Below are 57,671 nucleotides of genomic sequence, written 5' to 3'. Positions count from 1 at the left end.
CATTGCCAATTGCAAAAAGATCTACGTTCGCCATGTCTTACGGTCACATCAAAAATGAAAGTGCTAAGTTTACACGAATGCTCAGGATTGCTGTAGTTTGTTGAAAAAAATTCAACTTTGATGTTTGTGTTTAAAAAATATACAAAGTGTGTGGGTTTATTGGTTTTTTTGGTGAGAATGAGTAGATTTGTAGAGCTTTGCTATTGATCAAAATCGTTTTTTTTATTTTTATAGATGCATTGGGTTTATGCTGCTGTTTCCGTACAGCATAAAATACAACAATGATTGAATTATAAGTGTGAATATATGGAAATAACAATTCGACAAGCTGAAGGTTTGCCAAAGCAAATAGAACTGCTGGCGGCTTTGGCGCAGCAAGAAGGCTATCAATTTATTCACTGGCTTATCGAGGAATACCAAAGCGGTAAAAATTGTTTCGATCAAACAGGCGAATGCCTAATGCTGGCTTATGATCAAGATCAGCTGGTGGGCTGCGGCGGATTAAACCAGCAGTGGGGCGATACAGGTGTTGAAGACCGTATTGGCCGCGTGCGCAGATTTTATGTGCATCCTAAATACCGTCAGCATGGCGTAGGCAAGCAGCTTCTGCAGGCATTGGAAAAAAACGCGCGCCCATTTTATTCGGCTTTGTGCTTAAACACAGAAATTACAGGAGCAGTACGCTTCTACCAAAAAAATAATTATGTGTATGTCGAAAGCCATCCAAATTACAACTATTTTAAGTACTTGATTGCTTAATTTTGAAAGTTAGACATAAAAAAAGCCTGCAGTCATGCAGGCTTTTTTTATGGGCTGCATTTATACTGATTAAGTAAGTTCAGTACTTGCTGAATAGCAGGAAATGCATGTATTTGACGCGATAAAAACTTGACTGATGCAGTTGGAAATTTGTGATTCAATAGATGCGGTCTGCAGTTTTCAGGTTATACTCGATATTCTTGAAATATGCTTTTAATTGAGGAGATCACATGACTGTAGATGTCACTGAAACCATTTCACAAACTGTACATCCTGCGTTTCAGTTGGTACGTCAACACCATGTTGAAGCCCTAGACATTTTAGTGTCTGAATATAAACATAAAGTGACAGGTGCAGTACATTTTCACTTAGCATCGAATAATGATGAAAATGTATTTTTAGTTGCTTTTCGCACTCAGCCAATGGATTCGAAGGGCGAAGCGCATATCTTGGAACATACTGCGCTTTGCGGCTCTAAAAAATTCCCTGTGCGTGACCCATTTTTCTTAATGATCCGCCGTTCATTAAATACATTTATGAATGCGTTTACAGCTGCTGATTGGACCGCTTATCCCTTTGCGACACAAAACAAAAAAGATTTCCAAAATTTGCTGGAAGTTTATTTGGATGCAGCATTTGCTGCAAATTTAAATCCGCTTGATTTTGCCCAGGAAGGTATTCGTATTGAGCTGGAAAATGGCGAGCCTGTATATAAAGGTGTGGTATTTAATGAAATGAAAGGGGCGATGAGTTCGCCTTCAGATCAGCTGTATCACCAGCTGGCGCATCATTTATTTCCAGAAACGACCTATCACTACAACTCTGGCGGTGATCCGAAAGATATTCCAGATTTAACTTACCAAGAGTTAGTTAATTTCTATCAGTCACATTACCATCCAAGCAATGCTGTATTTATGACCTTTGGTAATGAAACAGCGTATAACTTGCAGGAACAGTTCGAAACTTTAGCGCTGTCTAAGTTCGAACAAGGCGAAACACTGTATTCTAAATCTGAGCGCCGCTTAACTGCGCCAGTGACTGTCACTGAAAGCTATGCTGTCGATGCAGAAGATCTAGCAGATAAGACTTATCACATTCTTTCTTGGTTATTGCCTGAATCGAGCGATATTAAATTACGCTTAGGCATGCGCTTAGTTGAAGGTATTTTGCTGGAAGATTCTTCTTCTGCGCTGCGTCATTATTTAGAGACTTGCGGTTATGCGCAGTCTACTGGCCCGATTATGGGTGTAGATGACTCTAATTTTGAAATGACATTCTATTGCGGTGTGCAGGGTTCAAACCCTGAACATGCAGAAGCATTTAAAAATGGCGTATTCAGTATTCTTGAAAAAACCGCTTCCGCTCCTGTAAATGCGGATATGGTTGAAGCGATTTTGCACCAGATTGAACTGCATCAGCGTGAAATTAACGGTGACGGCACGCCATATGGTTTGAGTTTAATTTTAAATGGTTTAGGCAGCGCAATTCACCATTCAGATCCAGTACATGTATGGGATGTAGATACGGCTATTGAGCAAGTGAAAGAAGAATTAAAAGATCCGATGTGGATTTCAAATTTAATTCAAACACACCTGATTGATAACCCGCACCGTGTACAAATGACGCTGGTGCCGGATGCGCAAAAATCTGCGAAAGAAGCTGAAGCTGAAAAAGCGCGGTTAGCAGCCATTGGCGAACAGCTGACAGAAGAGCAAAAAGCTGAAATTATTGCTCAGACTGAAGCGCTGAAAGTCCGTCAAGATACACCAGATGATTTAAATTTACTGCCGAAGGTGGGTTTGGAAGATGTGCCTGCTGAATTGCAAATTGTGCAAGGCCAGCTGCGTGAAGTGATTTCAAATGGTCTGGATACACCATTAAATTTATATCATGCCGGTACGAATGGTATTTATTACCAGCAAGTGATTGTCAAAATTCCGCAAGACATTGTTCAGTCGCCGTACTTTAACCTGCTGTCTATTTTAATGGGTGAAGTCGGCGCGGGCGAATATGATTACCTTGAGCTGCAGCAGCTGCAAACAGCAGTCAGCGGCGGTCTAGGTATGGGTGCGTCACTGCGTTCAAAAGTGGATGATAAAAACCAAATTACCGCTTGGCTGACATTGACGACTAAGTCGCTGGTCAATAACGTTGAGGCGATCCGCTTATTGAAGCTGGCATTTGAACAGCTGCGTTTTGATGAGAAAGACCGCATTATTGAATTGCTTCAGCAGCGTAAAACACGCTGGCAGTCGCGTGTTTCAGGATCAGGCCATAGCTATGCAATGCAGATTGCTGGCCGTAACCATAGCGCGCTTGCAAAACGTGACTATAACAATACAGGCTTAGGCGCACTGAATTGGTTAACTGAGCTCACTGCCAAAATTGAAAAAGATGATGCAGCCTATAATGATTTAATTGCAGAGCTGGAACTCATTCATAACCGTTTGCTGAAAGCGCCTAAACAATTCTTACTGGTTTGTGAAGAACAGCAGTCAGAACGTTTGGTTGAAGAAGTTCAAACGGTCTGGGATAAGCTTGCTGTTGAAAATATTGACCGTGAGCTGAAAGTGATTGAACCAGTGCAAAGCAGCAGTGATGAAGCATGGCTCATTCAAGCAAATGTTCAATTCTGTTCATCTGCGTATGAGGCGGTGGAAGTATCTCATCCAGATGCTGCGCCATTAATGGTGCTGGCTGCATATTTGCGTAATGGTTTCTTGCATAGCGCTATTCGTGAAAAAGGCGGTGCATATGGCGGCGGCGCCAGCTATGACGGCAATGCTTGCTCATTCCGCTTCTATAGCTACCGCGATCCGCGTTTAGCAGAAACATTCCAAGATTTTGAAGCCAGTATTGAATGGCTGCTTAACGCGCCTCAGCAAGAACATCAGCTGGAAGAAGCAATTCTTGGTCTAATTGCAAGTATGGATAAACCAGGCTCACCGGCAGGTGAGGCAATTACAGCATGCTACGCATTGCTGCATAAGCGTACGCCTGCATTCCGTAAGCAGCTGCGTGAACGTTTGCTGGCCGTGGCTTTAGAAGACTTAAAGCGTGTTGCAGAAGTATATGTAAAACAGCAAAAACCAAGCAAAGCTGTTGTTGCGCCTGTTGCAAAACGTGAAGCGCTGCAAGCGCTCGGGTTTGACATTAAGCAAGTGAGTTAATAATAAAAAGGAAATGCTATGACGTTCAGTGATCCAGCCGCAAAATCCTTAAAGTTGGGATTGGCGCTGTCTGCTTTAACAGCAGCGGCACAGGTACAGGCGCAAGTATCTGCGCCTTTGCCTGAGGCAACCGTCCAGCCTGCATCTGCACAGGCCTGTGCAGCTTTAGAATCAAGTGTAGACCGTTTGTCTTGCTATGATGCTCTATTTAAGCCGCCTGTGCCGGCAGCAGATGCTGCTTTGGTTTCTGAACGTCAAGCTGCGCAAGAAATTAAGCCTGAAGCCACTGAAAAGTTGAGCTTAAAAGATAAAATCAGCAATGCATTGTCTGAACGTTTATTTGCCGTAGAGGCGCCAAAACTTAGCCCTGAGCTGTCTTTATTGGACCGCCGCTGGGAATTGGCGCCAGACAGCAAATTGGGCACGTGGAATATTCGTGCGTATCAGCCGGTATATTTGCTGCCAGGCTTTTGGACTTCAGATAAAAATGAGCGTCCAAGCAGTTTAAATCCTGAAAATAGTGTCAGCAGTGCTGATGAAACCCGCTTAAAATCTACTGAAGCGAAATTTCAGCTGTCTTTGAAAACCAAAGCGGTTGAAAACTTATTTGGCGACAATGGTGATATCTGGTTGGGTTATACGCAGTCTTCACGCTGGCAGGTATATAACGAAGATGAGTCTAGACCCTTTCGTGAAACCAACTATGAACCTGAAGCAAGTTTAGTGTTCCGCACAAACTACGAATTATTCGGTTTAAATTGGCGCATGATGGGCCTAACGTTTAACCATCAGTCAAATGGCAGTTCCGATCCATGGTCACGCAGCTGGAACCGTATCATGCTGAATTTAGGGTTTGAGCGGGATAATTTCGCGTTAATGCTGCGTCCTTGGTATCGTTTAGATGAAGATCTGCCCGATGATAATAATCCAGATATTAAGGATTATATCGGCCGCGGCGATATGACGGCATTTTACCGCTGGAATGATCATGAGTTCAGTTTGATGCTGCGGCACTCTTTAAAAGGCGGCGATGATTCGCATGGCGCAATGCAGTTTGACTGGTCTTTTCCAATCAGCGGCAAGCTGCGCGGCACATTGCAGTTGTTTGACGGTTATGGTGAAAGCCTGATTGATTATAACCATCGCGCAACTTATATCGGTGTCGGTGTATCTCTAATGAACTGGTATTGAACATACTTGTTTAGATGCTCAAAACCCGCGCCTAGGCGCGGGTTTTTGTTATGCCAGAAAATTAACCAATTTGAATATCTGCAGGCGGGTGTTTTAGACGGCTCTTCTTAGGCGTTGCAATCAGATAGGCAAGTGTCAGCGGCCCTAAGCGTCCTGCAAACATCAGCAGCATCAGTACACATAAGCTTGCCGGCTGCAGTTCACCTGTAATGCCGCGGGATAATCCTACAGTACAGGCTGCAGAAACTGCTTCAAATGCTAAATCTAAGAAGTCTTGCTTCGGTTCGAGAATCAGTAAGCTTAAAACACCGCTAAAGATCAGCATAACAGTAATAAATACGACTGCCAGCGCTTTAAATGAAGTCACTTTAGACACCGAATGATTAAATATGCGCAGTTCGTCTTGGCGGCGCAAAAAGGTAATCACACTCAGCACGACAATAATAAACGTACCGACTTTGATACCGCCTGCGGTGCTGAGAGAGCCGCCGCCAATAAACATCAGCATCATTGTGACTAAAGCAGAGGCATTGCTCATTTCCTCCAGCGGAATGCTGTTAAAGCCAGATGAACGGGGAACTGTTGCATGAAACCATGCATTTACCGCTTGATCGCCTAAAGACATTGCCGCAAGAGTATGCGGGTTATTGGCTTCTAAAGCCCAGATAATAAAAAAGGCGAGCAGGTTTAAGCCTGTTAAGGTGCTGAGTATTAATTTGCTATTGGTGCTGAGTTTGCGCCAGCTTTTTTTGCGCTTAATGTCCATGAGCACTAAAAAGCCAACGCCGCCAATGATATAAAGCATACTGATAGTAAAAGTGATGACGTATTGATCTGCAAAGCTCATTAAACTGTTTGGAAATAATGAAAATCCGCCATTATTAAAAGCAGAAACACTATAAAAAGCAGCATAAAAAAATGCTTTTGCAAAGTTATATTCTTCCATCCATGCAATGGTTAAAATAATGGTGCCAATGCCTTCAAAGAATAGGGAATACAGCAGTACACCTTTAATTGTCGCGGTGACATTGCTCAGGCTGGTTTCACCAATACTTTGCTGCGCCATGATCTGCTGTTTTAAACCAATTTTTGGTGCGAGACTCATAACAGCCAAAATCGCGAAGGTCATAAAGCCCAGACCGCCGCATTGCAGCAGCAGCATAATAATGACTTTGCCAAAAGTCGTGTAGGCTTCCCCAACATTGACGACAGACAAGCCTGTGATCGTGACTGCTGAGGTTGATGTAAACAGCGCATTCATCCAGCTGAGATGGCCATGATGAGCGATTGGAAGCTTAAGCAAAAAGGTTCCAATAATAATTAAGCTGAAAAAACCTAAGGCCAAAATACTTGGCGGACTTAGATTAATAGTTTGACGCTTTTTATTATGCAGTTTCATTTTATTTAAAATGCTTTGAGAGTCTGCGCAGCGGCTCGATTAAGCCTTCCACTACGATAATATCACCAGTTTGCAAAATCAGGTTTGGATCAATGCTGAATAGCAGCTCTTTACCGCGTTTATGCAGCAAGGTGCGTACATCGGTTTGATCCATCAGCTGATTAAAGCGCAGCCCATTTTGTGACTCGCTGATTTGAACTTTAACAATATAATGATCATCTTCGAGCACCATATAGCGGCTGACCATCGGATAACTGAGAGAGTGCGCTACACGCACTCCCATGTCTTCTTCGGGATGAATAATTTTAGTCACACCTAAATGTGTCAGAATCATATGATGTGCTTTAGATTTCGCTTTAACCCAAATTTTTTTCAGGCCTAAATTTTTTAAATGCAGCACACATAAAATACTGGCTTCAATATCTTCACCAATCGCGACAACTGCGGCATCACAATTTTGTATATTCAGTTCATTTAAAACATGCTCATCGGTAGCGTCTGCTATCACGGCATGGGTCAGCTGGTCAGCAATATTTTCGACATATTTTTTGTTTGAGTCGATGCCAATGACATCATGCTTTAAGCCGATGAGCTCTGTTGCAACAGTTGCGCCAAAACTGCCTAAACCAATGACTGCAAATTGCCCCATAGCTGTTCCTTTTTCATATCTGTAATCGATTTGATCATACTATCAATATGTTAACGTGTTCTTATAGCCGCGGCTATTTGGCTTGAGTAATGATTTGAAAATTGATCCTATATTATGAAGTAAAACCGCGCTCAGTATCGTATTTTAAGTCATATTGATGCCGTACTTCTGCGTGAGTCTACTGTCATCATTTCTTCAAATGCATGCGCTATATTGCCTAAAAAACAGTTTGTTTGATCTTTGATATAATTTTAGCCTTTAAGAATGACCGCAATGAATGATAAAAAGATTTATAAATGGCTGCAGGCATGGTTTCCAGAGCTGGATTATAAAAAAGTGCCAAAAGAGAAGCAGCGCCGTGACTTTGAACATTTTAAGGCATGGATGGTAGTGGAAAAGGGCGGTAAAAAAACACGTTCATTTTTAATGTCTGTGCATCCAGCACGGCTGCAAAATAATACGGTGGCCAGCAGTGCTGTCTTGCAAGACTTAAATCTGAATTTAGATAAAATGCATTTTGAGCTTATACAAGCTATACAGCCCATACTTGTGCACTATGAATTAAACCAGCAGAACATTGGGAAAAATTATGCGGTGCATGAGCAGGCGGCAGAAATGCTGCTATCAAGAATTTATCAGCTGCTGAAAGAAAAAAAATTGAAAATGCTGCTGATTTATGCAGATCAGTATTATTGGATTGCTGTACCAGAGCATGCGGAAAAGGTAAATAAGTTCTGTAAAAAGTTTGAAAAACAATTTAAGGCCGATGATGTCCGTATTGAGCTGTTTGCTCTGCAAGATTGCCTGCAATCGACTTAGGTGTTGGACGCAATGAAAGTATTATATTTTTTAAGATTATTTACCCTGATTTAGGGAGGCGAGCGTGTACTTTTGACAGACCAAGAGTAGCCTAAAGCCGCTGTTCCCCATACACAACGTTTTGTTGTGATGGGGAGAGTGCAATCCTTACCATACCTGCACGTCTTAAATCAACCAAACTTAAAGGTGGAGCCGTGATCTAAAGACCGCTTTCTAAACCATTAAAATTGATCTGCGCGGGCTAAGTTCCACATGCGGTAATAAAAGTTTTCATCATCTTTATTTTCACAATGCTGTAGTTCACCGTCTTTTAACCAAAAATGCAGCTGAGCATAGTTTTTGATTTCACGGTCATTAATACGCTGCGCCAAATGATGAGCTTTTAAATCGGCAGGATGTTTCAAACCTGCAGAGGCAATCATTTCTGAGAGGCCGAGCAACGTATTTTTATGGTAATTATAAACCCGCTCTGCTTTGGTCGGCACATGAATTGCTTTTTGGCGGTCAGGATCTTGGGTTGCAACGCCTACAGGGCATTGGTTGGTATGGCAGCTTTGCGCTTGAATGCAGCCCACAGCAAACATAAAGCCGCGGGCAGAGTTAATCCAGTCTGCACCTATGGCCATTGTACTGGAAATATCAAAGGCGCTGATAATTTTGCCGCTCGCGCCAATTTTAATTTTATCGCGCAGACCAGCGCCAACTAAGCTGTTGTGTACAAAGAGCAAGCCTTCCCGCAGCGGCGTGCCGACATGATTGATTAATTCAACTGGCGCTGCGCCCGTACCGCCTTCAGAACCGTCGACAACGATGAAGTCGGGTAAAATATTGGTTTCCAGCATTGCTTTAACAATTCCCATGAATTGCCAAGGATGGCCAATACAGAGTTTAAAGCCGACTGGTTTGCCGTTTGACAGCTCACGAAGCTGCTGTATAAATTGCAGCAGCTCTTTGGGAGTGCTGAATGCAGAGTGGCTCGATGGAGAAACGCAGTCATGTTCACGGCTGACACCGCGGATTTGTGAGATTTCTGCTGAAATTTTGTCTTTGGGCAGAATGCCGCCGTGGCCAGGTTTTGCACCTTGTGACAGTTTAATTTCAATCATTTTCACTTGCGGGATTTTAGCCTGTTCTGTAAAACGTACAGGGTCAAATTTACCCTCTAGGGTGCGGCAGCCAAAATATCCGCTGCCAAGTTCCCAGACAATATCACCGCCATTTTCCAAATGGTAAGGGCTGATGCTGCCTTCACCTGTGTCATGGTAGAAACCGCCCATTTGTGCGCCTTTATTCAGTGCGCGAATCGCATTTGCACTTAGACTGCCAAAACTCATTGCAGAAATATTCATAATGGATGCGCTATAAGGCTGCGAGCATTGCGGCCCGCCGATGGTGATGCGGAAATCTTTAGGATCGGCTGGTTTGCATGGTGTCATTGAATGGGTGATAAAGCGGTAGTTGTCTTGGTAGACATCTAAAATAGAACCGAAAGGCTTATCGGCGTTCTCATTTTTAGCGCGCTGATAAACTAAACTGCGCTGCATGCGGGAAAATGGCAGGGCATCTTGATCAGCCTCAATGAAGTATTGGCGTATTTCTGGACGGAACTCTTCAAACAGAAAGCGGAAATGCCCCATAATCGGGTAGTTTTTTAAAATTGAATGTTTATTTTGCAGTACGTCATACAAGCCAACTGCACTCAGTATAGCTGTAATAATCCATATGCTGTTGAGCAGAGTTTCTGAAATAAAATAATGTAAATAATGCGGCTTATATCCAATATGAATAGACGTTATAAACAGCGCAATGATGATGCAGGCAAACCAAATAGAGTGGCGCGAAAAAAAAGTATTCAGTAATTTATGCCGTATGGCTTGAGTGGTATCAGTCATGAGGGATTTTATCCAAAGGCCTCAAAACTGTTAATTTGACGATTTGTTAATCAATTAACAAGTGGTAATTTGTTGATTCAATGTTGTTTTAGGCATCTTTTGCACCTGTGTTGGCGGATAGATAAGTTCAGCAGAAATTCAGTTTAAGCCTACTTTTGCTATATAAAGCAGTTCTTGTGATTTCACAGCCGAAATTTTTGAGCTTATATTGAAGTTGCTTTTATCGAGGGAGCTAAAATATGACGAAAAAAAGTATTCACTTTAATGATGCTGATTTAGCATGCCAATGCTGAATTTTCCTTTGAACTTTAACATAAAATTAGCCGTACAGCATGAAGCGGGGAGCATAGCTGCATGCTGTACTTATATTTAGCCCTTAACGAGAACAATAGCAAAAATATATTTAAAAGATTATCAGTCCCTATATTGGGACTCTTTTTTGCCGTAATGAACAAGTAAAGCTGTCTCATTAAGGGGATTCAATTTGCTGAACTGCTTTAGCAACATTTTCAGGCTCAATATGCATAATGCGTTTGCCAAAACTGCGCAGCCACCAGACCAGCTGTGAGGTATAAGGTACGGTGGCGCTAATCAGCACGCTGCCGTCTTCTTGTTTCTGCATTTGCTGATCGAGGCTAAGCTGAGACTCTTCAAAGAAACCAGCCTCCTGTTCATTCATGGTCAGCTTTAATTCAATGTTTTCGGTTGGCTGATTGAAATCTACACGGAAACCTAATGCGCCAGACTCAATATAAGCGTCTATGTCAAAATTCACAGGGTGCAAAGCGCGTGAGTTTAAGACTGCCGCTGACTTGAAACGGTGCAAAGCGAAGGTTTGAATGTCTGTTTTATCGTGGCGTGTACAGACCAGATAAATAACCGCACCTTTTTGAACCAGCGCCAGCGGATTAAGAATATAAGTTTTTTCTTCGCTTTGAATACTGCGCCTTTGATAGATGCATTCTAGCTGTTTGTCTTGCAGCAGGCCCTCATAAATAGCCTGCTGTGAGTTTTTTTCTACTACTGGCGGGATCAGCGGCTGGCTTGCTGGAACGATGCGTACGCGGTTAATCCATTGGCGTACGTTATTTTGTGTAGACAGGCTGCGCCGTGCAAGCTCAAACCAAGGATTCATTTCTTCAATTAGGCTTGGCGGCAGCAAATGCTTTAAATGTTCTTCGACCATCATAAAAGTGACAGCCTGAGAACTGGTCATATGCGGCAAGCTTTGTATAGGCGCATCTGCACGCCAGCGCCAGCCTTGAGGCGATGTTTTGCTGCTTTCTATAGGGAAACGCTGGGCAATTTGATTAAGGTCACGCTGAATGGTGCGCAGGCTGATGTCAATGCCTTCACGCACTAAGCTTTCCTGCAGTTCACGTGTGCCAATCCATTTGCCGCTAGGCAGGCGGGAAAGGATTTGCCATTGGCGGTATAGGCTGTTGGAGGTTTCTTTTTCTTGTGAAGACATAATTTGAAAATGAATAAAACTAAAATAATTGGTGTCGGCTACACAATAAAAAAACTGGCTTTAATGCGCAAGTCCTTGTGTTTAAAAAAACATCAAAACTATGAAACAAGTTGGAGCAAATTTTAACTTGTTATTGCTTTTAAAATGATCAATAAATGGATTTAGGCTGGCTGATACAAGCACTGGCATATTAATTGCTATTGTTTAACTGCAATGTATTACAAAGAAAAGAGGTTGGTATGCTTAAAGAAGATCTGCATGATACAGCTTCCAAACCTGTATTAGAAAGTTATACAAGTACAGTTAACAGCAGCAGAGCGGCAGTGGAAAAAGCGGCGGCTGTAAAATCATATTCATTATTTGAACATTTGCAATCTCACTTTTTTAATGAAATGCGTGATGACCGCGCCGTATCAGGTCAAGCTTGCCGGCAAATTGAACAATGGCTCTCTATGCATAGTCTGGATGAGCTAAAAGCATTAAATCGCCGCGCTAAAGAACACTTTTTATATGAAGGGATTACTTTTAATGTTTATGGCGAGGCAGAAGGCGCAGCGCGTACTATTCCTTATGATTTGATCCCGCGGGTCATTGCAAAGAAGCAGTGGAATACGGTTTCTGCAGGCTGTGAACAGCGGGTTCGGGCTTTAAATATATTTTTAGACGACATTTACCATCGGCAAGCTATTTTGAAGTCTGGCCTTGTTCCAGAACTTCAAGTGCTCTCTCATGAAGCGTATCTGCCGCAGATGATGAACCATACATTAAAAGGAAAAATTTATAGTCAAATCAGCGGGGTCGACATTATCCGTGACGGTCAGGGCGAATTTTATGTACTTGAAGATAATTTACGGACACCATCGGGTGTGTCTTACATGATGGAGTCCCGTAAAATCAGTCAAAAGCTTATGCCCGAGCTGTGTGCAAACAGCAATATCTTAGGCATAGAGCAATATCCGTTGCTGCTCAAACAAATTCTTGCGGAAAATGCCTGCTCAGATCATCCATTCATTGTGGTGCTGACACCGGGACGCTATAACAGCGCATATTATGAACATGCCTTTTTAGCAAGAGAAATGGATGTTCCTTTAGTGACATCGCGTGACCTTTTTGTAGATAACGACACGGTTTATGTGAAAACACTCCGTGGCCGTCAAAAGGTTGATGTAATTTATAGGCGTTTAGATGACGATTTTCTTGATCCGCTGAGCTTTCGGCCTGACAGCACGCTTGGTGTTGCAGGACTCATGTCGGCATACCGCCAGCAAAATGTCATCATTGCCAATGCCCCTGGTACGGGAGTCGCTGACGATAAATCAATTTATCCTTATGTGGATAAAATGATTCAATTTTATTTGGGTGAACAGCCTATTTTGAAAAATGTGCCGACATATCAATGCCGTGAAAAAGAAGACTTGGATTATGTGCTGGCTCATCTGGAGCAGCTGGTTGTTAAAGAGGCGCAAGGTTCGGGCGGTTACGGCATGCTGATTGGCCCTAAAGCATCTGAGCAGGAAATTGCGGAATTCCGTAAGAAACTAACTGCAGCGCCGCAGCGCTATATTGCTCAGCCTACTTTAGATTTATCCGTATGTCCGACGCTTACTCCGCATGGTGCGGCTGAACGGCATATTGATTTACGGCCATTTGTACTCAGTTCGCCATACCGTACTGAAATTGTGCCGGGCGGTTTGACCCGAGTTGCGATGCAAGCAGGTTCTTTGGTGGTGAACTCATCACAAGGCGGCGGAATTAAGGATACGTGGGTTGTAGATAATCTGCACTCATAGAACTCCAGAAAGGAAGGATATATGCTTTTATTAAATTCGAATGCTGAACAAATTTTCTGGTTAGGGCGCTATTTAACAAGAATTCAGTATTTATGCAGTCAGTATCCGTTTCAGTCGAATGATGACGCTTTGGCGTATGCACATGCATTCTGTTTGCCTGCTTATGATGCAAGTTCCTTAAATGAAATGGTGCTGGACGCTCAGCATCCGGCTTCATTTTCGCATCAATTTGAATATGCGCTGGGCAATATTCAAGAATTGCGGGCAGTGCTCAGTGCACGTGCTTATGCAGAAATGAACCTCTTGATTAAGAATGCGAATGAAAATTGCAGTTATATTTGTGATGTGGCTGGAGACTGCCAAGATGTTTTAGAAGGCGAGTCTGAATTGGTATTTTTATTTTTCAGTTTGGGGCAGGCGGTGGAAGAGCTCGACCGTCAGCTGCGCTTAATGCAGGATGAAACAGCGACTTTAGCCAAGGTTGGCCACATTACAGCATCTTTGGCAGGTATGGGTCTAAATGCCTTGCAGGATGCTTGGCTGCAAGTTCAGGAAGACGGTGCAAATGTGTATCACTTTTATGATTCGATTCAATCTTTATTTGAGGCTGACGCATGAAGCTGATGGTGAATCATCAAACGCATTATAGTTATTCGGACAGCGTCAACAGCAGTATTCAATATATCCGCATGACGCCATCGAGCAATGCAAATCAAACAGTTCATCACTGGGCGGTAAGTGTGCCCGGCCAGTCTATAGTGAAACAGGATGCGTTTGATAACATTTGGCTGACCAGCTCACAGCGTGAGCCATACAGTCAAATGACCATCATGGCTCAGGGTATTGTAGAACTGAACCTCAATAATCAGTTTGGCATTGAATCTGATGGCTTAAATCCAGCGCTGTTTCTGCAGCCAACAGAAAGCACTGTATGTACTGAGGATATGCAAGCCTTTGCGCATGCACATGTTCCTGCCGTGAATCATCATTATTTAATGCAGCTGTCTGAAGCGATTTTGCAATATATTCCTTATGTGCCATCCAGAACATCGGTGCAGACTTCTGCTGCAGACGCTTTTTATAAGCGCGAAGGTGTCTGTCAGGATCATAGCCATGTTTTTATTGCAATGTGCAAATACTTAGGCATTCCAGCCCGCTATGTGTCTGGTTATTTATTTGTACCGCAAACAGTCCATTTGGCAAGTCATGCTTGGGCTGAGGTATTTTTAAACAATGCGTGGTATTGTTTTGATACCAGTAATCAACTGTTTGCGCCAAATTCGCACATTTATGTGGCGATTGGCCGTGATTACTGGGATGTTGCTCCCGTGCGCGGAGTGCGGGAAAAAGGAGGCATTGAGTCGATGAGCTCAATTGTCCAAGTTCTCCGCTGTTCATAAAGGATTCAAGATGACTTATTGTTGTGCAATGCGGCTACAGGACGGCATGGTGTTTATCAGCGACACCCGCACCAATGCAGGGGTGGATCATATTTCTGTATTTCGCAAGCTGTATACCTTTGGTGTAAGCAATGAACGTTTTATTGTGATACAGACCTCAGGCAATTTAGCCACAACACAAGCGGTGATCGGTCATTTGCAAAATCAGCTGGAGTTGAAGCTGGAGCCAAATTTATACAGCTTAAACACCATGTTTGAAGTGGCTGAATTGGTTGGACATACTTTAAGAAAAGTTATAGCGGATGTTACTTCAGATACGGTTGAGCAGAGTAATTATTTTTGCAGCCTGCTGGTGGGCGGACAAATCGGCGGTGCGGAAATGCAGCTGTATAATATTTATCCGCAAGGGAATTTTATTTGTGCAACATCAGATACACCATATTTTCAAATTGGTGAAAGTAAATATGGCAAGCCAATTTTAGACCGTACCTTGCGTTATGACATGCCGCTGGATGAGGCAATGCGATGCAGCCTGATTTCCTTTGATTCCACAATTCGTTCGAATGTATCGGTTGGAATGCCGCTGGATGCTTTGATTTATAAAAAAGACAGTCTGGTTATACCAAACGGCAAGCGCATTTATGAAGAAGACCCATATTTTACCATGATCAGTAAGGGCTGGTCTGAGGCATTGCGTCAGGGTTTAATTGAACTGGCTAAACCAGACGAAGATTATTTTCAATAATTGTGTACGCCGAAAAATAAAAAGCCTTGCAGGTTGCAAGGCTTTTTATACTAGAGGATGCTTTAAGTCAGCTTGCGCTGCGGGCGTGCGCTCATGCGGCAAAGCAATTCATAGCCAATGGTGCCATTGGCTTCAGCAACATCGTCAACAAGGCAGTCTTTACCCCAAAGTTCTACAATAGTACCAAGAGGCGCATTTAAACCTGTAACATCAATTGCAATCATGTCCATTGCCACACGGCCAATTACACGAGTTCTCTTGCCTGCAATAGACACATAATTTTGTTTAGGAAATGCGCGCGGGTAGCCATCGCCATAGCCAATAGAAACAATAGCCAATTCCATATTTTGTTCAGCGACAAAAGTTGAACCGTAACCGACAGATTCACCAGCTTGAATTGTATTTAAAGCAATAATTTCAGCTGTAAAAGTCATGACCGGTTTAAGGTTCAGTTCATGTACAGATTTGTCTGCAAATGGTGTAGCGCCATATAGCATGATGCCGGGACGTACAAAGTCAAAGTTCAGTTCAGGCCATTTAAAAATAGCAGCTGAGTTGCAGCAAGAAGCCAAAATAGGCGCGCAGGCTTGTTTAACCTGTAAGAACTGATCACGCTGCTGTTCATTCAGCGGGTGATTGCCGGCATCTGCATTGGCAAAGTGCATCGCCAGTACACAAGTAAAGCCTTCAGCTTTAAGTGTGTTAATCACATCAATAATTTCAGGTACTTTAAAACCTAAACGATTCATGCCGCTGTTCAGTTTGACCCAGACTTTTAATTCTTTCGCGATATAAGCGTCTTTATGCGCGCGCAGCCATTCAAGCTGAGGCTGATGATGCACGATAACTTCAATATTATTTTCTACGGCGGCAGTCATTTCATCCGCGCTGAATATGCCTTCAATCAGTGTAATCGGCTGCTGATAGCCTAATTCACGAATTTCTAAAGCTTCTTCTAAGCAGGCAACACCGAAGGCATCAGTTTCTTTTAAGGCTGCTAAGCAGTCTTTAACACCGTGTCCGTAAGCATTGGCTTTGACCATGCTGACAATTTTAGCAGTTGGGGCAAGTTGTTTGACGCGGTTTAAATTATATTGAAGTGCAGATTGATCAATATAGACGGTAGCTTGGCGCACCCTAATAACTCCTTAGGATTGGTTTGCACGGTATGACAGTGAAACAGCCATACATGTAAAGCCATGAAAATACATTTGACCCGCAAGTTTACGCTAATTTTGATAAAAACACAGGCTGAATCCAGCAGGCAGGGCCTATTGTAGTCAATTTTGCTTTGTACAGCGCAGTTCGATGTAATTGGAAATACTGGCAGGATTGAGTTTTTAAATTGGTTTTAAGGCTATTGTATGTATCTATTCTAAAAAATCATGAAAAAAGCAGGCTTAAGCCTGCTTTATAGAATTTACTCGTCATCATCAAATTGAGCGTAGAACTCAGGTGATAGGTTGCTGAAACGCGTATATTGACCCTCAAAAGCAAGGCGCACTGAGCCAATAGGACCATTACGCTGTTTACCGATGATAATTTCAGCTGTGCCAGCTTCTTTAGATTCTTTGTTATAGACTTCATCACGGTAAATAAACATGATTAAGTCGGCATCCTGCTCGATTGCGCCAGATTCACGTAAATCCGACATGACAGGGCGTTTGTTTGGACGGTTTTCCAGAGACCGGTTTAACTGGGAAAGTGCAATAACAGGACACATCATTTCTTTTGCTAAAGCTTTTAAGCTTCGTGAAATTTCTGAGATTTCACCTACCCGGTTATCGCCCATACCCGGCACTTTCATCAGCTGCAAATAGTCGACCATAATGCAGCCGAGTTTACCGCCGTGCATTTTTGCAATACGCCGTGCACGTGCGCGTACCTCTGTTGGCGGCAGGGCTGATGAGTCATCAATATAAAGCTTCTTTTCTTGCAGCTGTAAAATCGTACCTGTGACTTTGGACCATTCATCGCCATCTAATTTGCCTGAACGTAAATGTCCTTGATGTACTTTGCCGTATGAGGAAATCAGACGCATTGCGATAGAGTCTGCAGGCATCTCCATGGAATAAACCAGAGCAGGCAAGTCATTATTAAACAAGACACTTTCGACCAAATTCATCGCAAAAGTGGTTTTACCCATAGATGGACGCGCAGCGACAATAATTAAGTCGCCAGCCTGCATGCCTGAGGTTTTATTGTCAAGTTCGACAAAGCCAGTTGTTAGTCCAGTAATGCTGCCTTCCATTTGCGACAATTCGTTTAATTTGTCAAAAACGTCAGCAACAACGGTGTTGATTGCTTTTGGGCCTTGCGCTTTGGCATTGTTATTATGCTGTTCGGCAATAGAGAAAATATTGGTTTCTGCTAAATCTAAAATTTCACTGACTGTACGGCCTTTGGTGTCATACGCATTTTGTAGAATTTCAGAGCTGACTTTAATCATGCTGCGTAAAGTCGAAAATTCTTTAATTTTGGCCGCATAGGTTTCTAGGTTATAGAAACTTGAAGGAGAGTCAGCCATCAGCTGCATCAGATATTCTTCACCGCCAACAGCTTCGAGCAAATTTTGCTTAGTGAGCCAGTCATGTACCAATACTGCATCATAAGGCGAGTTGTCTTTAGACAGCTGATCAATGGCGCGGAAAATATATTTATGGCGTGTTGCGTAAAAGTCGCTTTCAACAAGCGTATCGCCGACTTGTTCAAAAGATTCAGCAACCGTCATAAGCGCTGCAAGCACTGCTTGTTCAATCGCAAGGTTATGCGGAGGCGTGCGGAACTCTTTGAGTTGGCCTGACTCTGCGCTGTTTGCATTTGATTGGGCTGTATTTTGTTTTGTGCTGGCATTTGCCTGAGACATATATATTCCGTTTTACAGTCTATGCTAAAGGGGAAATGAAAATATTAGCTGCGGTTACATTTACAGCAGCAAAGCCAATTTATAATACGCTTTTTAGGCGCAGAATACGATGAGCTTGAAAAGCAATACATTTCATTCGGCGGCTTTAGCCATAGTCATTGCGTGTGAACAAAATTTTTAGATAAAAAAAGAGCATGCTTGCGCATGCTCTTTTTTTTGGCGAGAAATTACTCAGCTACGATAGTAACTAGAACTTCTGCAACAACATCATGGTGCAATTGGATTGCGATGTTGAATTCACCAGTGTGACGAAGCGCGCCATTTGGAAGACGTACTTCTGCACGGTCTACTACTAGACCAGCATTTGTCAACGCGTCAGCGATGTCACGAGTACCGATAGAACCGAATAGCTTACCTTCGTCACCAGCTTTAGCAGTGATCACGATGTTAACTTCGTTCAATTGGTCAGCACGTGCTTGAGCAGCAGCTAAAACTTCAGCTTCAGCTTTCTCAAGTTCTGCACGACGAGCTTCAAAAGCAGCAGTGTTAGCTTCAGTTGCAGCAACAGCCTTACCTTGAGGGATAAGGAAGTTACGGCCGTAACCAGCTTTAACTGAAACTTTGTCACCTAGTTTACCTAGGTTCTTAATGCGTTGTAATAAGATAATATCCACAGCTCAACCTCACTTATGATTGTCAGTGTAAGGGATCAAAGACAAGTAGCGAGCTTGTTTAATAGCTAGCGCTAATTGACGTTGGTAACGAGCTTTAGTACCTGTAATACGGCTAGGAACAATCTTGCCGTTTTCAGTGATGTACTGTTTTAAAGTGTCGATATCTTTGTAGTCGATGTACGTAACGTTCTCAGCTGTAAAGCGGCAGAACTTGCGACGACGGTAAAAACGTGCCATTTAGTGTTCTCCTTATGCTTCAGCAGAGTCTTGAGCTTGTTGTGCTTCTTCACGTTGAGCTTTACGCGCACGTTTTTCTTCAGCACTCTTAGCCAATAAAGACTCTTCAGTGATAGCGTTTTCACGACGGATGATAAGGCTGCGAATGATTGCATCGTTGTAACGGAACAATTCTTCTAGCTCATCAAGAGTAGTTTGACCACACTCAACATTCATAAGAATGTAGTGAGCTTTGTGGATCTTGTTGATTGGGTAAGCCAATTGACGACGGCCCCAGTCTTCAAGACGGTGGATTTGACCATCAGCTTCTTTGATTTGTGAAATATAGCGTTCAACCATACCCACAACTTGATCGCTTTGATCTGGGTGTACTAAAAGTACGATTTCGTAATGACGCATTGTCAGCTCCTTACGGTTTAAACAGCCCCCAACGTAATTGTTAGAAGCAAGGAGTCATAACTATGAAATAGTTATGCCGCAGTGTATGCGAGGCACAGATTTTAGTGGGTTTGCTGTTGGAATACAAGGCATTCATTTAAAAAGCATGTATTTTTTATGGTTTTAGCATAAGTGGGGCTGTTGTTTGTATAGATGCATTGGCAGATCTGTCTTGATATTTTTAATGAGGCGCTTCACGCAGCAAAAAAACAATATAGCCTTTAAAATAAGGATTATCTTTAAAATCAATATTTCTATCCCATTGACCATGTTGTACCAAGCCAATTTTAAAGGGTAAGTTTAGCGCAGAAATCTTGCTTAAATATGCGCGATAATGCGGAATGGTTGTGGAGCCTTGATAAGTTTGAATCGCAATTTCATCAATGCTGTTTCGAAATAACTGAAGCGTTTTTGTATTTTGAAGATTACTCCAGTCCATCAGTCCAGTAATGCTTAACTTGTATTTTTGAGGCAACTGAGATCTAAGCTGTGTAAGAAACAAAGCATAATCGTGTAGATTTTTCGTTTGAGCATCAAAATCTATTTGAATGCCTTCAATATTGCTTCCCATATTTTCCCAGCGTTTAATGCGCTTCAATATATTATTGAATTCATTGTTGTTCCAATTCAAATGATGATTGCGATAGACCAGCCATATTTTTTGATGCGGCATGCTCATTGGAGCAATTCCTTGTACGGTAAGTACGGACTGTTTGGTATTTTGGTCGAGATGAATATTGCCCTGAAGTATATAGAGTTCTTTGGCTTGACTGAGGTAGGGGGCAGATTTGATATTGCCCCAAATCCAAAATGAATCGTAGCTATTGGCATTGATATATTCACTTGCCTGAGCAGATTGATTTGGCTTACATGCAGTCAGGGCAAATATGCAGCACAAAATTATACAAACTGCTGTTAGCCAAGCTTTCATTTTACATTACCAATAGTATTTCAGTGATTTGGCCCAGTTGGTCTCTGGATAATCACGCTTAATTTGATCAAACCATTGTTTGCGCGCAGATTTAGCAACGTCAGCATCCTGACAGTCATTCATTCCGCCTGGTGAATAACACATGATTGCACGGTACAGTGCATAGGCTTTTAAATCGGCATTGGAAGATGATTTGATTATATTTTTATAGATCTGACCGCGTGCGAAGATTGGCCCTTGAAAGGTACTGTGCTGTTTTTCATTTTCTGTGATATCGCTTAAGCGGTAAGCTTTATCTGAACGCATATATTCACCTAGACAGAGCCCTAAGCTCAAGTCTTTTGGCGCAATTTGCAGTTTTTGAGTGAGGCTATAAAGATCTGGACAGCTGAATTTTGAGTTTATGGTTGAACCTTTCCAGACAAAATTTCCCAATGGCGGCTGTTTTTTATAAGACGTGTAGTCGTTGTCATTAAAAACATATTGCGCGGCATTTTTGGGGAGTTGTGTGTAGGCTTGATTAAACAGAGCATAGTTTTGATGAATCAGCGATTTTTCTAACACTGTATTCAGCGCCAGATTTTTTTGATCTTCACTTGCAGATTTGTCCTGCACAATGTGCATTAAGCTGTGTTCGTTGGCCTGTTCTGTAATGAAGCTGCGTTGTAGAAAACGTGCTTTAATTTTTGAATTTTCGTCTGCAAAAAAGCTGGCATTTTGCTGCTTGGCATAATATGGATACAGCATAAGCTCAAACAGTCCACGTTGCTCTGGGCTTTTTGCTTTAGTTAGCAAGTTTTCCCAATATTGCTGCGTATTTGCAGATTGTCCGGCTTTTTCCATAATCCGGCCTTTGAGCAATATTTGACTTAGTGCTAGATAATGATTGGAGTTGCCAGCTTGAGGGTTGGACAAATAACTTAAGGCTTCATTTGGTTTGTTTTGCACATAAAATAAATGAGTAGCCTGTAAATATTGGAAGAGTTCAGGTTGCGTTTTAAATACAGCTTTTTGGCTGTTTAATTCGCTCCAGCTCATTACGCGGTCTTCAGCCGACTCAGGTTTTCGCATTTGCATTAAATCATATATAGCCAGTAAGAAAGGATCTTTTAAATACTGCGCTTTGAATAATGAGGACTGGAAAACATGACGGTCAATTTCATAGGCCAAATTATTTATTTCTAAATTATAAAATGGTGATTTTGGATTGTTGATTTGCCAAGTGAGCTCATTGACCAGTAACTGCTGCTGTCCACCGATCCAGTAACAGCGGCGGAGCAGACCGCGCGCGCTGGCTGCATATCGGCCCGATGGATACAGTTTTAAATACTGGCAAATACTGTCATAGGTGTTTTTGAATAATTGCTGATTAATTTTGGACTGATCCAAATCGCCATATTCACCTAAGCCGCTTTGGTAGGTTTCGTTTAGGCTGCTACGAATCAGCATGTATTGCGCAGTTTCTTTAATCCATGGCTGATCCGCTGCAGCTAAAGCTGAATAAATCTTAGAGGCTGTGGAAAAGTTGGTATTGTAGAAGGCGATACTGCCATTTAAATATGAAGCAAATTGACGTGCAGTGACTGACCAATCGGGATTTACTGCAATCAAACTGATGTGGTCGTCGCAAGTTTTCAGTTGGCTGCGCGCTTTAATTAGAAAATCACGTTCAGTGCTGGACAGCTTTTTATCTGCTTTAACTTGCTGAGTAAAATCTTGATGGCTGTTCAAAATGGTGTTGCAGTATTCTGAATTTGAACTGTCTAGTGGTTTGTTGGGTTGTCGCGCATTTTTGGCTAAATTAATGGCGGATGCTGTTAGAGCTTTGGTTTCGAATGGAACAGTGCTTGACGATGTGTACCATAAAGTTTCAGTATCGGTGCCAAATTTTAATTTGGCTAAGCCTAAATCGCTGAGTAACAAGAGCATATTGACTTGGTTGTCATTGGCAGGTGTCAGCGCAGGAAGGGCATTACATGCGGTATATTCATTATTTTGAATCTGAGTTGCGGGTTCGCAATAGGTATCTGCGCCAGAAAAAGCATGTGTACTGTACATCAGTGCAAAAGGAAATGCAGAAACAGAAATAAAAAGGGACGTTTTAAAAGCTGTAGGGATTAATTTCATTATTGAGCGGTACGTTATTATTGTGTCCGCTATGGTAGCAATTAGAAAATAAGACTCAAGAATTTTTTAATGCGCATAAAGAAAAAAGATAGAGTAAAACTCTATCTTTTTTAAAACAGCGGTAAATGCGGTGCAGGAGAGGTGTAACTGAAACTGAAGCTGAAACTTAAAACAGTAATTAAAATCACTGAATATAAGAAATAGCGTTTCGCCCAAACCTGATCATTTTCAGCTTTAAAACCTATAATTGATAGATAAACCCAATATGCGCACATGGCATTGAAGGTCACTAAGAAGAATAAATTTGTATAGCCAAAACAATACAAACCATTTAATACCAATGCGAACAGAATAACGTAGATCAGGCTTTCAACCTTGGTACGCAACACTGAGCGGGCAACAGGTAAAATTGGAATGCCGGCATTTTTATAGTCATTAAAACGGTAGATGGCGATACCCCATGAGTGCGGCATTTGCCAAAGCGCATATGCTAAGAAAATTAGCAAAGCGGCAACGTCAAACTCATTTGCTACAGCCGTGTAGCCAATCACAGGAGGGCTTGCGCCAGAAATACTGCCGATCACGGTTTGGTGAATGGAAGTACGTTTGCTCCAAAGACTATAAAAAATTACATAAACCACAAAGCCAAGTACAGCAAAGCCAAAGGCATAGGCATTGACAAAAAACCAAAGTAAAGCAAAGCCAAATAATCCGAGCGCAGCTGAAAATGTCAGTGCAACAGAAGGGCTAATGGTTTTTTTGACTAATGCGCGGTTCATCGTCCGTTCCATCTTTTGATCGATGTCTTGATCAATAACGTTGTTGACGACACAGCCAGAAGCTACAACTAGAGTTGTACCAAGCAAAGTGATGAGAAGAAGAAGGAAATCTACAGATCCCTGAGCGGCTAAAAAGAAGCCGCCCAGAGTGGTAACGAAGTTACCAAAGAGAATTCCTGGCTTAGTCAGGAATAAATACTTTTTCAGCATGACAACCAGTTTAGATCATCATGTTGTAGTGTAAGTAGTTCATGATCCATACAGAACCAACCAATAAGATTGCAACTGTAAGAATTGTATAGATGAACGCAATAACATTCCAGCGCTGCTCTGAAGAAGAGTTCATGTGCAGGAAGTAAACTAACTGAACAAGAATCTGAGCAACAGCAGTAATCGCAATAACAGTCACTATAAGACCGCGGCTGAAACCGCCTGCCATAACCATACCGAATGGAATAACAGTCAGAAGAACCGACAGAATGAAGCCAATTGTATATTGCTTAGTATTACCGTGAGACGCGCCAGCAGAGTTATGATCGTGACTCATTATAGAACTCCCATTAAGTAAACTACGCTGAATACACAGATCCAAACGATGTCAAGGAAGTGCCAGAACAAGCTTAGGCAAGCAAGACGGCGCATATTGATCATAGTCAAACCATTTTTCTTGATTTGATACATCAATATGATCATCCAAACTAGACCAGAAGTTACGTGGATACCGTGCGTACCTACTAGCGTAAAGAACGCAGATAGGAAGGCGCTTGTGCTAGGTCCATGACCAGCGTGAACTAAATGATTGAATTCATAAAGTTCCATGCCGATGAAGACAGCACCAAATACCCAAGTAATACCTAACCAAGTTAATACCTTAGCAACATCTTTTTTGTATGCAGCAAGAACTGCAAAACCAAACGTTACAGAAGAGATCAAAAGAGCAAAAGTTTCAGTTAAAACGAAGCCTAAAGATTCGCCGAACAATTCTTTTGCGCTTGGAGTGCCAACTGGAACGTGGCTGCTTAATACAGCGAACGCGATGAAGAGTGTCCCGAAAAGGATCAAGTCACTCATCAAGTAAGTCCAGAAACCAAAGACAGTGATGTCAGTATCATCGTGATGATGATGTTCATCGTGTCCGTGGTTGTCGTGATGAAGTACTTCAGCCATTGTCTTAGTCCTTCTTCAAGTGTTTTTCAAGAATCGCGTAACGTTCGTTTTCGATGCGCTCAACTTCAGCAGCTGGTACGTAGTAATCCACTTTTTTCGTGAATGACGATACGATGAAGCTGATGATTGCAGCAACGAAAGTTACGACCGCAAGCCACCAAATGTGCCAGATCAACGCGAAGCCCATAACTGTGATAATCATAGCGATTACAAAGCCTGCAGCACGGTTGGTTGGCATATGAATATCTTCATATTTAGTTGGTTTAGCGTAAGCGATACCGTTTTCTTTGTCCGTCCAGAAAGTATCAATACCATTGATCTTTGGAAGGTGAGCAAAGTTATAGAATGGAGCAGGAGATGAAGTCGCCCATTCAAGAACACGGCCATCCCATGCGTCGCCAGTAAGGTCCATATTGTCTTTGCGTTGAAGGAAACCAACAACAATTTGCATAACAAAACAGAAGATACCGATAGCAACAAGTACAGAACCAAAGAAAGCAATAGCTAAGTACGGATCCCATTCTGGGTTGTCATATGTATTCAGACGGCGAGTCATACCCATGAAACCAAGGATATAAAGCGGCATGAATGCAAAGTAGAAACCGAAGAACCAGAACCAGAACGCTGCTTTACCCCAAGCTTCATTAAGCTTCCAGCCGAACATTTTAGGCCAGTAGAAAATGATGCCCGCAAACATTGCAAATACTACACCGCCAATAATTACGTTATGGAAGTGAGCAATTAGGAACAATGAGTTGTGTACAAGGAAGTCAGCTGGTGGAACTGCCATTAATACGCCAGTTAAACCGCCGATACCGAAAGTCACAAGGAAGCCAAGTGTCCAGTACATTGGAGTTGTATACGTGATGCGGCCCTTATACATGGTGAATAACCATGAGAAGATTTTCACACCAGTAGGAATCGCGATGATCATTGTCATGATGCCGAAGAACGCGTTAACGTTGGCACCAGCACCCATTGTAAAGAAGTGGTGAACCCATACAACGAATGAAAGAACTGTAATTGCGATAGTCGCATAAACCATTGACTTGTAGCCGAACAGTGTTTTGCGCGCAAAAGTAGAAGTAACTTCTGAGTAAATACCAAATGCTGGAAGTACCAAGATGTAAACTTCTGGGTGACCCCAAGTCCAGATCAAGTTCACGTACAACATTGGACTGCCGCCCATGTCATTTGTGAAGAAGTGGAAGCCGAAGTAACGGTCAAGTGTCAGCATTGCAATTGTAGCTGTCAACACAGGGAAAGCTGCGATGATCAGTACAGCAGTACAAAGCGCTGTCCACGTGAAAATAGGCATGTCCATAAGTTTCATGCCAGGAGCACGCATCTTCACGATGGTAACGAAGAAGTTAACACCAGTTAGAAGTGTGCCTAGACCAGAAATCTGAAGCGCCCAAATGTAGTAGTCCATACCCACGCCTGGAGAGTATTCGATACCAGACAGTGGAGGGTAAGCCATCCAGCCTGTAGCAGCGAATTCACCAATCGCAAGAGAAGCCATCATTAAGCCTGCAGCGCCGGCAAATAACCAGAAGCTTAGAGAGTTTAATAATGGGAAGGCTACGTCACGTGCACCAATTTGAAGCGGTACTGCAACGTTCATTAAGCCAACAACTAGACCCATGGCTACGAAGAAGATCATGATCACGCCGTGGGCAGTGAAGATCTGGTCATAGTGTTCAGGGTGTAAGTAACCTTCGCCGCCGCCTTTTGCAAGGAACAGCTGCAGACGCATCATGATCGCATCGGCAAAACCGCGCACAAGCATGATGATCGAAACGAAGATATACATGATACCGATTTTTTTATGGTCTACAGATGTGAACCATTCAGTCCACAAATAAGTCCATTTTTTGAAATAAGTGATACCAGCAACAACTGCAATACCACCTAAGATCATCATTGCAACTGTTACCAGTACAATTGGATCGTACGGAATAGCATCCGGACCTAACTTACCTAAGAAGCTCATGTCTTATTCCCCTACAACTTGAGAAGCAGGTTCAACAGCGGCATGCGCTTCAGAAGAAGCAGCCTCATGAGCGCCAGCAGCAGCTGAGTGGTCAGCACCGTGGTAGTTGCTCATGTATTTGTTGATGATTGATTCAAACAAGCCTTGTTCAACAGAAGAGTAATAAGTCACAGGGTGTGGCTGAGTCTTATAAGGACCTTCTTTTTCAGCAGTCGCTGCAAGTTCCTTCTCTAAATCTGTTTTAGCATTGCGTACCATTGCTGCGATTTGCTTGTGCGAACGGTTGCCGTCACGTAAAGATGCAAATTCAGCTTGGTCAAGAACTGTTTTTTGAACAGCGTTAGGGTTAATGCTAGTACCATTGCCTGCTTTAACTGCAGCTACCCATTCAGCGAACTGAGCATCAGTTACAGAGTGAGCGCGGAAACGCATTTGCGAGAAACCATAGCCTGAATAGTTTGACGAGAAACCGCGGTAGCCTTCAGCTGGGCTAGTTTCGTTTGCCAATACATTCAAGTGGGTTTGCATGCCTGCCATGGCATAAATTTGACCAGATAACGCCGGGATGAAGAATGAGTTCATCGTGAAGTTAGAAGTCAATTTAAGCGATACAGGGGTTTTTTCTGGGAAACGAATTTCGTTCACAGTCGCAATGTTTTGCTCTGGGTAAATAAAGATCCATTTGAATTGTTCAGCGATAACTTGAACAGTCAAAGGCGCTTTATCTGATTCTAACGGGCGGTATGGGTCATACTTGTGTGAACCCCACCATGTTAGCCATGCAAGAATAGCAATAATAATACAAGGAATACCCCAAACTACGACTTCAATCGCAGTAGAGTGTGCCCAAGTTGGTTGATAGTCTGCATCTTTATTCGACGCGCGATATTTCCAGCCAAACCATAATGCCATGAGTGCAGATGGAATCACTACAAGAAGCATTAAATAGATCGCAGTCATCATAAGGTCTGATTGACCTTGTGCTACTGGACCTTTTGAGTTTAGAAGTACCATATCACCACCGCACCCAGTTAAGAGTGCAGCCATCGCAGATAAAGACAATACAGCTAAAATTGTTTGTCTCATTTTACAACCTCGGTGAAGAGTCCCATTCCCTAATAAATTATGGGATAGCGATTATAGTGTCGCATGATTAAAAAGTTTTTTTAGACATAGAAAAACCTTCTCAATCATGAGACACCGCTACGTTGTAGGGCATTATGCCTCATATCAAGCAACTTAGCTATACATAAAGAGGCTTTAAATGGCTGTAATAAAAACCAATTTTACTGGTCGGGTTTTTGTTTTTTTTATAGGAATTTTATTTTAATTTCAATTATATAAATAAAAAAAGGATGAGTAATTCATCCTTTTCTGTAAAGTGTAAAATCAGCGTTTTACGACTTTGGTTTTGGCTAATTTGTCGTGCAGCGTCTGACGTTTCGGGCCAAATGCGAATAAATAGTCAATAATGGCCAGAAATAAGAACATAAAATTGAGTAAAATAAATACGATACTGCGTAAAGTGAAGGCGCGCAGCGTAGAGGTTTGCTCGCCAGTTTCAGCGTCTACAATTTGAATTTTAGTCAATTTTTTACCGATACTTTGACCTGATTTAGTAATGAGATAGCCTTGAATCATAAGCATAATAACCAGATAAGCAGTCATAGCCATCCATGCTTGCTGAGAGAACATGTCAAACATTTGGTTCTGCAAGCTTTGGATCAGTGCTGGATTTGCATTCGCATCCATCATAGTTGTCATAAACTGTTCGTTCAGTTTATTGAATGCTGCTGACTCTTGTTCATTAAAAAATGCGGTTAAGATGTATGTCGCAGGCAGCCAAAGCAAGAGGTCTACAATTTTAGCTAAGGCGCGGCTAGGAATAGAGGCTAAGCTTTGTTCGGGTTTCGCTTTAGTTTGACTTGCTGGGGCTGCTGGGTTTGGATTAAAAGTTTGCTGCGGTGCTGCAGGTGCGGTATATCCAGCTGGCTGATACACAAGTTGTCCTTGGGTGAGTTCGCCTAAAGCTTTCCATTCCGTCATGCCTTGATGCCATGCAAGATCTGTAAGCAGAACCTGCTGACTGGCAAGCATCTGATTGAGTTGCTCAATGGTGTATGGGCCAGCTTGTTGGTTATTTCGAGCCAAGTAAATCTGCATAAAACTAAAATCTCAAATAATAATTAGGGATTGTTTAAAAATCCTGTTGTTCCGATTCTATGTAAAAACTGAGTTAAAACAAACAAAAATCTAAAGTTAAAACATTGGGATAATTTCTGTGCTTTCAAGTGCAATGTATTTTTTTAATTTTTTGAATGCGTGATTTTATGGTTTAAGCTTTTGAAAGTAAATGGAATTTAAGCGTGTTTGAGGCGCTTTTCTTTTGTAATGACAGTGTCATTTCTTAAATTTGGCTGCTTGTCGGAATATTTCTGTCAATAAAAAAGGCCCTCAATATGATAGAGGGCCTTTTTTAGATTCAGACGAAGTCTGTATTAGTTGGTTTCTTCACCGGCAAGGAAGAACCAAGTTTCTAATACTGAGTCTGGGTTAAGTGAAACAGAGTCAATGCCTTGTTCCATTAACCAGCGTGCAAGATCTGGGTGGTCTGAAGGACCTTGACCGCAGATGCCTACATATTTGCCAGCTTTGCGGCAAGCTTGGATTGCCATTGAAAGCAGTACTTTAACCGCAGCATCACGCTCATCAAATAGGTGAGATACGATACCAGAGTCACGGTCTAGACCTAGTGTAAGCTGAGTTAAGTCATTTGAACCGATAGAGAAGCCATCGAAGTGTTCAAGGAATTGATCAGCTAACAATGCGTTAGTTGGCAATTCGCACATCATGATGACTTTAAGGCCGTTTTCACCGCGCTTAAGACCATTTAGAGCAAGAAGTTCAATGACACGTTTCGCTTCGTTTACTGTACGAACGAATGGAATCATGATTTGAATGTTGGTTAAGCCCATTTCGTCACGAACTTTCTTCAATGCGCGGCATTCTAATTCGAAGCAGTCACGGAAGTTGTCAGATACATAACGGCTAGCGCCACGGAAGCCCAGCATTGGGTTTTCTTCTTCAGGCTCGTACAGTTTGCCGCCGATCAAGTTTGCATATTCGTTTGACTTGAAGTCAGACATGCGAACGATTACAGGCTTGTCTGCAAATGCCGCTGCAAGGGTAGAAATACCTTCAACCAATTTTTCTACATAGAATTCGATAGGAGAGGCATAACCTGCTGTACGCGCCATAACAGCTGCACGCGTTTCGCGCGGAAGGCTGTCAATATTTAAAAGCGCTTTAGGGTGAACACCAATCATGCGGTTGATGATGAATTCTAAACGTGCAAGGCCGATACCTTCGTTTGGAATTTGAGCAAAGTCAAATGCGCGGTCGGGGTTGCCCACGTTCATCATAATTTTGAACGGAAGTTTAGGCATAGATTCAATTGAGTTCTTTTGAATCTCAAAGTCTAAAGCACCTTCATAGATGAAACCTGTATCGCCTTCAGCACATGAAACAGTCACTTCTTGACCGTCTACAAGCACTTCGGTTGCGTTGCCGCAGCCAACGATTGCAGGAACACCAAGTTCACGCGCAATAATTGCTGCGTGGCAAGTACGGCCGCCGCGGTTTGTTACGATCGCTGCAGCGCGTTTCATTACTGGTTCCCAGTCTGGGTCAGTCATGTCAGATACAAGTACGTCACCGTCTTGTACTTTGTCCATTTCTTTAATAGACGTAACAATACGTACTTTACCAGAACCGATACGCTGACCGATTGAACGGCCTTCACATACAACAGTACCTTTTTGTTTTAATAGGTAGCGTTCCATTGTGCCAACGTTTTCACGGCTTTTCACTGTTTCTGGACGTGCTTGAACGATGTAGATTTGACCGTCATCACCATCTTTCGCCCATTCAATGTCCATCGGAGCTTGGTAATGTTCTTCAATGATCAGTGCTTGTTTAGCAAGTTCTTGAAGTTCGTGGTCATTTAACGCGAATTGCTGGCGTTCAGTTTTTTCAACGTCTACAACAACAACAGATTTACCTGCAGCGCCTTCTTCACCATAAATCATTTTTTGGTGTTTAGAGCCAAGGTTACGGCGAAGTACAGCGTGTTTGCCTGCTTTTAGAAGCGGTTTAGAAATGTAGAATTCGTCAGGGTTAACTGCGCCTTGTACAACCATTTCGCCTAAGCCATAAGATGCTGTAATAAATACTGCATCACGGAAGCCTGATTCTGTATCAAGTGTGAACATTACACCAGCGGCGCCAGTTTCAGAACGAACCATGCGCTGGATGCCTGCAGAAAGGGCCACAACGTCATGTGCAAAGTTTTGGTGTACACGGTAAGAGATTGCGCGGTCGTTATAAAGTGATGCAAAAACTTCTTTAATTGCGATCAGAACGTTGTCGATACCGCGGATATTTAGGAACGTTTCTTGCTGACCAGCAAAAGATGCATCTGGCAAGTCTTCTGCAGTTGCAGATGAACGAACAGCGACTGCGATATCTGGGTTGCCATTTGAAAGAGCTTCAAATGCAGTGCGGATTTCTTTTTCAAGTTCTGCAGTAAGCGGAGTATCTACGATCCATTGGCGGATTTTTGCGCCTGTTTCAGCAAGAGCGATGACATCGTCAACATTCAATGCTGCAAGTTCTGCATTAATTTTAGCGTTTAGGCCGCTTTGCTCGAGAAATTCACGATACGCTTGAGCAGTAGTTGCAAAACCGCCCGGGACTGAAACACCAGCATTTGACAAATGGCTGATCATTTCACCCAGAGATGAGTTTTTCCCGCCTACCAGTTCAACGTCATGTTTCCCTAATTTTTCTAGACCAATTACGCGCGCTTCCAAAGTTGTTACTCCACTTTTGCAGTATTAATCACTATCTTGGCATGAAATTATAACAAATTACTTAGCATTTGAGTTTTACTAAGTGACAGTCATGTAAGATGGTTTACTATAAAGATTATATAGTACTTAGACAAATATTTGAGGAGAATTTTAATGTCAGAGGATAAACAAATTAAGCGCAGCGTATTTTTTGTTTCTGACGGCACAGCGATTACGGCTGAAACCCTTGGCCACTCTTTGCTTGCGCAGTTTCCGCATGTAGATTTTGACATTCATATTATTCCTTATATTGCAACCGAAGAAGCCGCTACAAATGTGGTGGAGGAGATCAATCAGCGCGCATTGGCAGACGGTGTGCCGCCATTGGTCTTTGATACTCTGGTTGACCCTTATGTACGTGATATTATTAATACTGCAAATGCTGTAAATCTTGATGTATTTGAAGGGCTTATCAGTAAGCTTTCTGATGAGCTGGGGACGCTGCCTACAACTTTAGTCGGGCAGACCCATGCCGTGACAGATTCTGAGTCTTATAAAGCGCGTATTGATGCAGTTCATTTCGCTTTAGACAATGATGACGGTGCGCGCACCCGTCATTATGATAAGGCTGATTTGATCCTTATTGGGGTTTCGCGTTCGGGCAAAACGCCGACTTCTATTTATCTTTCATTGCAGTTTGGAATTCGTGTTGCAAACTATCCGTTAACGGAAGAAGATTTGGATGACAACCGCTTGCCGTCTGTATTAAGAGAGCATAAACATAAGCTTTTTGGCTTAATGATTGATGCAGAACGGCTTGTTGCAATTCGAACAGAGCGTAAAGCGAACAGCCGCTATGCAAGTTTTAGCCAATGTCAAATGGAGCTGCGCGCTGTGGAAGGTATTTATATTTCGGAAGGCATTAAATATTTAAATGTGTCGGAAATGTCGATTGAAGAAATTTCAACACGCGTATTGCAAATGACGGGCTTGAAGCGACGCATTGGCTAATGCTGAAGAGAGCTGCTTTGGCAGCTCTTTTGTTATAATAAGAAGCTATATATTTATAAGAAAATAATATCAGCATACATTAGATAAATCGTTTCTATATGGTCATTTTTTATAAAAATATTCTGTTGCTAGAGTGCTTTAGTCGGCTGTAATATAGTTTGGTGCAGGTATTTTTTAGCAATTCGATTGAAATGACTGTAAAGAGATTAATTGCTAAGAATGATGATATTTACTGTTTTTAGCCTTTTTTGAGAATAAAAATACACACTTTTCGCGGTCTAGAATAGGTGCTTTTTCTAAACCGTGTTGTGTTTAAATGTCTTTTTTTTAAGCATCTTGAGATCGGTATTTTGATTTTGGGATGTCAAAAATGATGATTTTTTATTACTTATAGCTGTTTTTATACACTTCAAGACATGAATGATTTACTGAAGACTCAATAAAAGCCTGCTTTAATTATAAAAAACAGGCTATATTTGAGGCGGTTAAAGCAGTTTTATATGGTGAATAATGACATCACATTGGTATAAATGTTCATTAATTGCCTGTACGTCTGAAGCATGAATTTTCATGATTGGCCACGTCACCAATGTACAATTGGGCCGCTGCAGTGCGGCGTAATATGAATCTGACTTTAAAAAAACTTTATTTTGATTGGCTGTATTGGGCATAAGCAAATGACGCAGCCATGTATCTTTGACTTGATCTTCTAAAAAGCGTAAAGCCAATAAACTTTTAATCCGGTTGTTAAACAGTCTGCGGTTTTTAATCACGAGCGGGTGCTGAATCAATTTATGGATAAAACGTTCTGTTTTAGGCAAGACAAAATGCGGCCTTAATTGAAATACCGCCACTTGCTGCGCCTGATCACAAATAGAGTTCAAATGAGTCGCGGTATCTTGATCAATGCCGATCAGCGCTACATTTTTTTGGTTAAAGTCAAAGTCTTTAACTTCTTTAGATGAGAGCAGAACACCTTTAAATGCGGTGAAATCTATAAGTTCATTTTTAAATGCCTGATGTCCTGTATCGGGCTTTTTATTGACCATGGTCTTATCCTAGAGCATTTTTATTAATCGTTGTTTTGGAGAGGCGCCTGACTATAAATAACGAATAAAAGGGCGGAGGTAAAATGAGTTATGTAATCTGAACAGTCATTCTGTATTTTTTGAGACTGATGATAAGCAATAGAGTTTTAAGTTGATGCGATAGAGGTATTTCAGGCAGCTGAAAAATAAAAACCGCAATGCTGCGGTTTTTATTTCACGTGAATAAATCAGAATTATAGGGTGCTTCTGATATGCATTAGCCGTTCAAAATTTTCTAAGCGTTTTTGTGTGTCATAAATGTCGCAGGTAAAAATAAATTCATCAACATCGTAACGGCTGAGCAGATTTTCTAAACCTGCTTTTACAGTGGCATTTGAGCCAACTTGTCCCATGCCGTAAAAACTTTGTACCGACAGTTTTTCTGATGCAGACCAAAGTTCATCCATATTTTCTACAGGCGGTTTTAACAGGCCGCGCTGGTTGCGGAACATCGCTAATACCCGCTGATATGGCGATGTAGCAAGATATTGAGCTTCCGCATCAGTTTCGGCAATGATGCTCGGTACACCCATAGAGACATAAGGTTGATCTAAATACTCAGAAGGCTGGAAATTGTCACGGTACAATTGAATGGCTTGGCCTAACATACGCGGCGCAAAGTGTGAGGCAAATGAATATGGCAGGCCTAATTGAGCTGCCAGCTGTGCGCTGAATAGGCTTGATCCTAAGAGCCAAACAGGAACATATGTGCTTTGGCCTGGTGTGGCAATAATGCGCTGGTTGGGCATAGGATCTTTAAAATATTGCAAAATCTCTGTGACATCTCGCGGAAATTGATCTTCGGTTTCTTGATGTCCGCGGCGTAAAGCGCGCATAGTATTTTGGTCTGTGCCGGGTGCGCGGCCCAAACCCAGCTCAATACGGTTAGGGTATAAGGTTGCTAGTGTGCCAAACTGTTCCGCTACAACCAGTGGAGCATGGTTGGGCAGCATAATACCGCCAGAGCCTAATTTGATGGTTTTTGTATGCGCGAGCAGCTGGCCAAGCAGCACGGCTGTTGCGGAACTGGCAATACCGGCCATATTGTGGTGTTCGGCAACCCATAAGCGTTCGTAGCCAAGTTTTTCAGCATGCTGCGCCAGTTCTGCTGCATGATGTAAAGCATCTGCAATGGTTTTGCCTTCGCGGACTGGCGCCAGTTCTAAAATTGAAAACTTAGTTTCATGTAAAGCGCGCATAACATATCTCTAAAACTGTATATCGTGAGAATACGATATAAGAGTGTTTTTGTATATCGCTTTTTTGCGATATTTGTGCGGGATGAATATTTAAAACAAAACAGCAGCGCTGCACAGCGGATTTTTTTATTTTAAAATTAATGGATGCGGGCGTAAAAAAGACCAGTGCTAAAATATAAAAAGCGCCTTCAGGCGCTTTTTATATTTTGATAATGAACATTTTAACGGCGTTTACCATTTTTATAATGGCCTAGGTGTAAGCCGTTATCACGTTTGTAGTCACGGTCATTGTAACGATAGCTGCTAGAGCGGTAACCGCGGTCATTGTAACGGCGGTCATAGCGGTCATCATAACGGTCGTCATAGCGGCGGTCTTCGCTGACTTTTTTACCTAATACCGAACCGCCAGCTGAACCTGCTGCTGCGCCAATATATCCGCCAGTTGTGCCGCCCATATTTTTACCGACAGTATAGCCGCCAGCACCGCCTAGAGCGCCGCCGATGATTGCGCCATTACGGTCACGTTTATTGGCAGCAGCTGCAGCGCCTGCGCCGCCGCCAATTGCAGAACCAATCATCGCGCCAGTTGTACCGCCAACTTGATTGCCGATTGCTGCGCCTACCACACCGCCTAAAGCTGATGTTAAGGCAGTATTTGTTGAGTTGCCTGCATTTGCAGTTGTCATTGTTAATGCAGAAGCGGTAAATACGGCTCCGAATAAAATAGCTTTGATTTTCATTTTTAAACTCCTAGGAGCACACTGTTTAATCTATACATTTAATTTATCTAAGCATTGAGGGATGATGATGGAGGTGATTAGTGTTTTGCTGAAACAGATTGTCAATGTTGTGTAATTATTCTCTATGATTCATTCATTTTTATCTGATTAAGCAAGCGAGCTTGTGCAAGCTATAAAAAAAGCACCCGAAGGTGCTTTTTAAACAGACTGAAATTAGTGGCCGCGGCGGTGTTTTTTGTATTTTTTGCTGTATTTGCGGTCATCGTAGTGACGGTCTTCAGACACTTTTTTACCCAGTACTGAACCGCCAGCTGCACCAAGTGCTGAACCGATATAACCGCCTGTTGAGCCGCCCATATTTTTACCGACAGCATATCCGCCAGCGCCGCCAAGACCGCCGCCAATGGCTGCAGCTGTACGGTCACGTTTGTTCGTTGCTGCAGCAGCGCCGCCAGCACCGCCAATTGCAGAACCGATCATTGCACCAGTGTTGCCGCCCATTTGTTTGCCAATTGCTGTACCGGCTACACTGCCTAAAGCAGAAGTTGCTGCAATACGAGTTGAGTTATCTGCATGTGCGCTTACTGTAAATAGTGATGCTGTTGCTAAAGCAGCGCTCATTAAAAATGCATTCATTTTCATGTGAAACTCCATGTCCCTATTGGCAGGACGTATTATTTAATCGATGGATAGAATGTAACAAAAGTCCTGTTTAAAAATGTGGAGAGCTGCCTAGAGAAGTGCTGTGCTTTGGTGTGTGGAATGTTTCAGCTTTGTAACAAAAGTAAGAAAGCTGGCTAAGCTTTATTCAATGTGCTGAAAAAATGAAGGAAATCGGGAGAAAGAATGGGTTTTCCTGCTTTGTGTTTTGGGTGAAATACGTCGCTGAAATAAGAACGAGCAGAAATGCAGTGATTGGCTAAAAGTGCAAAAGGAATGTCATTGGAAAATACAGCATGAAATTTTTCTCAAAATAAAACGCCGTTTCAGCTGTCAGAATGTATGCAAAACCGCAATATATATGTCTTTTAGGCAGCAGAATGAGTAAACTAAGCGCAATTTATAAATGATCTGTTTTTTGTTTAGCAAAGAGCAGCAGCTATTGAGATATTTTTACAATGAAAGAATCGTTACGTTTACGATTAGATCAGCTTTCTGACCGTCACGAAGAATTAACGGCGTTATTGGCCGATGTTGAAGTTATTTCTGACAATAAGCGCTTTCGTCAGCTTTCTCGTGAGCATAGTGATTTAACAGAAATCACTGAAGTTTGGCATAAATATACTCAAGCAGAAGCAGATATTGAAACAGCTGAAGCTATGCTGTCAGATCCAGATTTTAAGGAAATGGCGCAGGAAGAAATTAAAGACAATAAGGCGCTGATCGCAAGTTTGGAAGCAGATCTCAATATCTTAATGATTCCAAAAGATCCGAATGATGCAAACTCTGCCTATTTAGAGATTCGCGCTGGTACAGGCGGTGATGAAGCAGCAATTTTCTCGGGTGACTTGTACCGTATGTATAGTAAATATGCTGAGTCACAAGGCTGGCGTATTGAAGTGCTGTCAGAAAATAATGGTGAACACGGCGGCTATAAAGAAGTGATCTGCCTCATTAATGGTGAAGGGGTTTATGGCCGTTTGAAGTTTGAAAGCGGCGCACACCGTGTACAGCGTGTGCCTGCAACGGAATCTCAAGGCCGTGTACATACATCCGCGTGTACAGTTGCCATTCTTCCAGAGGTTGATGTCGATACCACTGTAGAAATTAATCCTTCAGAACTTCGCATTGATACTTACCGCGCATCAGGCGCGGGTGGTCAGCACATTAACAAAACAGATTCTGCTGTACGTATTACGCATCTTCCAACAGGCACTGTAGTTGAATGTCAGGATGAACGTTCACAGCATAAAAACAAAGCCAAAGCGATGGCGCTGCTGGTATCACGTTTAGAAAATGCCAAACGTGCTGCTGCCGATGCTGCAACTTCTGAAATGCGCCGTGACTTGGTGGGTTCAGGCGACCGTTCTGAACGCATCCGTACCTATAATTACCCGCAAGGCCGTATGACGGATCACCGTATCAACTTAACACTATATAAGTTAGATGCAGTCATGGAAGGTGATTTAACAGAATTGCTTGATAGCTTGCACCGCGAATATCAAGCTGATCAGCTGGCGTTATTAGCGCAGCAGAATGGTGGCTAATGAATATTGCACAGGCTTTGGCCTACCGAGGTGAACCTGAAAGCTATGAGCGTCAGGAAAATGCGTGGCTGTTAGAACACATCACCAAAATTGATTCTTTTGATTTAATCATGAAAAAGGATCAAGAACTGACTGCCGAGCAAGAGCAGCAATATGTTGATGGCCTTGCACGTATCGCAGCTGGCGAGCCTTTGGCTTATGTTACCGGTTCTCAGCCATTTTGGACTTTAGATCTGAAAGTAACTAAAGATACTTTAGTGCCGCGCCCAGATACTGAAGTTTTGGTAGAAACTGTACTGCGTTTAGACTTGCCTGAAGATGCCCGTGTGGTGGATTTGGGAACAGGAACAGGTGCAATTGCCTTATCTTTAGCCAGTGAGCGCCCAAATTGGTCAGTAGCCGCTTCGGATATTTACGAGCCAACTTTAGAAGTGGCAGAGTTTAATGCGAAAAAGCATGATCTTGAGCATGTACAATTTGTATTGGGTTCATGGTTAAAACCTTTTGGCCGCGCCTTTTTTGATGTGATTGTATCGAATCCGCCATATATTGATGCAGATGACATCCATATGAAAGATTTAGCAACAGAGCCTGAACGTGCTTTAGTTGCTGATAAGCATGGTCTTGCAGATATTGAGCAAATTATTCAGCAAGGCAAAAAGCATTTAACCGTTAATGGCTGGGTTGCGCTTGAACACGGTTATGATCAAGGTGACGCAGTACGCCATCTGTTCTTACAGGCAGGTTACCGTGAGGTGCGCACTGTAAAAGACTACGGCGGTAATGATCGGGTAACTTTGGGTCAGTGGCCACACTAAATCGGGCCAATAGAAAAAGCGCATTGATTGCGCTTTTTTTAGGTCTATGCTTTGAATTGGGTAAAATTATAAGATGAAGCAGAAAGCACAATGCTGTAAATGGAACTTATGTATTGGATTATACGTGTATTAAATAAAGAAATTGAATAAATGGAAATAAGCTTATATTGTGAATTAAGGCCCTAAAATGGCCTCTCTGCATGATAAAAAACACAGCTTATTCAATCTGTTTGTTGAATGAAAATTCAGCAATAAAAAACGGCCTGTTCAGGCCGTTTTTTATTGCTTGCCAATTACATCGGGTAATCTTGCAGGCACTCAGAAATTTCAACTTGATTTAAAGCATCTGTTTCAACGGCAAGGCAGTACGCGACAATTTTTGCTGTTGCAGGAATAAGGCTTTCATCTTTAAGATTTGCGCCAGCTTGAATCTCTGCCACTGTTTCTGCAGAGATATCTAATGCTTGAGCAAGTTCAGCTGCTTGGTCATTTAAGAAGAAAGCAGACATGATATTGGCTAAGTCAATGTCAGAGATATTAAGCAACTCTTGATGAAACTGAACTTCACTGTGTTCAGCATTATCAAAAATAGATTCAGAAAAATTTTGTACTAAGCTTTGCTCGAGTACATCAATCATCTTAAGCATGCGGGAGCCCTTGAGGTGATCAGTGGAGATTTGGATACAGCCGAAAAAAAGCAAAACGCTTCGAATTGAGTGAAAATTATACTAATCTAGACTAAAGTTCAATCTTTTAGGGATGAATGGCCAGTCGTTTTTATTTGTGGAAACTGTGAGTTATTTCACTATTTTTTCAAATGAAATTAAAAAATGAATATAAAACAGCAGTATCCACTTCAATGTTTTTTAGTTTTGATCGAATAAATGGTGTTGTCGGTATGCGCCAGGGTTTAAACCCGTCCATTTTTTAAAAGCGCGGTGAAAAGCGCTGGCATCATGAAAATTCAGCTGTTCACTGATATCTTGCAGTGTCAGCTCAGGCTGTGTCAGTAAATCAATTGCTAAATCCCGTTTTAAATCATTTTTCAGCTGCTGGAAGTTTAAGCCCTCTTGTTTGAGGCGTCTTTGCATTGTTGCTTCAGACATATTGAACTGCTGCGCCAGCTCACCAAGTTCCGCCCAATGAACAGTGCTGGTTTGCAAAAGGTGTTTACGGATTTGATGGCTGAGCGCATTTGGATTTTTAAAACGAACCAGCAGGTTATAGGGCGTATGGCGAATAAATTTATGCCATGCTTTTTGATCTTGTTTAATTGGAATATTTAAGTAAGCAGCATCAAACTGTATATAGTTTTCATCTGCTTGATACTGAATGTCATCACAAAAGCGAACTTTATAGTCACTGTCATCTTCTGGCGGAAGGCATTTGAGCTGTATGCGGTTAAGCACGATCCGCTGTCCGCTTAGCCAGCACAGCAGGCCGTGAATCAGCATCAGATAGGTCGCATAGCTGAACATGCGTTTGGGCTGCTGCATATCCTGAATTACGATGTAGGCGTAATTTTCTTCTGCGAAGGCTTTGCTTTGAAAGTCATCCAGTACGGCATTGAGGAACTGCAAAATATGTGTCAGCGCTTTTTGAACATTGGCTGATTGAAGGGCAGATTTACTGAGAAACGTGTAGCTGCCGCGGCGCATCGGGTGGCTGTCCATGCCAAAAAATTCATCATTCATTGTATTTGCCAGTACGATCCAGAGCTGTGCAAACTGACTGACAGAAACACGGGTTTTATCGGACTGCAGCAGATCAGGCGCTATGCCAGCCTGTGTCAGCAGCGCCGCCGTATCCAGCTGCTGTTTTTGAGCATCCAATAGCGCTTCTTTGACTAATCGAATGGATATCGTTCCTTTAAATGCATCGTATTCCAAATCACTTATCCATGAATCATTAGGGTTCTTGTTCTATTGTTCAAATACATCACATCAGATGCAGTATTTGGAAATTGTACCGAAAATAATCTATGGTTACTCTGTGTCTTAAGTCGAACATTGTGTTATTTCTTGAAGGAAAAAAATAAAATGAAAATTAAAGGAAAAGTGTTTGTCATTACTGGAGGCGCGTCAGGTCTTGGCGCTGCCACTGCCAGTTACTTGGCGGCTCAGGGCGCTAAAGTCATTATGGCTGATATGAATCAGGACTTAGGAGAGGCGCTGCAGCAGCATTTAGGTGAACATGCTGAATTTGTACAGCTGGATGTAACCAATGACGCTGCGGTTGAGGCTTTCTTTCAGCATGTAGAAAAGAAATATGGTCAATTGAATGGCTTGGTGAACTGTGCGGGTATAGCGCCTTCAGCCAAAGTCTTAGGCCGTGACGGTTTACATGATTTGGCGGTGTTCCAGAAAGTGCTGAACATTAATGTCACAGGCACTTTTAATATGATCCGCTATGCAGCGCAGTTAATGGCGAAATATGAAATGCAGTCTGGCGAAGAAGAGCGCGGTGTCATTGTCAATACAGCATCAGTTGCGGCATATGACGGCCAAATTGGTCAATCTGCATACTCGGCTTCTAAAGGCGCTGTAGTTGCTATGACTTTGCCTTTAGCGCGTGAACTGGCGCGTGAAGCAATCCGCGTTATGACCATTGCGCCGGGCATTATGGAAACGCCCATGCTTAAGGGTTTGCCGCAAAATGTGCAGGATGCTTTAGGGCAAATGGTGCCATTTCCGCCGCGTTTGGCGCGTCCTGAAGAATTTGCGCATCTGGTGGGGCATATTTTTGAAAATAGTTATTTAAATGGTGAAGTGATCCGTTTGGATGGCGCGATTCGCATGCAGCCAAAATAAAACAGGCAATATTAAAAAACTAGCAGAGCCATCGATCACAGCCTCAATTTTATCTTTGCAATTGATTGGATTTGTGGAGGCGATACTTTCCTTTTGAGGGATCAAAAGGAACAAAAAACCCTTGCTGAACTGAAGATATGTCCATATATCTCAGTTCATCGGGCGACATCCATGTCGCCCAGCGCGATAGCACTGACGGATTTAAATTTCAGTATTCAAAGTAAAAATTTAAAAATAAAGGACACTCAATGATTTTAAATGAAGAACAAAAAATGGTTCAGCAGATGATGCGTGATTACTCGCAAAATAAGCTGAAACCGACAGCAGCTGAGCGGGATAAAACAGCGCGTTTTCCAGCAGAAGAATTAAAAGAGTTAGGCGCTTTGGGTGCTTTGGGTATGACTGTATCTGAAGAATGGGGCGGCGCAGGCATGGATTATGTATCACTGGTGCTGGCCTTAGAGGAAATTGCAGCAGGTGATGGCGCAATTTCAACGATTGTCAGTGTACAGAATTCTTTGCCTTGCGGCATTATCCAGCGCTACGGGACAGACATACAAAAGCAGGCGTATCTGACAAAATTAGCAACAGGCGGCATGCTTGGCTGCTTTTGCTTAACTGAACCGCAAGCAGGATCGGATGCCAGCGCTTTAGAGTGCCAAGCTGTACGTGACGGCGATGAGTGGGTCATGAACGGCACAAAACAGTTTATTACTACGGGTAAACATGCAGATATTGCTTTGGTATTTGCAGTGACTGATAAATCCGCGGGTAAAAAAGGTATTTCTTGTTTTTTAGTGCCGACAAAAACCTCTGGCTATATTGTTTCGCGCATTGAAGACAAAATGGGGCAGCATTGTTCAGACACAGCTACCATTATTTTTGATGATTGCCGCATCCCATCTGACCATTTATTGGGTAAAGAGGGGGATGGCTACAAAATTGCGTTATCGAATTTAGAATCTGGGCGGATTGGTATTGCATCTCAATGTGTAGGGATGGCGCGTGCAGCCTTAGATGCCGCTGTGGAATATGCCAATGAACGCAAAGCCTTTGGTGTAGAAATTGTGCAGCATCAGGCCGTGGCCTTTCGTTTGGCAGATATGGCAACACAAATTGAGGCGGCTCGGCAGCTAATTTTGCATGCAGCAGTTTTAAAAGATGCAGGATTGCCGTGTTTAAAAGAAGCGTCTATGGCGAAGCTTTTTGCATCAGAAATTGCAGAAAAAGTGTGTTCAGATGCTATTCAGATTCATGGCGGTTATGGCTATGTGTCCGATTTTCCTGTAGAGCGGATTTACCGTGATGTGCGTGTCAGTCAAATCTATGAAGGGGCATCGGACATTCAGCGTTTAGTTATTGCCCGCGAAGTGGCTAAAGCCTGATGGATCAGACTTTAGTCGATGCCCAAAGCCTGCAAAGCATTTGACGGTTATGGAAATTGCAGGCGGTATCAAAACATGTTTTTCTAATCTTATATTTCAAAAAAGCACAGATTGATTGTGCGGATATTTGTACGGGATGTACGGCTGCAGCGGCTATAAGCAGATGCGGAAAAATAATATAACAATGAATGAGCTAAGCGCAGATGCCATGCCATTCAGCCTTTAGGATAAGAGGTTGTAAAATGAAAACATTAGAACAGGCGTATCAGGATTTTAATTATGAGCAGCAGATTGCAGAGCAGCTCACCGGTTCAGCTGCACAAATCAATGCTTATACAGAATGCTGCGGGCGCTACCTTGGGCAAAATAAAACGGCTTTAATTTGGGAAGGCAAAAATGGTGAATCTGAAAGCTGGAGTTTTGAGCAGCTGGATGAAGCTTCTGGTCAATTGGCTAACTATTTTAAAAGCTTGGGGCTGGGCAAAGGCGACTGCATTGCGGGCTTATTGCCTAGAACACCTGAATTGCTGATAACCATATTGGCTGCTTGGCGTATTGGCGCGGTTTATCAGCCGCTGTTTACTGCATTTGAGTCCAAGGCGATTGAGCACCGTGTGGAAACAGCCCATACTAAATTGATTGTAACGAATGCTGAGCAGTGTCCAAAGCTAAACAGTGTCAAAGTGCCGCATATTTTAACGGTCAACCCTGCCGCAGCATCGGCAGATGCAAATTTTGCACAGGCGCTGAGTAATCATCCTGCAGAATGTGAAGCGGCCATGCTGACATTTGATGATCACTTTCTCATGATGTTTACGTCTGGGACGACAGGTTTAGCGAAATCAGTTCCTGTGCCGCTGAAAGCTGTTTTAGCTTTTAAGGGCTATATGACACATGCGGTTGATTTGCGCGAGGAAGATTCTTTCTGGAATCTGGCTGATCCGGGCTGGGCATACGGTTTGTATTATGGCATTACTGGGCCGTTGAGTTTAGGCCATAGTATTATTATGGATGAACGGGCTTTTAGCGTAGATCATGCTTTACAGATTATTCAAAAATACAAAGTCAGCAATTTAACGGGCTCACCTACGGCATTCCGTATGTTTTTTGGCTTTAAAGAGAAATTTGATGCCTCTATTAAAGCACATCTGCGTGTGGTCAGCAGTGCAGGAGAGCCTCTAACACCAGAGGTAATTCATTGGTTTAATCATGATTTAGCAGTCAATATTTATGACCAGTATGGCCAAACTGAATTGGGTATGGTTATTGCTAATCATCATGCGCTTCAACATTATAAAAAAGCTGGGTCTGCAGGTTATGCCATACCGGGTCACCGTTTTGCTGTATTAGATAAAAACCATGAGGAAGTTGAGTCAGGCGGTATAGGCACACTTGCAATTGACTGTTCACAGTCGCCGCTGTTTTGGTTTAACGGTTATGGCGGCAATAACCGCAAATCATTTGTGGGAAATTACTATTTAACAGGCGATACGGTTCGGTTAAATGAACAAAATGGTATAGATTTTATTGGTCGTGCTGACGATGTCATTACAACGTCAGGCTATCGTGTAGGGCCTTTTGATGTGGAAAGCACGTTGCTGGAATGTGAGGAAGTGTTGGAGTCTGCTGTGGTGGGCAAGCCAGACCCAGAACGTACGGAAGTGGTAAAAGCCTTTGTAGTGCTGAAAGCACAGTATTCAAGCAGCCTAGCGCTTGAACTGAAACTGCAGGAGTATGTGCGTTCACGGTTATCTAAACATGCTTATCCAAAAGAAATTGAGTTTGTTGATGTCTTGCCAAAAACGTCAAGCGGCAAGATTCAGCGCAATCTTTTAAAACAGCAGGAAATGGCCAAAGCTCAAGGCATTCAAAAAGCAGGTTAAAAGCATTCGTATTAAAAAACCGCCATGAGTGGCGGTTTTTTTATTTCAGTGTGGAAATTGAATGCCGCATTTCATGCATTTCGCAATATTTAAATGCAGCATTTTATATTCAGTAAAATTATGCCTGCATAGTAATTGTTTAAAAGAGCGCATCATCATATAAAACTCCAAACATTCAAAAACGCCATAGGACGCAAAAAAGGCTTGCAGCTTAGTCTTTCCCAATGTCCGTAAATACATAGCGGAACACTATTATTTACTGCTGCGGTTAGAAGGCACTCACAGCTAATCCTGTATTCACTTATAGAATCATGGCAACGATTATTTTTTGAATACCTAATTATCATAGCTAGAATAAAAAAATTGTCAAATTTCAAATATTTATTTTAATTTTTTACTGATTTAATTAGGTTCAGGTTTGAGTGATTTCAATGATTATTGCGTTAAACCGCTTGATCGGTGCTGTACAGCCCAATACGTATAGAAATAATGCCGAAATTAACAGCGCTGCTGAATGTAATGACTGAATGCAAAGCATTATTTGACTATACTACTGGTTTAGATATCGCAGATCACAAAAGGACAGACAGGCCGTGACACTCTATGATTCAGACATGGAATTAAGTGATGATGAAATGCATCTGTACAGCCGTCAGATTTTGCTGGAAGGCTGGGATTTGGATGCGCAAGAGCGTTTAAAGCTGTCCAATGTGCTGATTGTCGGCTGCGGCGGTATAGGCTGTGCGCTGGCAGAGCTTTTGGCGCGCGCTGGTGTTGGCAAAATCACCCTGATTGATCCAGATATTATTGAAATGAGCAATCTGCAGCGTCAAATTGCCTTTACTGAACAGGATCTTGGTTTTTATAAGGCTGAAATCTTGGCAAAGCGCCTGCAGCAAATAAATCCGTTTGTTACGCTTAAAAGCATGACCGCCAAATTGGATCAGTCGAATGCATCTGCTTTGGTTGCAGAACAGGATCTGGTGTTAGACGGCTGTGATAATTTCACTACACGTTATACGGTGAATGCTGTTTGCAAAGCGCAGCAAGTACCGCTGATTAGCGCCTCTGCAATAGGTTTTCAAGGGCAGCTGTTTATGGCAGAAGGCAATTCAGCCTGCTACGAATGCCTTTTTCCAAAAGAACAGCATGCCAATGAAAACCTGCGCTGTGCTGATTCCGGCGTATTGGCGACGACACCGAATGTAATGGCTGCTTTGCAGGCGCATCATGCTTTGCTGTACTTAGGTTTGGGCAAAATGCCGCTTAGGCAGAAGCTGATGCTTTGGGATGGCCTGAGCATGAAGCAAAAACTGCTGGCTTTCGAACATGATGAAAATTGCCCAATCTGTCAGGCAAGATAAAGCAATTTTTTTTGAATATTTGCTACACTCTCTACAAAATTGAACTGCTATAGAATTTATGAAAAATAATATTGTGATGGATGGATTGCGCTCTGTTGCCCGAATGGGGCAAACAGCAGCAGTGGCGGCGAAGGCTGGCATCAAATATGCGACTGAAAAGCCAAGCAATGCAAAATTGATGCGTGAAACTTTTGAATCATTAGGTTCAACCTATATTAAATTAGGCCAGTTTATTGCCAGTACGCCTTCTTTATTTCCGCGTGAATATGTTGAAGAGTTTCAAGGCTGTTTAGATCAAACGCCAACATTGCCATTTAGTTATGTACAGCAAGTGCTGGCTTCTGAGTTTGCAGGCCGCAATTTAAATGAAATTTTTGCTTCAATTGATGAAAAATCGCTGGCATCAGCATCTATTGCGCAGGTGCATGCAGCCCAATTGGTCAGCGGCGAAAATGTTGTCATTAAAGTGCAAAAACCGGGTGTAGAAACAATTTTATACACTGACTTAAATGTACTGCACTGGGCTGCGAAAATTTTAGAAAAAGCAGTGCCTAAGGTGAAATTTGCATCTTTGGCGGATATTGTAGATGAAATTAAAACCCGCATGGTGCGTGAAGTTGATTTCATTGAAGAAGCGCAAAATTTAGATGATTTCGTTAATTATTTAAATATTACGCAAAACAAAGCTGCGTATGCGCCGAAAGTGTATCATCAGTATTCCACACGCCGTGTTCTGACGATGGAGCGTTTGTATGGCGTGCCGCTGACAGATTTTGATGTCGTGAAAAAGGTGTCGAAAGATCCGTCACAAGTCTTAATTACCGCCATGAATACATGGTTTGGCAGCTTGATGATGTGCAATAGCTTCCATGCAGACTTGCATGCAGGCAATTTGATGCTGATGGAAGATGGCCGTGTCGGTTTCATTGATTTTGGTATTGTCGGCCAGCTGAAGCCTGAAGTTTGGACTGCATGTATTGGATTTATGGATGCGCTGCAAAAAACCGACTATGCGCTAATGGCGCAAAACATGCTGAACATGGGCATGACAGATACTAAAATTGATACTCAAGTTTTGGCAGCAGATTTAGAACGTTTATTCAGCGGCGTATTGCTGGCAGATCCGCAAGAGCTTTTAAGCACAAACCCTGCAGATTTAAACGACATCATGATGGACATGGTTGGTGTCGGTGAGCGTCATGGCATCCGTTTCCCGCGAGACTTTGCATTATTATTTAAACAAATGCTGTATTTCGACCGTTTTATGCGTATCCTTGCGCCGTATACGGATATTTATGCAGACCAGCGCTTGCAAATGGTTCAGTCAATGGACCCTAACGTGCTGTTAAAGCATTAATATGTATATAAAATGATACCTCTGTGCTGCTGCGGCTCTGTTTTAAGCAAGCGGGCGGTATAATGATCAAGAGCAGATTTAGATCTGCTCTTTTTCCATGATTGAAAAGTAAGATGAATGTGAAAGGTTAAGTATGGATGCAATTATTATTGAAGGTCTGAAAGTTGATACAGTTGTTGGCTGTTTCAATTGGGAGCGTCAAATTATTCAGCCTTTAATGCTGGATTTAACCATTCACAACTGTTTAGAGCAGGCTTCTAATTCAGATGAATTGCAAGATACGCTGAACTATGCAGAAATTTGCGAAATTTCAGCAAAAGTGATTCAAGAAGCACAGCCTAAATTAATTGAACATGCAGCTAAACTTGTTATAGATGCACTTTTTTCTACCTATCCAAGTGTAGAATCTATTATGATTAGCATCCGAAAGCCTGCCATTATCCCGCAAGCAAATTCTGTAGGAATTCGTCTTGAACGTCACCGAAACGATTTTCGCCCTAGCTCTGGCGAGTAATTGTCAACCACAGCAAAACTTTCAGTATGCTTATGCGGCCATTGCGCGTTTAGGTGCAGCCGAATTTTCAAAAACATATCTCATTCCATGCCGTGACGGTGTTGGGGCTGATTATTGGAATTCTGCGTGTCTGCTGAGAAGCCGCTGCAGTGTAGAACAGCTGCAGAACTTGTTGAAACAGCTTGAAGCGGAAACAGGCCGTGTTCGTCCGTCACACCAAATCTCTTTGGATATAGATTTAATCGCTTGGGGAAATAGCCTAAGCAAGATGGAATTTAATCCTAAAAAGATGCCGCTGGCTTTGGATGTAAAAATTCCCCTCCATGATTTGTGGCGGCACGAGTCGTTGAAATATCCTCGGCATTCTTTTGAAGCATTGAGTCCAATTTAAGCATCATCGTGAAAATGGCAAACATAGTCTAAAACATCATCTGTGATGATTTTAAATTGGCTGTTTGCGGGGACATGGAAAGAATCTCCAGTATTGTAAGTCTGCTGTTCTTGATGATCGATGCTGACACGGCAGCTGCCGGAAATGATTTCGATTTCTTCAGCGACATGCGCTTCAAAGGTCAATGGTTCTTCAGTGGCTAAAATGACTCCTAAAGTTTTAGTTTGGCCATTTTCTAATTTGATGACGTAGCTGATTGAGCGTCCGCCAAAATGTATATTCGGCTTTTTACTGACAGATACAAAATCAAACTGGGACTGCATGTGTTTTCTCCTTAAATCGTTTTATTCTTCTGTGCATTAAAATACGATATTTTTTTTGAAAGCGGAATGTATTTTTGCACTTTAAAAAGCCTGCATAAGCAGGCTTTTGGGGACTTAAATATAATAGCTGGTTTTAGTCATCAGTTTAGAAATAGCAGTCATGGTAATGCGTACAGGAAGAGGAAGCGTTACCCCGCCAGCATTTAAAGCTGTATCGCGGTGATGCAGTTCGTCCTCATTCATTTGCAGCAAAATTTTACGTGAACGTTCATCTTGCTCTGGCAGCTGGCTGATATGATGCTGCAGATGCATGCTGACTTGGCGTTCAGTTTCAGCAACAAAACCTAAGCTGTATTTATCGCCGGCAATACCTGCCAGAGCGCCCATGCCAAAGGACAGGCTGTACCAAACAGGATTCAGTAAGCTTGGCAAGCTGTCCAATTCTTTCAGCCGGTCTTCGCACCATGCTAAATGGTCTTGTTCTTCAATGGCTGCCTGTTCCATTTCACGGCGAACATTTGGCAGTTTTGCAGTCAAAGCCTGACCATGGTATAGCGCTTGAGCGCAGACTTCACCGCTGTGATTGACCCGCATCAAACCTGCAACATGTCGCGCTTCACTGACCGCAAGCTGTGTTTCAGTGCTGTTGCCCGGATTTTCGCGCTGCGCTGCGGTCGTGCCTGGGACTAAACTGCGCAGGGCTTGGTCAAAAGAATGAATGAATTTGTCTAAACCTGTGTAGTGACGCATGAATTAATCCTCTAAGCTAACTTGCGCATTTTTAAGCATTGGCGTTAAGCGCAGCAGAAGCCAAATTGAAAAAATGGCGCTGAGTATCGCCGTAATGCAGAAAAGTATTTTGATATCAATCTTTAGGACGCTCAAGATGATAATAGAAAATATAGCAGAAGATACCATGAATACTGCATTTAAAATATTGTTGGCTGCAACCACACGAGCACGATGTGAGCGGGGGGAATATGCCTGCATTGTTGCATACAGCGGTACGATATAAAAACCGCCGCTAATACCGAGTAAAGTGACTGCAATCATGACATGGTAATAACTCCAGCCGCTGCTGAAAATTTCTGCAAGTCCCATCAGTTCACCGCTGCGCTCTGGCACGAAGCTGAGGCTGGCTGCTAAATATAGTGCGCAAACCGTCAGGCCGACAGCGCCAATGGGCACCATTTTGATATTTACTTCGGTCCCGCCAATTTTACGGCATAGCAATGAGCCGATACCAATCCCCACAGAAAAGAAGGTCAGCAGCAAACTGACGACATTTTCAGATGCATGCAGGTTTTGCTGGGTCAGCTGCGGAATTTGCGTTAAATATGTTGCGCCATAAAACCAGTACCAGGAGTTGCCCAGTAATACTGTAAATATCAGCGGCAGGCTTTTTGCGTAGCGGATGGTTTGGCAGCTGGTGCGGAAGAAGTTCCAGTCAACTTTAAAATCTGGGCATGTTACCGTCTGCTTTAATATAAAGGTACTGGTGATATAGCCGAGTATTGCAATCGTTACGACGGTCACGCTGATCCAGATTAAATTGCCCTGTGAGAGGGAAATCACGGCACCGCCAAGAATCATACCGACCAAAATGGCGATGGATGTGCCTGACTGAAAAAGCGCATTGCCGGACATTAGCTCATTCGGCTTTAAAATTTCAGGCAAAATCGCGTATTTGATTGGGCCGAAGAAAGTGGAATGCGTACCCATTAAGAACAGCGCAGCCAGCAATAGCCATAAGTTGCCTAATAAAAAGCCCGCTGTGCCTAAAAGCATGATGAGTATTTCAGCTATTTTCAGCATCCGTACAAGCTGCGAGCGTTCGTATTTGTCTGCCAGCTGTCCTGCTGTCGCTGAAAAGATGAAGTAGGGTAAAATAAACAGCAGCGCTGCTAAGTTGTTCAGTGTGCTGATACTTGCCGCTTGCTGCTGAATCCATCCATAAGTGATGACCAGCAGTAAAGCTTGCTTATAGACGTTGTCGTTTAGCGCTCCAAAAAACTGGGTGAGAAACATGGGCAAAAAACGGCGCGTGCTAAGTAGGTGTTCACTGTTCTTCATATAATGTGCACTGCATAAAGTTTTATTAAGAAATGTGATCGTTTGGTAAATTGGCTAAAAAAATCATGTAAGATACTTTTAGCCTAGGAAATGGCGAAAACTCAATAGATTTAAGTTCTTGAGCTTAAATTTAGAGTTAAACGTCCATTACAAAAAACAAATTGGTCTAGAGTTTGCTATGCCTGCAAAAATTAATTTTAAAAAGACAATGCTTCATCTAAGTATGAGTCAAATGACGCTAAGGCATAATAACAATAAACGTCTATGCTTAAGCATGTTTTTAATGCTTATGGCACAGCAGGCTATGGCCGAAATACCGACAGAAACGCCAGTTGCGCATGCTACTCAAACAGAGATGATCGCAGAACTCAAGAGTGAAGCTGTAAAACAAGGTATGGATTCGGCTGAAGAAATTGCAAAGATTGATCATTCAATGACTGCCGAAACCTCTCTAGACAGTATGCAAATGCTGCAAGAACAGCAAAATGCGCAAACTGAAATTGATGCATTTAAACCGATAGCGTTTGATGATTTAGAGCAGCTGCCGATAGAGCCTGTAGATCAGCAAATGGCGAATGAAATTATGCAGGCTGCAGAACAGGCAAAACAAGAAGCGCAAGATTACCGTGCATCGCAAAAAACTGAAATGACGGTGCCTGATATTTCCGTAGAGGATTTGCAGGAAATTAACAAAGCGCCAGTCAATATAGATGATTTGATGCAAAGTATCCGTGCAGACAGTGAAATTGCTGTTGCGCAAAATGAAGACGGTAAAACGCTGAATGCACCTGTTGATGAGTCGCGGGATCAAAGTGAAGAGGTTGCTAAGCATAATATTTTCAAGCGTTTATTGTATAAAGTGCGCCCGCCGCGCCAAATAAATACAGCTAAAGTAGCGCGTATCAGTGCTGAAGTTGTAATTGAAAATGCACAAAATGATGGCAGAGCATCGCAAAAAAATTATGATCAGGCGCTGCTGGATCTAAAAGAAAATATTAAAGGCAAGCTATCCAGTTTTACGCAAGAGTCCTTCAGTGATTTTTCATCAGCATTGCCGCAGCTGCGCAGTTTGTCCAGTCAGGCAGCTCAGGCAGTAGGTTTTTATAATGCTGAATTTAAATTTGAGAAACTGAGTGAAAGTAAAGTTAAGGTTTTAGTACAGCCGAATTCACCAGTTATTCTTCAAGAACATCATGTTGAATTTAGCGGCGCTGGCGAAAATCAGGCCCAGTTTCAGGTCATTGGCGTTTTGCCTGATCAGGATGTTGGGGATATTTTTCATCATGGCAAATACGAAAATACCAAACTCCGTATTAATGACGCGGCGTCAAATAATGGTTATTTTGATTCGTACTGGCGTTTACATGATGTCAAAGTTGCGCAGCCGCAGGATACTGCGGAAGTGAATTTGCGTTTTGAAACTGGTGAACGCTATAAGCTGGGCAATGTCGAATTCCGTATGAGCGACCCAGAAAAGGCATTCCCGCTGAACAAAGAAATTTTGCAGAGTTTAGTGCCATGGAAAGACGGGGCTGACTATGCATTTTGGCGTGTGAATGGCTTAGCCAATAATTTAACCAACTCGCGCTATTTTAATTACACTTTGGTGGATGCAGTCCGTCCAGACCCTATTGAAAAGCAGCTTGAGCTTCCGCCAGACATACAGAAACTGGTTGATCAAAATAAAGTTGCGGCAGAGAGTTTGGAGCCAAAAGGCCAGCAAGCGGCATCTGCAGATCAAGAAGTTTCCCAGCATGTAGTTAATGAAGACCAGTTCGCTGGCGTCACGGCTGCCGGTCAAAATGAACGCATGCGTACTTTGCAAGCGGCGCAGGATGATAAACAAGTTGAACAGGAAAAATTAAAAGCGCAAGCGCGGGACACAAAAGTTGTCCCAGTTATTGTGACTTTAAATGCAGATAAGCTGAACAGTGCGGAAATTGGTGCCGGTTTTGGTACAGATACAGGTCCGCGCCTGCGTGGACAATACCGCCGCGCTATTGTGAATGAACGCGGTCATTCTTTTGATGCCAACTTGGAGCTGTCCAATATACGCCAGTCTCTAGACGCGCGCTATAACATACCATATAAGCATCCGCTGAATGACTACATCAGTTTGGTAGGCGGTTATGAGCGTGAAGAACGGGACAATGTCGGTGCAGATGTAAATCTTATGATCGAGTCGGCTGTTGCTGGTGCTGACCGTATTATTAAAAATCCGCGCGGCAGCTGGCAGCATACATATGGTGTGCGCTACCGTTTGGACCGTATTACAGACAGCGGTTTAAACAGCGCCAATATTGACGAAATTCCAGATGCCTTTTTGGTAAATGCCAACAGCGAGCAAGAGTCTTTGCTGCTGGGCTATGAAATTTCCCGTACTGACTCAGACAAACGTGTCAATCCAAGCAAAGGTTTTAAACAGACTTATAAAATTGAATTTGGCTCAGAAAGTTTGCTGAGTGATGCCGATATGGCAATTGTGAATGCAGGATGGCGTTTTATTTACTCTCTGGGTGAAAATGACAATCACCAATTTGTAGGGCGTTCAGATTTAGGTTATATCTTTACCGAAGATTTTGACAAAGTGCCTTATAACTTGCGTTACTTTACGGGCGGTGACCAAACGATTCGCGGTTTTGACTATAAAAGTTTAGCGGCAGAGGAAGATGGCTATAAAATTGGCGGTCAGGCTTTAGCTGTAGGTTCTTTAGAATATAATTATCAGTTTAAAGAAGGCTGGCGCGCGGCAGTATTTACTGACTTCGGTAATGCTTATGACAAAGATTTTAATACTGAAACTGAATATGGCGCTGGGTTAGGCATACGTTGGGCTTCTCCGATTGGTCCTATTCGAATTGATGTGGCAGCAGGCTTGTCTGATGAAAATACGCCAATCCGACTGCATTTCTTTATTGGTTCACAATTATAAAATTAGGTAATTTGAGAAATTTATGGCTGATCAAGAGCAGCAGCAAAAAACGGCAGGCGTACCAGAAACGCCTCAGAAAAAGCGCAGTATTTTAAGAAACGTCTTGATGACGGTGGCGGTGATCGTCCTGTTTTTAGCGCTGGCGCTGGCTGTGATGTTCTCTACGGATAAGGGCAGTAAATTTTTGCTGGACCGTGTTCTTGAGCGCCAAAAAATTATCAGTTATGAATACGAAGGCGGCAATTTACTGCGCGGTATTATTCTGCGCAATGTGCTGGTCAGCCTGAAGCCGGTAGATGTCAAAATTGACCGCGCCGATGTGACTTTAGGCTGGCGTGCAATTTTAGATAAAGAAATTCATCTTAATCGTGCAGATGTACGAAATTTGCAGATTATTACGAAAACACCGCCGAGTGATAAACCTTTTGTTTATAGTGAAATTAAACTGCCGTTCGTTTTGCGCGTAGACAAAGCGGATGTTGATCATCTGCTGATTAAAACGCATACAGCAGGTATAGACTTCAATGATATTCAGTTAAATAACGCGCTTTGGTCTGGCACTGAGCTGAAATTTGAAGATTCACGTGTCGATATGGGCTATTTAGCAGTGCGTAATGCCACAGGCAATATGAAATTTGAAGGTCAATATCCGCTGTATGCAGATGCAGTTGTAAACTTACCTTCGCTGCGTGACAGCCTCAACATTCATGATATTAATGTGGCTGCACGGGGTACGCTGGAAACCATTCAGGCTGGTGTAGCGGCAAATACGCCCGATTTGCTGACAGGCTGGGCAGTCGTGCATCCCATGCGTCCGCATGTGCCAATGAAAGGCGCATTAAAATTCAATAACTATCATTTGCCGCTGCTGGCAGATCAGAAGCTGTTTATTGAAAAAGGTGTGGGCGCATTCGATGGGGATATTGAACGTTTGAACCTTAATGTTGTGACAGACATGAAAGGTGAAAATATTCCGAAAGGCCAGTACAGTGCAATCATGTATACAGATTTGGTCAATCAGCTGAATATTGACAATTTAAATGCACAGCTGATGGGCGGTGCTGTGAATGCAGCAGGTGTCGTCAGCTGGAAAGATCATGTCACATGGGACATTCAAGGCCGATTAGATAAGCTGAACCCGAAAGACCAAATTATTCCGCAAGTTGTGCAGGACTTTTTACCGCCTTTATTGGATGCAAAAATTGCGTCAAAAGGCAGTTTGCAAAATGGCCTGCACCTTACGGCAATGGTGGATTTTGACCGTTTCGAAACATGGAATGTCAAACTGGATCAGGCGCTTGCAAAAAATAATAAAGAACAGCCCATGATGATGGATGTTGCATGGAAAAATATAGACCGCGCTGTACCGTATGTAGGCTGGCTGAATAGCGAATCAGGTGATGTAACACTGGCTTTGCATGAAGGTCAGCAAAATATTACGGTTGCAACAGCAGTAACTGCACATGACAAGGGCATGCTGCCGGCAGGCGCTTACCAAGCCCAGTTGAATTTAAAAAATAACAACTTAAATATTCCTAATTTTGCATACCGTACACCGCAAGGCGGTTTGGACGGCAGTGCTGTGCTGCAGCTGCCGGATGACAAACGTATGCTGAAGTGGACTGCGTTGGTGAATGCGAAAAACTTTAATCCGCAAAGCATTGTACAGGCAGCGCCTATTGATCAGTTGAATGGTCAAATTAAGGCCAATGGCTATGCCAAGCCAAATCAGCAGATCATTCAATTAAATTCGGTAAATTTGACTGGCCGTATGGCTGATCAAAATGAAACAGTGCATTTAACAGGAAAAAGTACGGCTGCATTACTATTTCATGATGTCAAGCAAGGCGGAGCATTTAAAAGTTTTGCTGTGAATTATGATGGTCATTTAAAAGCCAGCCAGATTGCCGGCAGTGACGGCGTCTTAAACTTAAAGGTTTCGGGGACGCCTGAACTGATTAAAATTGCAGAATTAAAACACGATGGTGTCGCAGGAAAGATCTTCGCGAATGGAATGGTGCATTTAAAAAATGGCATCGGCTGGGATGTGAACGCCTCTTTAGCGCGCTTTAAACCGCATTATTTTGCTTCAAATGTGCGTGGTGAGCTGTCGGGTGTAGTCAAAACAAGAGGTTTATGGTCTGATGCCTTAAAACGTATCCAAATTGACAGTTTAAATCTTGCAGGTGTGATTAATGATAAACCTGTACGCGGAAAAGGCAATTTAGCGCTGGTGCTGAACTCAAACCAGAAAGGCTTTATGCCGCAGCAGTTTGAGGCGAATAACCTATTTCTGGCCTATGCAAATAATCAGATTCAAGCCACAGGCAATGCGCAGAACTTGCGTTTGAACGTGAATGCTCCAGCGTTATATGAGGTTTATCCTGGTTTGCGCGGGCGTGCATATGGCTATTTAAATATGCAGGTACAGCCGCGTCTGCAGGCATCGGCAAATTTGGTTGTTGATCATTTTGGCTATACCAATATATTAAATATTAAGAAAATGCGTGTGCAAGGTCAGCTGCCGACTGCACAAGATGTGCCTTCTCGTATGACTGCTAAATTAGAAGGTTTACGCAGCGGCACACGTGAAATTTCACAGGCGCAGCTGGCGCTCACAGGAACACGCAATGCGCATGTGCTGAGACTTGATGCAGAAAATAAGCTGTCAAAGTTTGGTGTACAGCTTGCAGGCGGCTTTAATGCGCAAAATGATTGGCTGGGACAAATTCAAAAAGGTGATTTTGACTCATTGCGAACTCACTTGGCGCAGCGCCAAAGCGCATCCGTTATTTATAGCGCAGCGCGTTCGGATCTATTCATAGGCGCACATTGCTGGATGAGTCAGCAAAGCGAGCTGTGTTTTGATCAGCCAATCCGAGTGAATCCGAACCGCGGCAATGTATCGTTTATTACCCGAAATTTAGACTTAAATGACTTTGCCGCATTTATGCCCGAAGGGCTTGCTTTAACGGGTAAAGTGAATGGTTATGCTAAAGCTTCATGGGCAAAAGATGCAAAGCCGAAAATAGATGCGCGTTTGCTGACCCGTGACGGGGTGATGGGATTATCTGCGGATGATCCGCAATATTTAGGCTCTACACTGAAATATGATGAAGTCAGCCTGAATTTGAAAAGTATTGCACAAGGCTTGCAGCTGCGCTTAGATGTGAAAGCGCCTGATATTGGCACGGGTTATGCAAATGTGGTGATTGATCCTTATAAAGATTCAAAACCTATGCAGGGTGAAATTGCTTTTAATCAGGTTCAGCTGAAAATTTTCAAACCGTTTATTCAGGATGTGCGCAGCTTGGGCGGGACATTGTCTTATGCAGGGAAAATAAGCGGAACGCTAAGCAAACCCTTAATGCAGGGTGAAGTGCGGGTAAAAGACGGCTCAATCAGCATGATTTCATTGCCAGTCAATTTAACTAATATTCAGCTGTATTCTGCAGTACGCCAAGATAATGCAAGTATTAATGGTGCGTTTAACAGCGGCCGAGGTGCTGCTAAGCTGACAGGCAGTATAGATTGGAAAGAGGATCCGCGTATTCAGCTGAGCTTGAAAGGCGAAAACTTGCTGATACGCCAAGCGCCGCTAATTACCGCACTTGTTACACCAGACTTGCAGCTGGATGTTTTACCGCTACGTAAGCGCCTGAGTTTAAAAGGCACAGTAGATGTGCCGCGTGCGTTGATTTCTATGCCAGAGTCTACTGCTTACGTTGTTCCGACTTCTGCTGATGTGCGTATTGTACGTGAAGGCGATGATCAGCTGGCAATTTTAAACTCTGCACGGGCATGGGATATCCGAGCTGACATTGCGGTTGCTTTGGGCAGTCAGGTAATTTTCCAAGGTTTTGACAGCCGTATTCCACTGATTGGCAAGCTGAATTTGACCCAGCGCGGTTTAGAAACGGCGATGCGGGCGAATGGTGCAATTGGTGTTTCGAAACGTGTAAAAATTGAAGCTTATGGTCAGAGCTTGGACCTAAACCGTGCGATTGCGCGTTTTAATGGCCCAGTTGAAAATCCGACGCTAGATATAGATACCAATAAGATTATTCAGGGCAGCACAGTTGGCGTACGTGTTACGGGCACTGCATCCAGCCCGAATATTCAGGTCTATAACGATGCTGGCCTATCTGAGCAAGAAGCGATGAATGCTTTAATTACTGGCCGAATTGATGAAGGTGCATCGGGTTTAAGCCAAACAGAAACGTTCAAGT

48 protein-coding genes (2 of these 48 running past the window's edge) are annotated in these 57,671 nt (G+C 42.7%); 20 read left to right on the top strand and 28 right to left on the bottom strand.

The window, feature by feature from the left end; genetic code table 11:
* Window positions 1-34 carry the 5' portion of an adenosine kinase gene (locus tag D7V32_RS01970; RefSeq protein ID WP_120401249.1) on the bottom strand. Its footprint begins 971 nt before the window's first position, so only the first 34 of its 1,005 coding nucleotides appear in the window; its start codon is at window positions 32-34; the stop codon falls past the left edge of the window.
* A gap of 272 nt (window positions 35-306) precedes the next feature.
* Between D7V32_RS01970 and D7V32_RS01965 the strand changes: the two genes are divergently transcribed.
* From D7V32_RS01965 to D7V32_RS01955, 3 genes are all read left to right on the top strand, one after another.
* Window positions 307-759, top strand: a complete 453-nt coding sequence (locus D7V32_RS01965; RefSeq protein ID WP_120401248.1) for a GNAT family N-acetyltransferase — start codon at window positions 307-309, stop codon at window positions 757-759.
* 230 nt (window positions 760-989) lie between these two features.
* Entirely contained in the window at window positions 990-3,929 is a 2,940-nt protein-coding gene (locus D7V32_RS01960; protein ID WP_120401247.1) for an insulinase family protein, read from the top strand.
* A gap of 18 nt (window positions 3,930-3,947) precedes the next feature.
* The gene (locus D7V32_RS01955; RefSeq protein ID WP_120401246.1) at window positions 3,948-5,120 is read left to right on the top strand and encodes a phospholipase A; all 1,173 of its coding nucleotides are present in this window, start codon (window positions 3,948-3,950) and stop codon (window positions 5,118-5,120) included.
* A 61-nt stretch (window positions 5,121-5,181) separates the two neighbouring features.
* Here the strand turns inward: D7V32_RS01955 and D7V32_RS01950 are convergent, their stop codons facing one another.
* Both D7V32_RS01950 and D7V32_RS01945 read right to left on the bottom strand, forming a co-directional pair.
* Window positions 5,182-6,519 (bottom strand): TrkH family potassium uptake protein, encoded by a 1,338-nt coding sequence (locus D7V32_RS01950; RefSeq protein ID WP_120401245.1) that lies wholly within the window; start codon window positions 6,517-6,519, stop codon window positions 5,182-5,184.
* Between the two features lies 1 nt (window position 6,520).
* On the bottom strand, window positions 6,521-7,168 hold the full coding sequence (locus tag D7V32_RS01945; protein ID WP_120401244.1) for a potassium channel family protein: 648 nt from the start codon (window positions 7,166-7,168) through the stop codon (window positions 6,521-6,523).
* A gap of 273 nt (window positions 7,169-7,441) precedes the next feature.
* On the opposite strand from D7V32_RS01945, the gene D7V32_RS01940 reads away from it, so the two are divergent.
* The gene (locus D7V32_RS01940; protein WP_120401334.1) at window positions 7,442-7,987 is read left to right on the top strand and encodes a hypothetical protein; all 546 of its coding nucleotides are present in this window, start codon (window positions 7,442-7,444) and stop codon (window positions 7,985-7,987) included.
* 221 nt (window positions 7,988-8,208) lie between these two features.
* On the opposite strand, the gene D7V32_RS01935 is transcribed toward D7V32_RS01940, so the two are convergent.
* Window positions 8,209-9,879, bottom strand: a complete 1,671-nt coding sequence (locus D7V32_RS01935) for an FMN-binding glutamate synthase family protein (protein WP_120401243.1) — start codon at window positions 9,877-9,879, stop codon at window positions 8,209-8,211.
* Window positions 9,880-10,348: 469 nt separating this feature from the next.
* Window positions 10,349-11,350, bottom strand: coding sequence for a helix-turn-helix transcriptional regulator (locus tag D7V32_RS01930; RefSeq protein WP_120401242.1), 1,002 nt, complete (start codon window positions 11,348-11,350; stop codon window positions 10,349-10,351).
* 239 nt (window positions 11,351-11,589) lie between these two features.
* On the opposite strand from D7V32_RS01930, the gene D7V32_RS01925 reads away from it, so the two are divergent.
* The 4 genes from D7V32_RS01925 to D7V32_RS01910 are packed head-to-tail and all read left to right on the top strand — an operon-like array spanning window position 11,590 to window position 15,285.
* Entirely contained in the window at window positions 11,590-13,140 is a 1,551-nt protein-coding gene (locus D7V32_RS01925; protein WP_120401241.1) for a circularly permuted type 2 ATP-grasp protein, read from the top strand.
* 21 nt (window positions 13,141-13,161) lie between these two features.
* Window positions 13,162-13,758, top strand: a complete 597-nt coding sequence (locus D7V32_RS01920; protein ID WP_120401240.1) for an alpha-E domain-containing protein — start codon at window positions 13,162-13,164, stop codon at window positions 13,756-13,758.
* The gene (locus D7V32_RS01915; RefSeq protein WP_120401239.1) at window positions 13,755-14,540 is read left to right on the top strand and encodes a transglutaminase family protein; all 786 of its coding nucleotides are present in this window, start codon (window positions 13,755-13,757) and stop codon (window positions 14,538-14,540) included. The genes D7V32_RS01920 and D7V32_RS01915 overlap by 4 nt, the downstream gene beginning before the upstream one ends.
* A 10-nt stretch (window positions 14,541-14,550) precedes the next feature.
* Entirely contained in the window at window positions 14,551-15,285 is a 735-nt protein-coding gene (locus D7V32_RS01910) for a proteasome-type protease (protein ID WP_120401238.1), read from the top strand.
* 62 nt (window positions 15,286-15,347) lie between these two features.
* Here the strand turns inward: D7V32_RS01910 and alr are convergent, their stop codons facing one another.
* The 14 genes from alr to ppsA all read right to left on the bottom strand — a co-directional run bounded on the left by alr (window position 15,348) and on the right by ppsA (window position 31,368).
* A complete protein-coding gene (gene alr, locus D7V32_RS01905) occupies window positions 15,348-16,421 on the bottom strand; it encodes an alanine racemase (RefSeq protein ID WP_120401237.1) in 1,074 nt (357 codons plus the stop codon).
* A 284-nt stretch (window positions 16,422-16,705) separates the two neighbouring features.
* On the bottom strand, window positions 16,706-18,151 hold the full coding sequence (gene dnaB / locus D7V32_RS01900) for a replicative DNA helicase (protein ID WP_120401236.1): 1,446 nt from the start codon (window positions 18,149-18,151) through the stop codon (window positions 16,706-16,708).
* 227 nt (window positions 18,152-18,378) lie between these two features.
* Entirely contained in the window at window positions 18,379-18,825 is a 447-nt protein-coding gene (gene rplI / locus D7V32_RS01895) for a 50S ribosomal protein L9 (protein WP_120401235.1), read from the bottom strand.
* Between the two features lie 9 nt (window positions 18,826-18,834).
* Window positions 18,835-19,062 carry a 30S ribosomal protein S18 gene (gene rpsR / locus D7V32_RS01890; protein WP_004278792.1) on the bottom strand — a complete coding sequence of 76 codons (228 nt, stop codon included), beginning with the start codon at window positions 19,060-19,062 and terminating at the stop codon, window positions 18,835-18,837.
* A gap of 12 nt (window positions 19,063-19,074) precedes the next feature.
* A complete protein-coding gene (gene rpsF / locus D7V32_RS01885; RefSeq protein ID WP_120401234.1) occupies window positions 19,075-19,461 on the bottom strand; it encodes a 30S ribosomal protein S6 in 387 nt (128 codons plus the stop codon).
* A 220-nt stretch (window positions 19,462-19,681) separates the two neighbouring features.
* The gene (locus D7V32_RS01880; protein ID WP_120401233.1) at window positions 19,682-20,431 is read right to left on the bottom strand and encodes a DUF3142 domain-containing protein; all 750 of its coding nucleotides are present in this window, start codon (window positions 20,429-20,431) and stop codon (window positions 19,682-19,684) included.
* A 6-nt stretch (window positions 20,432-20,437) separates the two neighbouring features.
* The gene (locus tag D7V32_RS01875; protein ID WP_171407551.1) at window positions 20,438-22,558 is read right to left on the bottom strand and encodes a hypothetical protein; all 2,121 of its coding nucleotides are present in this window, start codon (window positions 22,556-22,558) and stop codon (window positions 20,438-20,440) included.
* A gap of 110 nt (window positions 22,559-22,668) precedes the next feature.
* Window positions 22,669-23,547 (bottom strand): heme o synthase, encoded by an 879-nt coding sequence (cyoE, locus tag D7V32_RS01870; RefSeq protein WP_120401232.1) that lies wholly within the window; start codon window positions 23,545-23,547, stop codon window positions 22,669-22,671.
* Between the two features lie 10 nt (window positions 23,548-23,557).
* A complete protein-coding gene (locus D7V32_RS01865) occupies window positions 23,558-23,887 on the bottom strand; it encodes a cytochrome o ubiquinol oxidase subunit IV (protein WP_171407554.1) in 330 nt (109 codons plus the stop codon).
* Window positions 23,884-24,504 carry a cytochrome o ubiquinol oxidase subunit III gene (gene cyoC, locus D7V32_RS01860; RefSeq protein WP_120401230.1) on the bottom strand — a complete coding sequence of 207 codons (621 nt, stop codon included), beginning with the start codon at window positions 24,502-24,504 and terminating at the stop codon, window positions 23,884-23,886. The genes D7V32_RS01865 and cyoC overlap by 4 nt, the downstream gene beginning before the upstream one ends.
* Window positions 24,505-24,508: 4 nt before the next feature.
* Window positions 24,509-26,497 (bottom strand): cytochrome o ubiquinol oxidase subunit I, encoded by a 1,989-nt coding sequence (gene cyoB, locus D7V32_RS01855; protein ID WP_120401229.1) that lies wholly within the window; start codon window positions 26,495-26,497, stop codon window positions 24,509-24,511.
* A 3-nt stretch (window positions 26,498-26,500) separates the two neighbouring features.
* Window positions 26,501-27,583: a ubiquinol oxidase subunit II gene (gene cyoA, locus D7V32_RS01850; RefSeq protein ID WP_120401228.1), complete on the bottom strand. Its 1,083-nt coding sequence runs from the start codon at window positions 27,581-27,583 to the stop codon at window positions 26,501-26,503.
* 303 nt (window positions 27,584-27,886) lie between these two features.
* On the bottom strand, window positions 27,887-28,660 hold the full coding sequence (locus D7V32_RS01845; RefSeq protein WP_120401227.1) for an RDD family protein: 774 nt from the start codon (window positions 28,658-28,660) through the stop codon (window positions 27,887-27,889).
* Window positions 28,661-28,995: 335 nt separating this feature from the next.
* Window positions 28,996-31,368 carry a phosphoenolpyruvate synthase gene (ppsA, locus tag D7V32_RS01840; RefSeq protein WP_120401226.1) on the bottom strand — a complete coding sequence of 791 codons (2,373 nt, stop codon included), beginning with the start codon at window positions 31,366-31,368 and terminating at the stop codon, window positions 28,996-28,998.
* Window positions 31,369-31,521: 153 nt separating this feature from the next.
* Here ppsA and ppsR point away from each other — a divergent pair, with 153 nt between their 5' ends.
* A complete protein-coding gene (gene ppsR / locus D7V32_RS01835; protein WP_120401225.1) occupies window positions 31,522-32,358 on the top strand; it encodes a posphoenolpyruvate synthetase regulatory kinase/phosphorylase PpsR in 837 nt (278 codons plus the stop codon).
* A 485-nt stretch (window positions 32,359-32,843) separates the two neighbouring features.
* Here the strand turns inward: ppsR and D7V32_RS01830 are convergent, their stop codons facing one another.
* The 4 genes from D7V32_RS01830 to D7V32_RS01815 form a co-directional block, all read right to left on the bottom strand.
* Window positions 32,844-33,407 carry an NAD(P)/FAD-dependent oxidoreductase gene (locus D7V32_RS01830; protein ID WP_120401224.1) on the bottom strand — a complete coding sequence of 188 codons (564 nt, stop codon included), beginning with the start codon at window positions 33,405-33,407 and terminating at the stop codon, window positions 32,844-32,846.
* 233 nt (window positions 33,408-33,640) lie between these two features.
* The gene (locus tag D7V32_RS01825; protein ID WP_120401223.1) at window positions 33,641-34,645 is read right to left on the bottom strand and encodes an LLM class flavin-dependent oxidoreductase; all 1,005 of its coding nucleotides are present in this window, start codon (window positions 34,643-34,645) and stop codon (window positions 33,641-33,643) included.
* A gap of 221 nt (window positions 34,646-34,866) precedes the next feature.
* Window positions 34,867-35,385: a hypothetical protein gene (locus tag D7V32_RS01820; protein ID WP_120401222.1), complete on the bottom strand. Its 519-nt coding sequence runs from the start codon at window positions 35,383-35,385 to the stop codon at window positions 34,867-34,869.
* A gap of 213 nt (window positions 35,386-35,598) precedes the next feature.
* Window positions 35,599-36,027, bottom strand: coding sequence for a hypothetical protein (locus D7V32_RS01815; RefSeq protein ID WP_120401221.1), 429 nt, complete (start codon window positions 36,025-36,027; stop codon window positions 35,599-35,601).
* Window positions 36,028-36,503: 476 nt separating this feature from the next.
* On the opposite strand from D7V32_RS01815, the gene prfA reads away from it, so the two are divergent.
* Together prfA and prmC are read left to right on the top strand one after the other, a co-directional pair.
* On the top strand, window positions 36,504-37,592 hold the full coding sequence (gene prfA, locus D7V32_RS01810; RefSeq protein WP_120401220.1) for a peptide chain release factor 1: 1,089 nt from the start codon (window positions 36,504-36,506) through the stop codon (window positions 37,590-37,592).
* Entirely contained in the window at window positions 37,592-38,410 is an 819-nt protein-coding gene (prmC, locus tag D7V32_RS01805; protein ID WP_120401219.1) for a peptide chain release factor N(5)-glutamine methyltransferase, read from the top strand. Before prfA ends, prmC begins: the two co-directional genes overlap by 1 nt.
* Window positions 38,411-38,703: 293 nt before the next feature.
* On the opposite strand, the gene D7V32_RS01800 is transcribed toward prmC, so the two are convergent.
* Both D7V32_RS01800 and D7V32_RS01795 read right to left on the bottom strand, forming a co-directional pair.
* Complete coding sequence (locus tag D7V32_RS01800; RefSeq protein WP_120401218.1) at window positions 38,704-39,057, bottom strand: hypothetical protein; 354 nt, start codon at window positions 39,055-39,057, stop codon at window positions 38,704-38,706.
* Window positions 39,058-39,276: 219 nt separating this feature from the next.
* Entirely contained in the window at window positions 39,277-40,299 is a 1,023-nt protein-coding gene (locus D7V32_RS01795) for an AraC family transcriptional regulator (RefSeq protein WP_407641524.1), read from the bottom strand.
* 150 nt (window positions 40,300-40,449) lie between these two features.
* Between D7V32_RS01795 and D7V32_RS01790 the strand changes: the two genes are divergently transcribed.
* The 7 genes from D7V32_RS01790 (at window position 40,450) to D7V32_RS01755 (ending at window position 48,114) form a co-directional block, all read left to right on the top strand.
* A complete protein-coding gene (locus D7V32_RS01790) occupies window positions 40,450-41,220 on the top strand; it encodes a 3-hydroxyacyl-CoA dehydrogenase (protein ID WP_120401216.1) in 771 nt (256 codons plus the stop codon).
* A 248-nt stretch (window positions 41,221-41,468) separates the two neighbouring features.
* Window positions 41,469-42,605: an acyl-CoA dehydrogenase family protein gene (locus D7V32_RS01785; protein WP_120401215.1), complete on the top strand. Its 1,137-nt coding sequence runs from the start codon at window positions 41,469-41,471 to the stop codon at window positions 42,603-42,605.
* A gap of 242 nt (window positions 42,606-42,847) precedes the next feature.
* Window positions 42,848-44,488, top strand: a complete 1,641-nt coding sequence (locus D7V32_RS01780; protein WP_120401214.1) for an AMP-binding protein — start codon at window positions 42,848-42,850, stop codon at window positions 44,486-44,488.
* A gap of 614 nt (window positions 44,489-45,102) precedes the next feature.
* Window positions 45,103-45,852, top strand: a complete 750-nt coding sequence (locus D7V32_RS01770) for a HesA/MoeB/ThiF family protein (RefSeq protein WP_120401212.1) — start codon at window positions 45,103-45,105, stop codon at window positions 45,850-45,852.
* Window positions 45,853-45,910: 58 nt separating this feature from the next.
* On the top strand, window positions 45,911-47,209 hold the full coding sequence (locus tag D7V32_RS01765; protein ID WP_120401211.1) for an ABC1 kinase family protein: 1,299 nt from the start codon (window positions 45,911-45,913) through the stop codon (window positions 47,207-47,209).
* 133 nt (window positions 47,210-47,342) lie between these two features.
* On the top strand, window positions 47,343-47,723 hold the full coding sequence (folB, locus tag D7V32_RS01760; RefSeq protein WP_120401210.1) for a dihydroneopterin aldolase: 381 nt from the start codon (window positions 47,343-47,345) through the stop codon (window positions 47,721-47,723).
* Window positions 47,680-48,114, top strand: coding sequence for a 2-amino-4-hydroxy-6-hydroxymethyldihydropteridine diphosphokinase (locus D7V32_RS01755; RefSeq protein ID WP_120401209.1), 435 nt, complete (start codon window positions 47,680-47,682; stop codon window positions 48,112-48,114). Before folB ends, D7V32_RS01755 begins: the two co-directional genes overlap by 44 nt.
* On the opposite strand, the gene D7V32_RS01750 is transcribed toward D7V32_RS01755, so the two are convergent.
* The 3 genes from D7V32_RS01750 to D7V32_RS01740 all read right to left on the bottom strand — a co-directional run bounded on the left by D7V32_RS01750 (window position 48,111) and on the right by D7V32_RS01740 (window position 50,510).
* A complete protein-coding gene (locus D7V32_RS01750; RefSeq protein ID WP_120401208.1) occupies window positions 48,111-48,437 on the bottom strand; it encodes a pyrimidine/purine nucleoside phosphorylase in 327 nt (108 codons plus the stop codon). The two genes, D7V32_RS01755 and D7V32_RS01750, sit on opposite strands and share 4 nt — an antisense overlap.
* 114 nt (window positions 48,438-48,551) lie before the next feature.
* Entirely contained in the window at window positions 48,552-49,187 is a 636-nt protein-coding gene (coq7, locus tag D7V32_RS01745; RefSeq protein WP_120401207.1) for a 2-polyprenyl-3-methyl-6-methoxy-1,4-benzoquinone monooxygenase, read from the bottom strand.
* Between the two features lie 3 nt (window positions 49,188-49,190).
* The gene (locus D7V32_RS01740) at window positions 49,191-50,510 is read right to left on the bottom strand and encodes an MFS transporter (protein WP_120401206.1); all 1,320 of its coding nucleotides are present in this window, start codon (window positions 50,508-50,510) and stop codon (window positions 49,191-49,193) included.
* Window positions 50,511-50,688: 178 nt separating this feature from the next.
* Here D7V32_RS01740 and D7V32_RS01735 point away from each other — a divergent pair, with 178 nt between their 5' ends.
* Together D7V32_RS01735 and D7V32_RS01730 are read left to right on the top strand one after the other, a co-directional pair.
* Window positions 50,689-53,442: an autotransporter assembly complex protein TamA gene (locus tag D7V32_RS01735; protein ID WP_120401205.1), complete on the top strand. Its 2,754-nt coding sequence runs from the start codon at window positions 50,689-50,691 to the stop codon at window positions 53,440-53,442.
* 22 nt (window positions 53,443-53,464) lie between these two features.
* Window positions 53,465-57,671 carry the 5' portion of a translocation/assembly module TamB domain-containing protein gene (locus tag D7V32_RS01730; protein WP_120401204.1) on the top strand. The gene runs 311 nt beyond the window's last position, so the window shows 4,207 of its 4,518 coding nt (coding positions 1-4,207); the start codon lies at window positions 53,465-53,467; its stop codon lies beyond the right edge, outside the window.

Source organism: Acinetobacter tianfuensis (assembly GCF_003611465.1).
Taxonomy (GTDB): Bacteria; Pseudomonadota; Gammaproteobacteria; order Pseudomonadales; family Moraxellaceae; genus Acinetobacter; species Acinetobacter tianfuensis.
This window is presented reverse-complemented; position numbering and strand designations above follow the sequence as displayed.

What these genes read in the sequence shown, in the direction of transcription:
- D7V32_RS01965 (WP_120401248.1), top strand. Translation starts at nt 307, where the DNA reads ATGGAAATAACAATTCGACAAGCTGAAGGTTTGCCAAAGCAAATAGAA.
- D7V32_RS01960 (WP_120401247.1), top strand. Translation starts at nt 990, where the DNA reads ATGACTGTAGATGTCACTGAAACCATTTCACAAACTGTACATCCTGCG.
- D7V32_RS01955 (WP_120401246.1), top strand. Translation starts at nt 3,948, where the DNA reads ATGACGTTCAGTGATCCAGCCGCAAAATCCTTAAAGTTGGGATTGGCG.
- D7V32_RS01950 (WP_120401245.1), bottom strand. Translation starts at nt 6,519, where the DNA reads ATGAAACTGCATAATAAAAAGCGTCAAACTATTAATCTAAGTCCGCCA.
- D7V32_RS01945 (WP_120401244.1), bottom strand. Translation starts at nt 7,168, where the DNA reads ATGGGGCAATTTGCAGTCATTGGTTTAGGCAGTTTTGGCGCAACTGTT.
- D7V32_RS01940 (WP_120401334.1), top strand. Translation starts at nt 7,442, where the DNA reads ATGAATGATAAAAAGATTTATAAATGGCTGCAGGCATGGTTTCCAGAG.
- D7V32_RS01935 (WP_120401243.1), bottom strand. Translation starts at nt 9,879, where the DNA reads ATGACTGATACCACTCAAGCCATACGGCATAAATTACTGAATACTTTT.
- D7V32_RS01930 (WP_120401242.1), bottom strand. Translation starts at nt 11,350, where the DNA reads ATGTCTTCACAAGAAAAAGAAACCTCCAACAGCCTATACCGCCAATGG.
- D7V32_RS01925 (WP_120401241.1), top strand. Translation starts at nt 11,590, where the DNA reads ATGCTTAAAGAAGATCTGCATGATACAGCTTCCAAACCTGTATTAGAA.
- D7V32_RS01920 (WP_120401240.1), top strand. Translation starts at nt 13,162, where the DNA reads ATGCTTTTATTAAATTCGAATGCTGAACAAATTTTCTGGTTAGGGCGC.
- D7V32_RS01915 (WP_120401239.1), top strand. Translation starts at nt 13,755, where the DNA reads ATGAAGCTGATGGTGAATCATCAAACGCATTATAGTTATTCGGACAGC.
- D7V32_RS01910 (WP_120401238.1), top strand. Translation starts at nt 14,551, where the DNA reads ATGACTTATTGTTGTGCAATGCGGCTACAGGACGGCATGGTGTTTATC.
- dnaB (WP_120401236.1), bottom strand. Translation starts at nt 18,151, where the DNA reads ATGTCTCAGGCAAATGCCAGCACAAAACAAAATACAGCCCAATCAAAT.
- rpsR (WP_004278792.1), bottom strand. Translation starts at nt 19,062, where the DNA reads ATGGCACGTTTTTACCGTCGTCGCAAGTTCTGCCGCTTTACAGCTGAG.
- rpsF (WP_120401234.1), bottom strand. Translation starts at nt 19,461, where the DNA reads ATGCGTCATTACGAAATCGTACTTTTAGTACACCCAGATCAAAGCGAT.
- D7V32_RS01880 (WP_120401233.1), bottom strand. Translation starts at nt 20,431, where the DNA reads ATGAAAGCTTGGCTAACAGCAGTTTGTATAATTTTGTGCTGCATATTT.
- D7V32_RS01875 (WP_171407551.1), bottom strand. Translation starts at nt 22,558, where the DNA reads ATGAAATTAATCCCTACAGCTTTTAAAACGTCCCTTTTTATTTCTGTT.
- cyoE (WP_120401232.1), bottom strand. Translation starts at nt 23,547, where the DNA reads ATGCTGAAAAAGTATTTATTCCTGACTAAGCCAGGAATTCTCTTTGGT.
- cyoC (WP_120401230.1), bottom strand. Translation starts at nt 24,504, where the DNA reads ATGGCTGAAGTACTTCATCACGACAACCACGGACACGATGAACATCAT.
- cyoB (WP_120401229.1), bottom strand. Translation starts at nt 26,497, where the DNA reads ATGAGCTTCTTAGGTAAGTTAGGTCCGGATGCTATTCCGTACGATCCA.
- cyoA (WP_120401228.1), bottom strand. Translation starts at nt 27,583, where the DNA reads ATGAGACAAACAATTTTAGCTGTATTGTCTTTATCTGCGATGGCTGCA.
- D7V32_RS01845 (WP_120401227.1), bottom strand. Translation starts at nt 28,660, where the DNA reads ATGCAGATTTACTTGGCTCGAAATAACCAACAAGCTGGCCCATACACC.
- ppsR (WP_120401225.1), top strand. Translation starts at nt 31,522, where the DNA reads ATGTCAGAGGATAAACAAATTAAGCGCAGCGTATTTTTTGTTTCTGAC.
- D7V32_RS01830 (WP_120401224.1), bottom strand. Translation starts at nt 33,407, where the DNA reads ATGGTCAATAAAAAGCCCGATACAGGACATCAGGCATTTAAAAATGAA.
- D7V32_RS01825 (WP_120401223.1), bottom strand. Translation starts at nt 34,645, where the DNA reads ATGCGCGCTTTACATGAAACTAAGTTTTCAATTTTAGAACTGGCGCCA.
- D7V32_RS01820 (WP_120401222.1), bottom strand. Translation starts at nt 35,385, where the DNA reads ATGAAAATCAAAGCTATTTTATTCGGAGCCGTATTTACCGCTTCTGCA.
- D7V32_RS01815 (WP_120401221.1), bottom strand. Translation starts at nt 36,027, where the DNA reads ATGAAAATGAATGCATTTTTAATGAGCGCTGCTTTAGCAACAGCATCA.
- prfA (WP_120401220.1), top strand. Translation starts at nt 36,504, where the DNA reads ATGAAAGAATCGTTACGTTTACGATTAGATCAGCTTTCTGACCGTCAC.
- prmC (WP_120401219.1), top strand. Translation starts at nt 37,592, where the DNA reads ATGAATATTGCACAGGCTTTGGCCTACCGAGGTGAACCTGAAAGCTAT.
- D7V32_RS01800 (WP_120401218.1), bottom strand. Translation starts at nt 39,057, where the DNA reads ATGCTTAAGATGATTGATGTACTCGAGCAAAGCTTAGTACAAAATTTT.
- D7V32_RS01790 (WP_120401216.1), top strand. Translation starts at nt 40,450, where the DNA reads ATGAAAATTAAAGGAAAAGTGTTTGTCATTACTGGAGGCGCGTCAGGT.
- D7V32_RS01785 (WP_120401215.1), top strand. Translation starts at nt 41,469, where the DNA reads ATGATTTTAAATGAAGAACAAAAAATGGTTCAGCAGATGATGCGTGAT.
- D7V32_RS01780 (WP_120401214.1), top strand. Translation starts at nt 42,848, where the DNA reads ATGAAAACATTAGAACAGGCGTATCAGGATTTTAATTATGAGCAGCAG.
- D7V32_RS01770 (WP_120401212.1), top strand. Translation starts at nt 45,103, where the DNA reads ATGGAATTAAGTGATGATGAAATGCATCTGTACAGCCGTCAGATTTTG.
- D7V32_RS01765 (WP_120401211.1), top strand. Translation starts at nt 45,911, where the DNA reads ATGAAAAATAATATTGTGATGGATGGATTGCGCTCTGTTGCCCGAATG.
- folB (WP_120401210.1), top strand. Translation starts at nt 47,343, where the DNA reads ATGGATGCAATTATTATTGAAGGTCTGAAAGTTGATACAGTTGTTGGC.
- D7V32_RS01750 (WP_120401208.1), bottom strand. Translation starts at nt 48,437, where the DNA reads ATGCAGTCCCAGTTTGATTTTGTATCTGTCAGTAAAAAGCCGAATATA.
- coq7 (WP_120401207.1), bottom strand. Translation starts at nt 49,187, where the DNA reads ATGCGTCACTACACAGGTTTAGACAAATTCATTCATTCTTTTGACCAA.
- D7V32_RS01740 (WP_120401206.1), bottom strand. Translation starts at nt 50,510, where the DNA reads ATGAAGAACAGTGAACACCTACTTAGCACGCGCCGTTTTTTGCCCATG.
- D7V32_RS01735 (WP_120401205.1), top strand. Translation starts at nt 50,689, where the DNA reads ATGCCTGCAAAAATTAATTTTAAAAAGACAATGCTTCATCTAAGTATG.